Consider the following 57,671-nt stretch of genomic DNA (forward strand, 5'->3'; position numbering starts at 1 on the left):
GGGTCGGCGACGTCGAGGACGAGCCCGTCGATGCCCTGGTGCTCGGCCGTGATCTCGTCGAGGAGTTCCTTGCGCCGGCCGGCGACGATCACCTTGTTGCCGGCCTCGTGCAGGCGTACGGCGAGTCCGCGGCCGATGCCCGAGGTGCCGCCGGTGATCAGGATCGTGTTGCCGGTCATCTTCATGGGGTCTCTCTCCTTCGTCATGGCGGGCAGGTGAGTGCCCGCGGTCTCGACCGTAGAAGCGCCCGAGCAAGGGCGGGAGAGGAAGGTTTATCCATGGATCGGCGGTCCCTGTCTGGTGAGGGCTGGCCGTGCCCGGCGTGGGGCATAGCCGACGCAGGGGCGTCCGCGGCGCAGGAAGGCGGCGCCCAGCCTGTCCGCCCCGAGGCGTCGCACGGTTGCCGCAGACCGCGCACCACTTCGGGCGATTGATCGCCGATTGAAATCGCGTCCTCGACCTTGACGGCTCTCGACGTCTACGTAAGATAGTTGACGGGCGTGATGGCAATCTGGATGTGGAGCACGCCCGACGCCCGAGGAGCCGACAAATGATCATCATTCATGACCGCAACGACGTCCGTCACGAGCTCGAACCCCACGACAAGAAGGCTCTCCTTCTCCAGCTCCGGCCGATGAAGGTCGGGATCATCGGTCTGTGCAACGGCAACGCGGCCTGCGGGACGTGTCACGTCTACGTGGAGAAGGAGTGGCTGGACCGGTTGCCGGAGCCGGACGAGTACGAATCGGAGATGCTCGACGAGGTCGCGGAGCGCCGGGAGAACTCCCGGCTCTCCTGCCAGATCGAATACGGCCCCGAACTCGACGGTCTCGAAATGACGGTCGCTCCCAGCAGCTGACCACTTGGCAGATCCGCAGTACACCGCGCACAAAGGAGTGAACGCGTCATGGCCGAAATCAAGCCGAAGATCACCAAGAGTCACCGTACGGCGAAGCCGCTGATCAAGATCGAGATGATCTCGCACGGCACCCTGTCGGTGGTCGACATCCAGAAGTCCCGCCGCTTCTACGAGGAGGTCCTCGGCTTCGAGGTGATCCAGCACGCCCCCGTGGGCCTGCTGATCCGACTGGGATCAGAACACGTCTACGTCGTCATCGAGGACGGGCAGAAGAGCCCGATGCGCCTCGTGGACCACAACGGCCTGGACCTGGAGAGCAACGAGGCCGTCAACGAGGCCCACGCCACGTTGGTGAGCCTCAAGGAGGAGTACGGCCTGGGGCGCATCCACAAGCCGCAGGAGCAGCACGGCGCGTACTCGTTCTACTTCCAGGACATGGACGGCAACTGGTGGGAGATCCTCGCCGGCCGCGGCCGTGGATACACCTTCGCCTACGAGGACCCCAACCGTGACATGACCCAGCGGGACGACATCGACCCCGAGCGCATGGACCACTCCTTCGACGACGAGTTCGTGGGAGAGCTGGCGGCCAAGCGCGACCAGGCCGCGCAGGACTGAGGGCAGAGCGGACATGCTGAGCAACATCGTCGTGGTCGGCGGCAGCGTCGCGGGCGTGCAGGCACTGGAGACGCTGCGCGCCGCCGGCTACGACGGTCGGCTGACCCTCGTCGGCGCCGACCCGGAACTCCCCTACAACCCGACGCCGTTGTCGAAGGAACTCCTCATCGGCGAGATGGAGGAGGACGAGGTACGCCTCATCTCCGAGGACGACCTCGCGGACCTGAGGGTGGACCTGCACCTCGGCACCCCCGCGAACTCCCTCGACCCGGCGTCGCGCAAGCTGGGCGTGGGTGCGTCGCATCTTCCGTACGACGGACTGATCATCGCCACCGGATCCCAGGCCGTACGACCGCGAGGCTGGTTCGGCCTCGACGGCGTGCACACCCTGCGCACGCTCGACGACGCCCGGCGCATCAAGGAGGCCATGAGCACGGGCAGTCCGTCCGTGGTGGTGGTCGGCGCCGGCTTCATCGGCTGTGAGATCGCGGCGGCCGCACGTCACTTCGGTCTGGACGTCACACTCGTCGAAGCCGCGCCCTCCGCGCTCCAGCGGGCGGTGCGCCCGGACCTGGCAGAACCCGTCGTCCGTCTCCACCGTGCCAACGGTGTACGGGTGACCTGCGGGGTCGGTGTGGCCAGGCTCCTGGGCACCGACCGGGTCGACAAGGTCGAGCTGACGGACGGCACCGTACTGGACGCCGATCTCGTGGTCGTCGGGATCGGCGCGGTCCCGGCGACCGGGTGGCTGGCCGACTCGGGGCTGGCCGTCGACGACGGTGTCGTCACCGACGCGACGCTGCGGACCTCCGCCGCGGGTGTGTACGCGGTCGGCGACGCGGCCCGGTGGCCGCGCCCGGGAACCGACGAGACCATCCGGGTCGAACACTGGACCAACGCGCGGGAACAAGGGAGACGGGCGGCGCTGAACCTGCTCGACCCAGGGGCGGCGGAACCGTACTCCGGGGTGCCCTATGTGTGGTCCGACCAGTTCGGGCAGCGCCTTCAGCTCGCCGGAACGGCCCGCGCGGAGCATGTCCACTTCCTCGACGGAGGCCCGGAGGAAGAAAGCTATCTGGCTGTGCTCGGAGACGGCGAGACGGTCGTGGGCGCGGTGGGATTCGGCGGCAACTTCCGGCAGTTCAACAGGGCCCGACGCCTGGTCGCAGGCGGCGCCTCCTGGTCGGAGACGGTAGGCCGGGATGCATGATCAACAGCGCTTGCACCCTTACTTACATGAGGACCGCATGTCACTGGCGAACACTGTTCCGCACCAGGGCGGAGACATCGATCCGAGGAAATTCCGTGATGTCCTCGGTCAGTTCTGTACCGGCCTGACCGTCGTGACGTCGACGGCCGGCGGCACACCGACGGGATTCACCTGCCAATCCTTCTCGTCCCTGTCCCTGGACCCGCCGCTGGTGGTCCTCTGCCCGTCGAAGTCGTCGACCACCTGGCCGCGGATCAGGAACTCCGGACGTTTTTGCATCAACATTCTCGCGGACCACCACGAGACGCTCAGCGACAAGTTCGCCGTGTCCGGCGGCGACAAGTTCACGGACGTGGAGTTCGGCACCTCGCCGAACGGATCTCCGCTGCTCCCGGACGCCTTGGCCTGGCTCGACTGCGGTCTCCATGCCGAGTACGACGGCGGGGACCACTCGATCGTCGTCGCGAGGGTGCACGCACTCGACGCCGTTTCGGACTCGCGTCCACTGCTGTTCCACCGCGGCCGGTACGCTCGTACCGCCGAACAATGAGACCGATCTCGCGTACCACCGCCGACCGGGCGGAGCGCCCCCGCCCGTCGCTGCGGCGTGCGGCAGCAGCGCCCCGTAGCCGTGCTCTTCATCATCTGCTCGGTGACCGCCGGCAGTCTGCCGATGAGCTGCCCGGGCGCTCTGCCGATCGGCCTCGACCACACGCTCGCGCACCGAGGCGATCGTCCTGGCGGTTGGTCCGACCGTCGCGGAGAACCCGCGTCTCGCCACCTGTCGGGGTTCGGTGGAGGAGACGATGCCCCCCCCGGCTGCGCGCAGTCCGTTGGGCGCTCAGTGAGGCCGTGACCCTCCCGCCCGTCGGCAGCCGGATCGCCTCGGCCGCGGTCGCGAAGAGCCCGCCTTCGCTCGAGGGCCCCCTGTCCTGACGGCAGATTCGGACCGTCCGAGATCGGGGAGGTGCCCGGGTCACCCGGGCACCTCCCCACGGCATCAGCCCGTCCGTGTGCCGGCGACCGGATCGACGATCACCATTGTGGAGGACGTCTGTGTTCCTTCACGTCCTGCCCGGCGGGGGGCCTGCCGTCACCCCAGTTCCCGTGCCGCGACCTCCGCGAAGGTGGTGGCAGGGCGGCCGAGCAGCATTTCGAGCACCCGCGGGTTGCCGAGGTAGCCGTGCTGGTCGTAGTGGGCGAACGTCGAGATCATGTCGGCCGCGGCCATGGGGTTCGCGGCCGCGACCGGCGGCAGCGGGCCGTCGGCGACCGGTACCTGGCGGGTGATCAGAGACCTGCCCGTGGCCGCGGAGATGTCGACGGCCATCTCCTTGAGGCTTGTGAGCGGTCCGGCCAGCTCATAGGTCGCGTAGTCGTGCCCCGGCTCGGTCAGCACCCGGGCCGCGGCCTCGGCGAGGTCGCGCAGGTCGAGCATCGAGATGCGGGACTCGGGGTTGAACGGGAGGACGACCTCGCCGTCGGCGCCGCCGGCGAACATCAGCAGCGCGACCTGGGCGAACATCGACGGCTGAAGGATCGTCCAGCGCAGGCCGCTGTCACGCACAACGGCCTCGGCGTTCGCCTTGCGGATGTGGTTGCGCAGCACGGGTGTGTGCGGATGCATCACGGAGTGGTGGACGAGGCGCGGTACACCGGCGGCCACGGCAGCCTGTACGGCGTTCCCGACCAGCACGTCCTCACGGGGGTGCAGCGACGGAGGGATCACATGCACGGCCTGCGCACCGGCGAACGGCTCGCGCAGCTGCGCCGGCTGAGCGAGGTCCGCGCGTATCACGGCCGCCCCCGTGCCACTCAGCCGTTGCTCACCCGCGTCGCTGTGGCTGACCGCGACGACCTCGACGTCGCGAGACCGCAGGGCGGCGATCAGACTCCGGCCCGCCGCTCCGGCGGCGCCCACAATCACGATGCTCATCAGACGACCTTCCTCGAAGCCCCGGAGCGACGGCCTGGCGCGCGTACGGATGACCTTCCTCAACGCCGGACGACCCCTGGGGTGTTCAGTTGACTGTTTGACGATTCCGCGCCCGGCACGTTCTCGGGCCACGCCGACCGCAGCTCGGCGATCCGGTCCCAGAACGTCGCCGCACCGGTCCGGGGATCGCGGTGCCTGCCCCAGAAGTAGGCGTAGAGCGCGTCGTAGATCACCATCGAGTGGTCCAGGTTCCGCTGGTCGGAGGGGTGCCGCAGCATGATCCCCTCGGAGAGCGCGAGCAGGCCGAACCCGAGCGAGACGGACTCCTGCGACAGGTCTCCGAGATCACCGCCCAGCACCTGGTGGACGCCGGCGCGGACCCCGTCGGCGATGTCGAGCAGTACCGGGTCCGTCAGCTCGTAGCGGGCGAGGAGCTTGTCGAAGGTGGTGCCGTCCTCGTCGTGCATCCCGATCTCCGCACCCGGCATGGCGAAGGAGACGGCGTCCGTGGGCCATGGCCCGTCGGGGTCGATGAACACGAACTCGGCCTCGGGGTCGATGAAACGGCGGATGAGCCAGGGTGAGGCAACCCGGTCGAGGTGGACATCGGCTCTTGTGACCCAGCGCATGTGTCTCTTCCCAGGATTCCGATGGATTCGACGCCGGATGGACGGACGGGTGGGGCGGACGGTCCGTCAGCCCTTCAGCGCCACTCGGTTGCGCAGCGTCCCGGCACCCTCGATCAGGACCTCGACGAGGTCCCCGTCCTTCAGGTACGGGCCGTCGAGGCCCTGTTCCATCGCGGTGCCGCCCGGGGTTCCGGAAAGGATCATGTCGCCGCCGGCGAGGGGCGCGTACTCCGAGATATGGGCCGCGGTGGCCCCGAAGGAGTACTGCATGCCGGAGGTCGAACCGTCCTGGCGCACCTCGCCGTTGACCTTGCACATGATGCCGAGGCCGTCATCGGGGATCGGCTCGTCGACCACCATGAACGGACCGCAGCTGTTGCCGGTGCGGAAGTTCTTGGTCAGTGACCAGGTCAGCGGGCCGTGGTCGGTCTTCGACAGACCGAGCGCCGCGTCCCTGATGCTGAAGTCGTTCCAGGCGGTGAAGCCCCAGACGTCGATCCGGTCGCTGCCGGGCTCGTGTTCGCCGCCCGCAAGCACGACCGCCACCTCGGCCTCGTAGTCGAGCTTCTGGGTGCCGGGCGGCGGGGTGACCACCGCGTCCTGGCCGACGACGGTGCCGGGGATGACGTAGAACCCCCACGGCGGTACGCCACCCGCGGCCCCCTGCCGCACCGATTCCGGGAGCTCCATGGCTCCGCCTCCGTCCATCCCGGAGACGTGCAGGGGGAAGTTGCCGCCGAGGGCGAAGACACGGACGCCCGGGTCGGGCAGGGGCGGATCCAACCGCGCCGCCGCCAATGGCTGGACCGCCGAGGGTGTGTGCTGTCCGCTCCCCACGACATCCACCAGAACACGCAGGTGGTCGCGGACGTCCTGCCACCGCTCGATCAGCGGAAGCCAGCTTCCGCCGCCCTGGGGGAAGTACGGCTCCAGGGTCTCCACCAGTGTTCGCTCGCGCCGTCGGAGTTCATCCAGGCCGCGCGCGATGTCCACGACGACCTCGCCGCCCGCGGGGCCGACCACCAGGCCGGTGCCCGTGCCATGGATGCGCACAAGCTTCATGACGTTCTCTTCCCTGTCGAGGAACAAGCCCGATGTGCCTTACCCACTGCATCAACAAGTGTGATGGTTATTGAACATAGATGTCAATGATCAGGGATCGGCCGGCCGGTCACCCTTGACGAGTGTCGACGCTAACGTAGGATAGTTGACATACGTGATGGTCAAATCTTGCTGTGCTGCCCGCAGCGTGCGCGCCAGGAGTCGCCAAATGATCATTGTTCACGACCGCAAAGACGTCCGCCATGAGTTCGACGTCCCCGAGGGCAAGGCCCTCATGCTCCAGCTCCGGCCGAAGAAGATCGGGATCATCGGCCTGTGCAACGGCAACGCCGCCTGCGGGACGTGCCACGTCTACGTGGAGAAGGAATGGCTGGACCGGTTGCCGGAGCCGGACGAGTACGAGGCGGAGATGCTCGAAGAAGTGGTGGAGCGCCGGGAGAACTCCCGGCTCGCCTGCCAGGTCGAGTACCGGGCCGAACTCGACGGTCTCGAAATGACGGTCGCCCACCGCAGCTGATCGCCCGCCGGACACCCGGCGGAGCGTATGCGGCCGGTCCCTCCTGCGTGTCCTGCATTCATTGAAAACCGACCACGGCGCTGTTCACACCGGTCGCCGGGGAGTCAGAGAGGCAAGTCATGGTCGTTGGTGTCGCTTCGGCGGGTCCGGAGATACGGGACGATTCCCGGCGGGAGCTGCTGCGGGTTCTCGGCAGTGTCGAACAGCGTGTGCTGTGGCTCGCCACCGCGATCGTCGATCACGCCAACCGGGTGCGGCCCAACCCCTCCGGGCTGAAGGTCGGTGGCCACCAGGCGTCCAGCGCGTCGATGACCACCATCATGACGGCCCTGTGGTTCCACGAACTCACCCGGGACGACCGGGTGTCGGTCAAGCCGCACGCCTCACCCGTGCTGCACGCCATCAACTACCTGCTCGGGGAACTGGACCCGGCGTACCTCACCGAACTGCGCTCCTTCGGCGGTCTGCAGAGCTACCCCAGTCGTTCCAAGGACCCCGATCCGGTCGACTACTCGACGGGGTCGGTGGGCATCGGGGCGACCGCGCCGGTCTGGGGAGCCCTCGCGCGCCGCTACGTCGACGGGCAGTTCGGCGGTGCCGGAGCCGGCCGGCAGTACTCGCTGCTGGGGGACGCGGAACTGGACGAGGGTGCGATCTGGGAGGCCGTACAGGACCCGACCGTGGCCGGTCTCGGCGAGATCGTCTGGGTCGTCGACCTCAACCGGCAGTCCCTGGACCGCGTGGTGCCCGGAGCGGCGGCGGAACGGCTGCACGGCATGTTCGCCGCGGCCGGCTGGCAGGTCCTGACCCTCAAGTACGGGCAGCTCCTGGAGGACCTGTTCGCCCGTCCCGGCGGCGACGAACTGCGGCTGCGCCTGGACGTCATGGAGAACCCCGAGTACCAGCGGCTGCTGCGCTGCACTCCGCAGCAGCTGCGCGACCGGCTGCCCGGCACCGGCTCGGGTTCGGAGCCCATCGCCCGGCTGATCGCGGAGATCGACGACGACACGCTGCACAGCGCGGTCCGAAACCTCGGTGGCCACGATCTCGGGGCCCTGCTGGACGCGTACGACGAGATCGACGACTCCCGCCCGACCGTGATCTTCGCCTACACCGTCAAGGGGCACGGTCTGCCGACCGAGGGGCATCCGCAGAACCACTCCTCCCTCCTGACGGGGGACCAGATGGCGGAGCTGGCGACCCGTCTGGGCGAGGATCTCGACGCCCCCTGGCGGGACTTCGCCGACGGTACGGCGGAGGCGGCGCTGTGCGCCGAGGCGGCGGAGCGGCTGCGCAGGCCGCGCCTGGAGGCGCTGGAACCGCCCGCGATCCCCGCCGACCTCGGCCGAGCCGCCCCCGGTGGCGTCGGCAACACCCAACAGGCCCTCGGGCGCGTGCTGTTGGACCTGACCCGCAAGGCCCCGGGCGCGGCCGGCCGGATCGTCACGGTCAGCCCGGACGTCAGCTCGTCCACCAACCTCGGCGGCTGGCTCAACAAGGTCGGGGTCTGGTCCCCGGCCGAGCGCACCGACTGGTTCGCCGACGACGCCGAGACCATCCTGCACTGGCGGGAGAAGCCGACCGGCCAGCACGTGGAGCTGGGCATCGCGGAGACGAACCTGGTCGGGGTGCTCGGCGAACTGGGCGCCACCTGGAGCCGCTGGGGACAGCCCCTGCTGCCCATCGGCGTGGTCTACGACCCGTTCGTCAACCGGGCCCTGGAACCCTGGTCGTTCGGCATCTACGCCGGCGGCCAGTCCATCCTGGTCGGCACCCCCTCCGGTGTCACCCTCGCCTCGGAGGGCGGCGCCCACCAGTCGATCACCACGCCGTCGCTGGGCATCGAACAGCCCGGCTGTGTGTCGTACGAGCCCGCGTTCGGGATCGACATGGAGTGGTGTCTGCTGGCGTCACTGTCCAACCTCGGCAAGCCCGACGGCAGTTCGGCCTATCTGCGGCTGTCCACCCGGCCGGTGGACCAGAGTCTGGCCGCCGTGCCGGCCGATCAGGCGGCCAGGGAGCGTCGCCGGCGTCAGACGGTCGCCGGGGCCTATGTGATCAGACGTGCCGAGACGCCCACCGTCACGATCGCCGCCATGGGCGCCATGGTCCCCGAGGCGCTGGCCGCCGCCGACCGCCTCGCGGCGCTCGGCCACGCGGCCGACGTGATCTGTGTGACCAGCCCCGACCTGCTCTTCCGCGCCCTCCAGGCCCGGCGGGGGCAGGAGGACGCCCCCGGCTGGATCCTGGACCAGGTGTTCCCTGCGGACCGGGCCGCACCCCTGGTGACGCTGGTGGACGGCCACCCGCACACCCTGGCCTTCCTCGCCACGGTGAACAACGTGCCCGTGACCACGCTCGGAGTGAGCCGGTTCGGCCAGTCCGGCGCGCTGGACGACGTCTACCGCTACCACGGCATCGACACCGACAGCGTCGTACGGGCCGCCCTCGACCTCGTCGACTGAGGGGGACTGCCCTAGGAGCGCTGCTTTGGATCAACCGCCGGCCGAGCCCTGTCCTGCCCGACAATCGGCCGGCGGTTCCTTGTCCGAGGAAATTTGACGCATGTGAAAAAATATTGACTACAAGGTAGAACTCGGGGTATCTGTAGAACATGACAGTTCGACGTGTTCACGTACTCGGGGGCGGACCCGCGGGGCTCTTCGCGGCCCGGCTGCTGGCCCTTCGGCATCCCGACTGGCTCGTGTCACTGCATGAACGGAACCCTCCCGAGGAGACGTTCGGCTTCGGGGTCGGCCTCACCGGCGGGCTTCTCAAGGCGCTGCGGCAGGCCGACCCGGACCTGTACCGGGAGATCACCGAAGCGGCGTACACCTTCTCGTCGAGTGGCTTCCGGCTGCCGCAGGGCGATGCGAGCCTCGGCCGGTTCCACAGCGGCGCGATCAGCCGCGCGCGGCTGCTGCGGATCCTGCTGGAGGGGGCGACCGGTGCGGGCGTGCGGGTGGAGAGCCACTCGTGCGACGTGACCGACCTGCTCGACGACGCCGACCTGGTGATCGCCGCCGACGGGGCCTCCAGCGCCACCCGGAACCGCTACCAGGAGGAGTTCGGGGCCGAAGTCACCCCGGGCCGGGGCCGGTTCATCTGGTGCGGAGCCGATGTGCCGCTCGACGGCGGGGTGTTCATCCCGGTGAAGACCCAGGACGGGCTGTTCGTCGCCCACGCCTACCCGTACGGCGAGAAACGCTCCACCTTCGTGATCGAGGCGTCCGCCGACACCGTGAGCAGGGCCGGGTTCGGCGACCGGCGGTTCTCCAGCGAGGGCGAGTCGGACGACGCGGCGCTGGAGTACCTGTCCAAGGCGTTCGCCGAGCAGCTGGGCGGCGGATCCTTCTTGGGCAACCGGTCGAGATGGGGCTGGTTCAACACCGTGCGGTGCGCCCGGTGGCATCACGGCAAGGTCGTCCTTCTCGGGGACGCCGTGGCGACCGCGCACCCCTCGCTGGGCTCCGGGACGAAGATCGCGATGGAGAGTGCCATCGCACTGGCCGACGCGTTGGCGCCCCTGGGAGACGAACCGGTCACAGCCGCCCTGGAGCGTTTCGAGGAGGCGCGGCGCCCCCAGGTCGAGCGACTTCAGGAACGTGCCACGCGGAGCCAGCTGTGGTGGGAGTCCTTCGAGACGCGGCAGTACCTCAGCCCGGCCCGGATGGCCATGGCCTACCTCAGCAGGGCGGGAGCCGTGTCGCTGGACGACGTACTGGTGTCCGACCGGGAACTCGCGGCCCGGGCCCTGGCGGAGTTCGCCGGTGTCGAGCCGGACGAGGTGCCGGAATCGGGGGTCACGGACTGGGTGCTGGAGCGGCCCGTCAGTACGCCGCACCACCAGTACCCCCGCCGGCTCCACGACAGCCCGGGCCGGACCACCGTGACCGTCCGGGTGGACGGCGGCGACGCCTGGGGGCCGGACGGCACCGAACTGATCGAACAGGCACAGGGGTTCCTGCGCCAAGGAGCCTCGGTCATCCGGCTGACCGGCGAGGACTCCCAGGGCGCCCTGCTCGACCGCCTGGCCGTCGGGGAACGGATCAGAGCCGAGCTCCCGGTCCTCGTCGACGTCGCGGTCGGCTCCCTGCATCTGCGTCACGCCATCGACGGAGTGGTCGCCGGGCGAACGGACCTCGTCCACGTGACGGAGGGATCATGAGCACGGACTCGTGGGAGAGCGGCTCCGGACCGCTCCTGCGTCGCAGGTTCCGGGTCGCGATGGGCGACACGGACGCGGCCCAGGTGATCTACTTCGCCGCGCCCACCAGATGGGCCGAGAGCATGTCGAGCGAGTGGCTGGCGGACGTGGGGTTCGCCACGTCGCGGATGCTGGCCACCGGCTTCGGCCTGCCTGCCGTGCACGCCGAACTCTCCTATCGCAGCCCTCTCCGGCTGGACGACGAGCTGGACGCCACCCTGTGGCTGGACAAGCTCTCCAAACGCTCGCTCACGTTCCGCAGCGACTTCGCGCTGGTGGGCGCTCCGGAGCCGGCGGTGCAGATGCGTCTCACCCAGGTGTACGCGCGGACCTCGGGGGAGGGGCTGGAGTCCATTCCCCTGCCCGACGAACTGGTGGCGCATCTTCGGGGGGTCGGCGAAGGGGTATCGTTGCCCACTCCATCTATTGACACACGCGTAGAAAAATCGCCATGATGGAAAACATGGAATCGGTGAAGGGAACTGCTGTGCTTCTCCAGAAGGCCTCCACCGGCAAGGGTGAGGCCAACAAGGTCGGAACTCTCGGGGCGAACCACACCGCCTTCCCGTGCTGGGACCCGGTCGAGACGGTCCACTTCTACGGGGAGCTCCTCGGATTCCCGCTCGTCCACGCTGTGCCGGCCGTCGGCTGGGGCAAGGACGACAACCCCGACATGGTCCACTTCTTCTTCGACATCGGTAACGGAGACACCCTCGCGTTCTTCTACTACTTCGGCTGGCCGCAGCCGGAACCCGTCCACCAGGTGCTGCGACAGTCCAACCACATCGCCGTCGAAGTGCCCGACGAGGCGGCCCTGATGGCCTACCGCGACAAGCTCAAGGCCGCCGGGTACAAGGTCATGACGGTCGAGCACGAGACCATCGAGTCGATCTACGTGGACGACCCGAACGGGATCTTCTTCGAGTTCACCCGGCCGCTGCGGGAACTGACCCGGCTCGACGCCGACGACGCCCAGCGGACCATGGCCGGGCTGGCCAGGGCGCTCGAGTCGGGCGGCACGTCCGTCCAGGACGTCTGGCGCGCGAAGGCGCAGGTCAACTCGCCGGTCGGTGGTCCCGCCATCCACGTGGTCGACCAGCCCGAGTGGAGTGGCGCGGTGGACTACGCTCGCCGGTCCGGCCTCCTCGTCGAACAGCGCGACGGCTATGCCGTGATCCACAGCGACGGCCCGTTCGAGATCGACCGCAAGGAGTCAGGGCTGCACCTGGCCGTGTGGTTCACACTGCCCGCGGGTGGCCTGGAAGGCCGGATCACGCGGTTCGACCGCGACACACTGAGGGTGGAGGCATGACCGAGACCACGACAACCGGCACAGCGTCCGCCCGGGTCCCCTCGGGCCGCGGCAGGGCGACCCTGGCGACGGACTGGCATCCGGCGGCCCTGCCCGACAGGACCGCCATCAGCCTGCACACCCTGATCTCGTACGACGGCGAGGTGTCCCGGGGCACCCTCTACGAGCCCGCCGCGGCGAGCCGCACGGTGTACTGCCTCATGCACCCGCGCCAGGATCTGCAGCGGCACCCGTTGATCACCGGGCTGCTCGGGGCGGGTCACGCCGTCTGGGCGCAGGCCGGCCGCGAAGTGGGCAACGACCTGCGGCTGGTCCACGAGACCGCGCTGCTGGACGTCGCCGCCGGCATGGAGTTCCTGCGCGAGCGCGGCTTCGAGCACATCGTGCTGATCGGCCACTCCGGGGGAGCGGGCCTCTACTCCTTCTATGCCGAACAGTCACTGACGGCCCCCTCGGACCGCATCGCCCGTACGCCGGGCGGGGCGCCGGTCAAGCTGGGGGAGGCACCGATGCCGGCGCCGGACGGGCTCGTCCTCGTCGCCCCGCACCCCGGACAGGGGCGCCTACTGCTGTCGATGATCGACCCCTCGGTCACGGACGAGGGCGACCCCTTCTCGGTGGACGCGGACCTCGACCCGTACAACCCGGCGAACGGCTTCGGCGAGGCTCCCGAGGGCTCGCGCTACTCACCCGAGTTCCTCGACCGTTACCGGGCGGCGCAGCACGCCCGGGTCGCGCGGCTCGACGAGTGGGCGCGTGAACTGATCGCAGGCCAGCTCGCGGCCCGCAAGCGGTTCAAGGGTGGCTCGGGTGACGCGGCGGACCGGCGACGCAGTGTCCTCACGCCGATCATCACCACCTACCGGACGGACGCCGACCCCCGCTGCACCGACCTCCGCCTGGACCCGTCCGACCGGCCCTACGGTTCGGTGATCAGCGCACGGCCGTCGGTGTCGAACTACGGAGTCACCGGCTTCGGACGCCTGACCACCCCGGAGGCATGGCTGTCGACCTGGTCCGGCATCTCGTCGAACGCGTCACTGATCCGCTCCCTGAGCGGGGTGACGATCCCTACCCTGGTCATCGAGTACACCGGTGACTGCTCGGTGTTCCCCGGCGATGTCCAGGACGCCCTGGCCGCCCTGAAGTCGGACGACGCCACCCATCTGCGCATCCGGGCCGACCACTTCGGCAGACCACTCGCCGAGGGCGACGAGTCCGGGACCGCAGCGGCAGTACGCGAGCTGGTTCCCTGGACAGAGGAGCGACTGAGCCGATGAACACCACCTCCGAGTCAGCGTCGACTTCGGAAACGAACAGCCCCGACGTCGTCGCCTTCCCCGAAGAGGCGGTACGCCGCTACCGCGCGGCCGGCGTGTGGTCCGACCGCACACTGGCGCAGGAGTTCCGCGCGATGGCGGACACGCACCCCGACCGTCTCGCGGTGCTCACGCCCGACGCGCGCCTCACCTATGCCGAACTGGACCGGCGCACCGACCTGATCGCCCTGGGGCTGCGGGACCTCGGACTGCGGCCCGGCGACCGGGTGCTGTTGCAGGTGACCAACCATGTCTGGACCGTGCTGGCGTGGTACGGGCTGCTCAAGGCCGGGCTGGTGCCCATCGCCACCCTGGCCCAGCACCGCCGGCACGAGATCCTCGAGATCGCCCGCCAGTCCGAACCGGCGGCGCACCTCATCGAGCCCGGCTTCCGCGGCCACGACCTGGCCGCCCTCGCGGCGGAAGTGGCCAAGGAGCAGCCGACGCTGCGCCGACTGCTCACCGTCGGAACGGCATCGCCGCCCGCGGGCGCCATCGCCCTGGAGACACTGGAGTCGTCGGGTCGCGCCGAGGATCCCGCAATCGCCCGCGCCGCCGTGGAGGAGATCCAGGAGGCCATCCCCGGCGATTCGCTGGGCGTGCTCCAGCTCTCCGGGGGCACCACGAACATCCCCAAACTGATTCCCCGGCTGCACACCGAGTACTGGTACAACGCCCGCACCTACGCCGAGGCCATCGACCTCGACTCCACCGGCACGGTCGCCCATCTCCTTCCCATGGTGCACAACGCGGGCATCGTCTGCGGACTGCACGCCGCGCACTCCGTGGGCGGCTGCTTCGCACTCGCCGCCCCGGAAGCCACCCAGGTGAAGGCGATCGCCCCGCCCCTCACGCACACGATGCTGTCTCCGGCGCTGGCGGCCATGGTGAGGCAGGACCCCGAGCTGTTCGACGCGCTGGACGGACTACGCGTGCTCGTGTGGGTGAACGGCCCGCTGTCGGCCGACATCGTGGCAGCCTTCGAGACACCGTCGCGCACGATCATCCAGATGTTCGGCATGGGCGAGGGTCTGTGCATGGTCACGCCCACCGCGGCGCCCGCCGAGATCAGGCACCGCACCGTGGGCACTCCGGTCACCCCGTTCGACGAGGCCCGCGTGTACGCACCGGGGACCGAGGAGCTCGTACCGCCGGGGACCCCGGGCGAGCTGTGCGCCCGTGGCCCGTACACCATCCGGGGCTACTTCCGCGCGCCGGAGCGCAACGCCGAGGCCTTCACCGCCGACGGCTTCTACCGCACCGGCGACATCGTCGTCGAGGTCCCGCACGACGGCCGCAGTTTCTATCGGCTCGAGGACCGCATCAAGGACCTGATCAACCGGGGCGGCGAGAAGGTCAACGCCGCGGAGATCGAGCACCTGCTCGTCCGGCACCCCGCCGTGGAGCGCGCGGCCCTGGTCGCCATGCCCGACGAACGGCTCGGGGAACGCGCCTGTGCCTTCATCGTTCCCAAGCTCGGTGCCCAGGCCCCCGACCTCGGCGAGGTCCAGCGGTACCTCGACGGGATCGGTGTCGCCAAGTTCAAGTGGCCCGAGCGCATCGAACTGATCGAGGAGTTCCCCTTGACCAACATCTCCAAGGTCGACAAGCGCGTCCTCAGAGGCAGGATCACGGACATCCTCGCCGCCGAACGCCCCCAGTGATCACTCAACTCCCCAGTCGTGCTCGACGTCTTGGCTTACCTCGGGAAGGCAACAACATGTCCGAAACCGTGATCACCGAACAGCTCGGCGAGCGGGGCGCACTGAAGATGCTGAAGTTCGCCGTCGAGAAGGCCCGCGAACTCGGCACCCCGGTCGGCGTCGGCATCGTGGACGCCGGCGGTCATCTGCGGGCCTGGGCCCTGATGGACGGCGCCCCGAAACTGGCGTACGACGTCGTGCTGAAGAAGGCGCGGACGGCGGCGTACATCGGTAGGCCGACCGGTGACGTTCCGCCCGAGCCGGCCGCCGCTCTGAGCCAGGCCGCCGCCGACTTCGTCAACCTGCCCGGCGGGCTGCCGGTGATCAAGGACGGTCAGGTGCTCGGCGCCATCGCCGTCGGCGGCGGTGATCCCAAGACCGAGGTCGTCGTGGCGGAGGCGGGCATCTCCGCACTCGACCTGACCTGACGGCCCCAAGTCGCCCGCAGGGCAGCGGCCCTGACGACTCTTCAGCTGTCCTGCGGGTCACCTTCCCGCCGCCTCCCGAGCCGGGGCGGCCCACGATCGAAGGAGCGTCATGCCGGTGCGTGCGGAAGTCGAAGACGCCGCCGAGGCTGCACGGAACGAGGTGACCGGCGGTGCGCTGTCCGGCGTACGGGTGCTGGAGATCGGCTCCATCGTCGCGGGCCCCTTCGCCGGGCGGCTGCTCGCGGACCACGGCGCCGACGTCATCAAGATCGAGGCTCCCGGCCGTCCGGACCCCCTGCGGGACTGGGGGCAACACGCCTACCGCGGGCATCGGCTGTGGTGGACGATCCACGCCCGCAACAAGAGGTGCGTCACCCTCGACCTGCGTTCGGAACGCGGACAGGACCTGTTCCTCGACCTCGTACGTCAGGCCGACGTCGTGATCGAGAACTTCCGTCCGGGCACGCTGGAGCGCTGGAACCTTGGCTACGACCGGCTGGGCGCGGCCAACCGGGGCCTCGTCCTAGCCCGGGTGTCGGGCTTCGGACAGACGGGCCCCTACCGCCACCGTCCGGGCTACGCCTCGGTGGCCGAGGCCATGGGCGGGCTACGGGCGATCAACGGATTCCCCGGCCAGGCGCCACCCCGCATGGCGGTGTCCCTCGGCGACTCGCTCGCCGGGATGTTCGCTGTGCAGGGCGTCCTCGCCGCCCTGCTCCACCGGCAGCGCACGGGCCAGGGACAGGTGGTCGACGTGGCCCTGACCGAGTCCTCGCTCGCCCTGCTGGAGTCGGTGATCCCGGAGTACGACCGGCTCGGCAAGGTCCGTCAGCCCTCGGGGACCCGGCTCGACGGCATCGCCCCCTCGAATCTCTTCCGTACCAAGGACGAGAAGTGGCTGATCGTGGCGGCCAACCAGGACACGGTCTTCCGGCGGCTGTGCACGGTGATGGAACGCCCCGAACTGGCCGTGGACCCGCGCTTCGCCACCCATGTGGCCCGCGGGGAGCACCAGGACCTGATCGAGTCGATCGTCGCGGACTGGGTGTCCGAGCGGACGGCCGACGAGACGCTGTCCCGGCTGGAGGAGGCGGACGTCGTCGCCGGCCCGGTGTACACGGCCGCGGACATCGTCGCCGACCCTCAGTTCCGGGCCCGGGACATGCTCGTACCCCATCACGACGAACGCCTCGGCGAGGACGTCCTCGGCCCCGGTGTCGTACCGCGGCTGTCCGGGACACCCGGCGCGGTGCGCTGGGCGGGCCCGCCGGAACCCGGGTGGCACAACGAGGAGGTCTACGGCCAACTCCTCGCCCTGGGACCGGACGAGATCGCGGAACTGCGACGCGAGGGTGTCGTGTGACACCCCTCGGCGCCATGGACCTGCCGGACTTGATGGACTTGAGCGAAGGATCCGAACCCCCATGAGGACGACACTGCCGCCGCTGCCTCCCCGCATCAACCTGCGTGAAGTGGGCCCGCGCGACGGTCTGCAGATCGAACGCCCGATCCCCACCGCCGAGAAGATCCGGCTGCTGGAACTGCTCGTGCGCAGCGGCCTGAAGCGCATCGAGGCGACCGCCTTCGTCTCCCCGCGTGCCGTGCCCGCCATGGCGGACGCCCGTGAGGTCGCGGCGACGCTGTACCAGTGGCCGGACGTCCAGTGGTCCGCGCTCGTGGCGAGCGAGGGCGGAGCCCATAGAGCCCTGGAGGCGGGGGTCCGCAACATCGAGTACGTCGTGTCCGCCGCGGACGGCCACAGCCACGCCAACGTCAGGCGCACGACCGCCGAGTCGCTCGCCGGGGTCGGCAGGATCGCCGACCTGGTGCACGACGCGGGCGGCACCTGCGAGGTCATCGTCGCCACCGCATGGGACTGCCCCTTCGACGGCCCGACAGCGGACGACCGCGTTCTGCACATCGCGCGGGAAGCGGTGTCCCAGGGAGCCGACGTCCTGTGCCTGGGCGACACCATCGGGACCGCCACCCCCCTCCGGGTCGTCCAACTGATCGGCGCCGTACGGGAGATCGCCCCGGGCATTCCCGTGGGCCTGCACATGCACAACACGCGCGGCGCCGGACTCGCGTGCGTCCTGGCGGCCATGCAGATCGGCGTCGTCGACATCGACGCGTCCATCGGCGGACTGGGCGGCTGCCCGTTCGCACCGGGGGCCAGCGGCAACGTGCCCACCGAGGAACTCGTCTATCTCAGCGAGGAGATGGGTGTGGCCACCGGGTGCGATCTGAACGCTCTCGTCAGAGCCGCGGGTTTTGCCCAGCGGGCCGTCGGCCGGGAGCTGCCGAGCGGGGTGCTCAAGGCGGGCGGCAGGCCCGGAGCCCCGAGCCCGGTGCCCGCGCACTGAACCCGGCACCGAGGAGGGCGGCCCCCTTGCGGGAGCCGCCCTCCTTCTCACTCCGGACTCCGCTCGGTCAGCTGGAGCCGAGCGGCTCGATGTTCTTGTTGAAGCGCAGCAGGTTCTGGGGATCCCAGTCGGTCTTCGCCCGCACGAGCCGTGCGTACTTCTCGGGGCTGCCCCACACGCCGCGGCGCCACTCGGGCCCCATGTCGGTGGAGAGGTTGATGTAGCAGTTGTCCCGGACGTGCGGCCTGAGTTCCGCGTACACGCCGTCGACCCAGTTCTGGAACGGCTTGTCGCCCTCGGGCTGGTCCCACTGGGTGACGGTCTCCCAGAACCAGCCGGCGCCCTCCCGGGAGAAGGCCATGGCGTCCTCGTCGTAGTCCTCGCTGATCGCGCCGCCCATGGCCCAGATGTTCTGCACGGTGCTCGGCAGCGGAGGACTGGACTGCGGCTCGTGCTTCGCGGCGTGGCGAACCATGATGTCGATGATGTCGTCGCCGAGTTCGGACAGGTAAGCGCCCTTCATGTACATACGGCGGCCGAACGGGGCGATGGAGTCCAGCATCCGGTTCGCCACGGACCAGGGCATCGGCTGGATCACCTTGCCGATGGACGGCCCCAGCGCCGCGAGCGCGTCCGTCACCTCCTCGGCCTTGTCCGGCGGGCCGGTGTAGACCACGACCAGCATCAGCACCTCCGCCCCGTGCTTCTCGGCCGGCACCGGCGGAAGCGGCGGGCACTGGGTCAGTGCGGCGATGACGGAGAGCTCCCGCGGCGCCGTCGGCATGTGCTCACGCAGCGCGGCGAGCACCTGGGGGGCGTGCCCCAGGTCGAACGGGATGAACCCGGCGGCCACTTCGGGCTGCATGGGGCGGCCCTGGAACTCGAAGCCGGTCACCACGCCGAAGTTGCCGCCACCGCCCCGCAGCGCCCAGAACAGATCCGGGTTCTCCGTCTCGCTCGCCCGGATCAGCCGGCCGTCGAGTGTCACCACGTCACAGGCCAGCAGGCTGTCCACGGTGGCCCCGTACCGGCGCATGTTGTAGCCCACGCCGCCGCCCAGGGTTAGCCCGGCGACGCCCGTCGTGCTCACCGTGCCGGCCGGGACGACCAGCCCGTGCTGCTCCAGCGCGACGTCCATGTCGCCGAGCAGCACCCCGGCACCCAGCCGCACTACGCCGGTGGCCTTGTCGACGTCGATGGCGTCGAGTGCGGTGAGGTCGACGACGAGTGCGCCGTCCGGCATGGCGGTTCCGTCGCTGCCGTGCCCTCCGGCGCGTACGGCCAGCGGAGTGCCGGTCTCCGTGGCGAAGCGTGCGACGGCCAGCACGTCCTGCTCGTCGGCGGCTCGCGCGATCAGGGTCGGCGTCGCATCGCTGTCGCGCATGTTGTAGATCGCTCGCGCCGCCGTGTAGCCGACGTCCCGGGGGCGGAAGAGTTCGCCCCGGAAATCGGTGGGGAAATGCTTGAACACGCCCTGCTCGGTCTCGGGCATGACTTTCCTTTCGGGGGAGTGCTACGGCTCAGATGAACGCCACACCGGGTTCCAGCCCGCACAGGACACGGCCGTGCAGTTCCGCGTTGGTGCTGTGCAGGATGAAGGAGTGCACCGACAGGGCCTGTATGTCGCTGACGATGCGTGAGAGCGGATCCTTGCGGTGAATGGCGGAGGCGCCGGACGCCTGCTGGACGATCTCCACGACCTCCCGGCACAGCGAGGTGGTCCACGCCGCGTCGGCGCGGCACCGGACCCGCAGCGCGGTGTCCGACGGGTCCTCGGCCACCGACGCGACGGTGGCCGCGGCCCGTTCGGAGTGGAACCGGGCCTGGTCGAGCTTCATGACCGCCGAGTCCATCTGGAAGTGCGTGATGGAGGCATCCGCCTGGCGCGTGTACTGCGTGTAGGTGATGCCCCGCTTCTGGACACGGTCCTTCATGAGGTCCAGGGCGGCACTGGCCATGCCGAGGGGCGTCCCCGTGGCACCCGTCGCGAAGAAGGGGATGAAGGGCATCTTGAAGTAGGGGTCGTCCGCGAGGGCCTTGGAGAGCGACAGCACCGTGGTGGGGTCGGAGAAGGGCAGCACCCGGTGCTCGGGCACGAAGACGTCTGCGGACAGGGAGGCCGATCCGGTTCCGGAGAGCCCCGAGACCTGCCAGTCGTCGGCGCTTCGGCACTCACCGCGCGGGACGAGGAACTGCGCGGGCATGGGGGGTTGGCCGTCCCGCATGATCAGGGACGAGAGCAACGCCCAGTCGGCGTGGTGCTGCCCCGTACAGAAACGCCAGGTGCCGGTCAGACGGTAGCCACCGCTCACCGGCACCGCTTCGCCCGTGGGGTTGAACGCGGCCAGGACCTTCGGATTGTCCGTGGCATAGACATCGTCCTGCGCCTCGTCGGAGAAGCCGGCGACCATGTACAGGGTTCCGATGTAGATGCTGGCGACCCAGGCCGTCGAGGCGCAGCCGCGTGCCAGTTGCTCGCCCACATCGATGAACGTGCTCAGGGAGATCTGCCGGCCACCCCGGATCTTGGGCGCCATGAGCATCAGGAGCCCGGAGTCCTCCAGCGCTTCGATCGCCTCGTCGGTGGGGCGCCCGAGAGTGCGAGCCTCTTCGGCCTTCGAGTCGAGGAGCGGCACTAGACGGGCCGCCGTCTCCACCGCCTGGGCCGCGATCACGTCCTGCTTGTCGTCCACGGCTGGCGCTAAGCCCGTCCCACTGGCCGCGCGCGTCGATCCCATCGCCATTGATTGCCTCCTCGTGGAATCCACCGGGATCCGCCCGCAGTCGCTCGGCGACGGTGGTGATCTGGAACATAGATTAGTTTGACTCATGCGTCCATAGTTCGTCACTCAAGTCATTGACTGGGCGAGGGTCGTTGTGCGCTCAATTGTTCGCTGCTAGCATCAAATAATCGACGTGAAAGTAGAATCGCGTTGCCCGATCTTGCTGGAAGGGTGCCTGACAGTGCCGTCACCATCCCCGCGGGGCCATGATCTGCAAGAGTCCGCTCTGACCGATTTCAGTACCTACGGGACAACGCCGGCCGAGGCCCATGAACGGCTCTCGGCGGCTCGGGGGAAATGCCCGGTCGCCCACAGTGAGGAGCTGGGCGCTTTCGACATCCTGCTTCGGTATGCCGACGTCAGGAGTGCCGCAAAAGACTGGAAGACGTTCTCGTCGAGGCCCTCGGCAGTACGCCCGGTCGCGGCCAGGGCCCGTCTCGCGATCGACTGGGACCCGCCGGAGCACACCGCGTGGCGCAAGATAGTCGACCTCGGGGTGGACGATTCGACCCCTGATCGCATCGAAGGACTGGTGCGCGCCGACACCGTCGGTCTGATCGAGTCGTTCGCTTCCAAGGGAGAATGCGATCTGGTCGCGGAATTCTGCGAGCAGGTACCGCTCCTGGCGATCTGTCACATCCTGGGATTCGACTCCGAGCACAAGGACGAGATCCGTCGCCTGTCCAGCGACGTACTCGCGAGCCTGAAGGAGCCGGAGCGGCTCAGGAAGGCGCTGGGCGACTTCTCGAAGATCGCTACGGCGCCGGTACTGGCACGCCGGGGCAAGGAGGGCGACGACTTTCTGACCCTGCTCGCGAACGCCGAGGTGGACGGTCGGCCGCTCGAACCGCAGGAGATCACGGACACCATGATCAGTCTGCTCCTCGCGGGGCATGAGACCACGGTCTCCGGGCTGGGCAGCCTCTTCTACGAGGTGCTGCGGAACCCGGAAGTACGCGACAGGCTCGTCGCGGATCCCGACCTCATCCCGGCGGCGGTGGAGGAGGCGCTGCGTCTGCATCCGCCTGTCTTCGGGTTCTATCGGCGCATCACGTCGGATGTGAACGTCGCGGGTGTGGATCTCGCCGAGAACTCGACGGCCTACCTGTGCTGGGCCGCGGCGAACCGCGACCCGGAGAGGTTCACCGACCCCGACGAGTTCCGGCTCGACCGTGGGATGTCACGTCACCTGACGTTCGGATTCGGCATCCATACGTGCCCCGGCCAGGCGGTCGCCCGAATGGAGATGACCATCGCCGCGACCGAACTCCTGAAGCGGCTCCCGGACATCCGGCTGAGCACCGACGACATCCGGCACGAGTTCCGTGGTTCGGAAACCGAGTCCGTTTCGGCGTTGCCCTCAGTTTTCACACCGACGTCGTAAGCCGGTCCGTTCCGCGGCCCCTGCAAGAGGGAGATCCATGCAGTACCGCACGCTGGGCCGGACCGGCATCAAGGTCAGCCCCTACTGTCTGGGCGCCATGATGTTCGGCGCCATAGGCAACCCCGACCACGACGATTCCGTACGCATCATCCACAAGGCGCTGGACGCGGGCATCAACTTCGTCGACACCGCCGACTTCTACTCGCGCGGCGAGTCGGAGGAGATCGTCGGCAAGGCTCTGAAAGGCCGCCGGGACAACGTCGTCCTGGCCACCAAGGCGCACCTTCCGATGGGGGACGACCCCAACCAGCAGGGCAACTCGCGGCGCTGGCTGGTCCGTGCGCTGGAGGACTCCCTGCGCCGGCTGGGGACCGACCACGTCGACCTGTTCCAGATCCACCGGCCCGCGCCGGACACCGACATCGAGGAGACCCTCTCGGCCCTCACCGATCTGGTGCACGCCGGCAAGATCCGTGCCTTCGGTTCCTCGACCTTCCCGGTCTCGGACATCGTCGAGGCGCAGTGGGTCGCCGAACGGCGCGGCCTCCAGCGCTTCCGGACCGAGCAGCCGTCGTACTCCGTCCTCGACCGGGGCATCGAACGCGAAGTGCTGCCGGTCTGCGAACGCTACGGGATGGGCACGCTGGTCTGGAGCCCGCTGGCCGGGGGGCTGCTCACCGGTCGCTACCGCAAGGGCCGGCAGGCCGCCACGCATCGCGGCGGCTTCGGCTTCAAGCACATGAGCGACGAACGCCGGCTCGACGCCGTCGAACAGCTCGTCCCCGTCGCCACCAAGGCCGGGATGTCTCTGACACATCTGGCCATGGCCTTCACGATCGCCCACCCCGGTGTCACCTCGGCGATCATCGGACCGCGCACCATGGACCACCTCGACGACCTCCTCGCAGGCGCCGAGACCACCCTGACCGACGAGACACTCGACCAGATCGACGCCATCGTGCCTCCCGGCACCGAGGTCGGGACACTTGACCTGGCCTACAACCCGCCCGCCATCCAACAGCCTGCGCTGCGCCGCCGCCGGCCCGACGAGCGCTCCGCCGCCTGACCCGTCCCCGGGACCGGCTGTTCGGCGACGGCGAAGACCCCCGGCGGGACGAAGACCCCCGGCGGGACAAGGGGGAAGTGTCCCGCAGGGGGTGGCTCGGCAAGCTGTCGTCAGAGTGTGTGCCAGAGGGCTATGGCCAGCTGGGCGTCGATGGCCGCCAGCGTCGTGAGGTCGCCGTTGCCGATGTGGAAGCGCGGAGCCGCGTGGTTGTGGGTCGCGTTCTGGGTGGCCCGTGAGAGGGCTCCCCAGCTGTTCTCGAGCTGTAGGCCCGTCACACTGATCAGGTCCCGGCCGCTGTTCGACCCGGATCCTGTGCTGCTGATCGTCGACGACGTTCCCGTGAAGTAGCTGGTGGCGCTCCTGATCCCCTCGCTGATGCGGTAGGAGAAGTAGTCGAAGCGGGCGCCCTCGGCGAAGGCCTGGGTGAGGATCAGCAGGGCCCGCGCCTGGTTCCGGCCGGCCGCTGTGTAGTGAAGGTTGCCCAGATCGCTGATCGAGCCCTGGATGCTGTCCATCGAGATGGCCAGGCTGCCTCGGTCGATGTTGGCGGCGCCCTCCATGTCGTTGTAGTTGAGCCAGTTCAGATTCGTGGTCCTCGCTCCGGCGAAGGACTTGGGCCCCGCGCCCAGCCGGTATTACCGGTCCGTGCCGTCATTGCGCCAGCCCACGATGTACAGGTTCCGCGCGTTGAACACGAGAGTGATCTGACTGCGGCCCATGGCCAGGGTGACGGGGAAGTAGTCGTCCTGGTTGCGGGTGAGGGTGATGCCGCCGTAGAGCGGAGTTGCCCTCACCCGCCCCCGGATGTCCCGGATGATGGCGTCGTACCTGCGGCCGACCTCGCTCCGGTTCGTACTCGTCATGTCGTAGCTCATGCCGTCGGTCGGGACGTTCTCGTCGACCAGCTGAACCGCTCCCCCCAGTGACGAGGGGGGTGCCTCGGCGAGGCCGCTCACGCCGGTGACGGCGAGGACGCCGACGAGAGCGGCCGGGACGACGGCCGAGGGGCGGAGCCTGCGGAGGATCTGGAATCGGGACATCGCACTGTTCTCCCGGTGCTCGGTGTGCCGGATACCGGCCTTGCTGTCACCGACGTTCGCAACCCGGGAGTTGATCGACACGCCCCTTTTGTCACGGAAATCAATCCAGGACGACCGATTCCGTACCGTCCGGGGTCAGCAGCGTCGTACGTCCTTCGTCAGCACGCCCTGTTCCGTGGCGAGCGTGTGGTCGTAACACGCGCCGCCTCCTCGGAGCCGGTACCGCTCGCTCGTCGTCGCCACCGCGTGCCGGTCCTCACGGGCCACGCCCAGCGTGAACGTCGCGTCACCGGCGTACTTGTCGTCGCGCAGGACCCCGTCCGTGCGGGCGTGGTCGTCGATGGACATGATCACGCGGAGCCGGTTGTCCGAGTCGATCGTCGCGCGGCCGTCCAGGGTGTACGTGCGGTCGGTGCGGGAGGCGTGTCCGTTCACGGTGACCTTCTGGGCGTCGGTCCAGCGGCCGGTCTGGTTGTCGGTGTTCTCGTCCGGGGTCCAGTGGTGGGTGATCGCCGTGGTCAGTGACCGGTCGACCGTCGTGGTGACCCGGCCGTGGGAGGTGTCGAGGTAGCCCGAGACCTTCAGGCTGTGCGCGCCCGCCGTCACCAGACTGCGCAGCGAACCGTCCTCGTACGTGTTCGTCACCTTCGGCGCCGACGTCCTGTACGAGGTCACCGCCCCCGTCACCACCGACTTGTGGGCGTCCTGCCAGACCAGGATGTTCGTCGGCGCGCTCCATCCGGTCTGTCCGCTCGGCACCCCGAGCACCGACACGTCGACCGTGTGTGCCTTGCCGTCGTTCAGCTCGCCGGCGAAAGGGGTCAGGTCGAACTCCAGCGGCCGTACGTCGAAGGCGGTCGGCGACGGGAGCACCGACCACAGGTACGGGGACCAGCCGCCCGTCCACACGTTCGGGTAGGGCGAGGCGATCCCGGCCACCTTCCCGTCGATGCTGACCTCGACCTCGCGGTACGGGCCGTCGTCCGCGCCCTGGCAGGAGTAGGACGCCGACGGGGTGACCGCCGAGTACCAGAACTCCTCGCAGCCGCCGCCCGATCCGGTCGCGTACACCTCGGCGAGGATCCGCTCGGAGTTGCGGGGCGTGGTCAGCGAGGCGCCCGTGGTCACACTGTTCGCGTCGCTGAGCGGGATGACCTGGTCGGGGGCCGACACGGTGCTGCCGGGCCCGGGGGAGTAGAAGGTGAGCGTGACCTTGATGTCGAGGATGCCGGTGTAGGTGTCGTTGACAACGTTGCCGATGAGCATGTCGACGGACTGGGTGGTGCTCAGCGTCTTCTCGTACCGCGTCACGTCCTTCTCGACGGACCAGTCGATGCCGTCCTGCGAAGGTTCCGGCGTCGACGTACGGAAGACCTGGACGCCGCCGATGTCGAGGTAACCGAGCCGGTCGTACTGCCGTCCGGCCACACTGCCGTCCATCCGCAGCACGACCTTCGACCAGCGGCCCGGCGTGCCGCAGCCGGTCGGCGGGGTGTAGGTGCCTGTGTAGGGGGTGAAGTCCTTGAACTTCGCCTCGGCGACCGTGACCGAACAGGACGTGGTGTGCGGAGTGGCGACGGCCGGGGCGGCGGTGAGCGGGTCGTGATAGTCGGTGCCGAACTCGGTCGGCACCGTCACGGCCCCGGCGGGCGAGGTGGCGCTCAACGCCAGGCCGAGCGAGGCGACCGCGCAGGCGAGCCCGAGAGCCGTCCGGCGAAGTCGTCCGAGGGTCGTCAGATGTTCCATGCAGCGCAGTGAACCCACTCCTCCGGGGTCGTCACCAGCCATGCCGGGGAGGATTGAAGAGGTCTTGACCAATCGACGGGTGGGTGCCGGGCAGGGGTGGCCGATCCAAGGATGAACCTTCTTCTCCCGCCTCGGCCTCGGCATCAGGTGATCCTGCTCCTCCTGGTGGCCGCAAGCCTGCGTGGGCTCGCTCGGCAACCGCAGCAGCGGGGAAGCTCTCATCGGTGGGTCAGCCGGCGGCCGTACTCGGCTGCGCCCCTTCGGCATCGAGGTGATCACGCAGATGGGCGATGGTCCGTGTCCATGTCGCGCCGGCCGCGTCGGCGGAGTCGCCGAGGGCGGCCGACCCGAGGAAGCCGTGGCCGAGCCCGGGCAGGACCGTGTGCTCGAAGTGCGTGTTGGCGGCCCTGGCCCGCTCGGCGTAGCGTTCGACGCTCGCCAGGCCCACGGTGTCGTCCTGGTCGCCCCAGAACGCGAGCACCGGCCCGCGCAGTGAGTCGACGAGATCGATCGGCCGCGGTGGCGGTGACACGACCCATGGCGGCGGCTCGGGGAAGCCGTAGTAGGCGACCGTCACGAGGTCGTCCTGTGTCGACGCCAGGTCGAGTGCGAACGTTCCGCCCATGCAGAACCCGATCGTGCCCACCGCCGTGCCCGCGCAGCGCGCGCCGAGCCAGCCGACGGCGGCGCGCAGGTCCTCGACGCTCTGCCGCTCGTCGAGCTTGGCGCGGCGCGCGATCGCGGCCTCGGCACCCGCCTCCGCCAGTGGCCCCTGACGGAAGAAGACGTCGGGCAGCAGTGCCTGGAAGCCCGCGGCGGCGACCAGGGCGGCGAGGTGCTCGTAGAACGGACTGCGGCCGAGCATGTCGGCGATGATCAGTACGGCGGGCGCGCCCGGAACCGTGACAACGTGCCGCGCGGGCATCGCCTCGCCGGTGGGCAGACCGATCTCCACGTCGCGGCGCACGACGTCGGGCGTCGCCTCACCCGGTGGGATGTCGGCGTGGCACATGGCGGTATGTCTCCCGTCGGTCGTGAGGATGTGCACCTGCCCGGCCTACGGGGGCGGGCAGGAGGGGTGCTCTCATGCCATCAGTGATGCCACGCCCGTCGCGAGTGTCAGCAGGCCGAGTACCGCCGGGACCGACGTGTTCATCGCGGAGTCGTCTGCGCGGACGTGGTAGACGACCGCGCCCACCATGAGGAGGGTCAGTCCCACGGCTGCGGCGAACTGTAGTGGCCGCCACCACAGGCCGATCACCAACCCGGCGACCGCGGCGATCTCGAGCAGCGCGACCGTCACGTGCAGGCGGTGGGAGATGTGCAGCAGTCGCGCGCTTTCTTCGACGGCCGGCAGGCGCACCAGCTTCGCCACTCCGCTTCCGATGAAGACCAGCGCGAGTATGACCGAGAGTACTCCGGCGAATGCCGACATTGATCTACTTCCTCACGAGTGCGCCACGGGGTGGGCGGGGAGCCGGGCCGCCAGATTACGTCTGTGTTTTAAATTCGACAAGAATGTCTACACAGAACGATTGGACATTCCATGAAGGCGCTGACATGAAGGCACTGAGCGGAGTCGAACGAGAGTGGTCCGGAGCTTCGGCCGTTCGCCAACCGCCCGAGCCGTCCACCGGTCGTCCGCTTCTGGTCGCGGGTGGCAGGATCGGCGAGGTCGTCTCTCAAAGGCAGACGGACGACTCCTGGGCCGAGGACGGGCCGGGCGTCCCGTCCGGAGCACGACACGGTGCCTCCACCCCGGAGGGCGACGGGGACGGGGGGCAGTCCCGAACTGGCGGATGGCTCCTGAAGATCACCATCAGTGCCGCGCCCTCCGTCGCCGACCGGGAGAAGCAGTGGCAACTGCCGTGCTGGAGAGCTGCGTCACGGCAGCCCGGGAGTACAGCGCCGACGTCCAGATGGAAGCTGTGCCCGCTCCCGACCGGTGGCCCGGCCCCGTCTTCGCCTACCCGCCGACGGCACCGTCACTGTGAGGTCCGAACCGCTGAACCATCACCAGTAGCGCGGCCCAACTTCCGGATCGGACAGTTCAGACCTCGCCGACATCCGATCGCGAGTTGACGAAAGTCGGTCCTACAATTCCCCCTTGCACCTGCACGCTGGAATCGGGGGGTTCGGTGGGGGAACGAGGCGTGCCCGTGGGCGTGTTGCGGTTCATCGCGCTGCGGGCGTGGGTGTACCGCGCGCTTCTGGGTGCCGCCCTGCTGACCGTGCTGCTGACCACGACCGTGCTTGCCGCGCTCACCGCCTACTCGGGCGCGATAGGCGACGCGGCGCTGCGGCGGTCGCTCGCCGAGCAGCGCACCGCCGCCGAGGCCGCATTGGTGGTCAAGGGCGATGTGCCGGCCGACGAGCGAAAGGCGGCCGACGACGCCGTGCGGGCGGGGGCCCGCACCATCTTCGCCGGGCTGCCCGTGCGGGTGCGTACCCTGCTGCGTTCCGGCCCCTACGCCCTGCCGCCCGCGCCGCGGCCGGCCGCCGAGCGCGACGGGAACCCTGACCTCACCCACTTCGCGGCCCTGGACCGCACCCAGGTGCGGACCGTCGCCGGGCGGCTCCCCCGTGAGGCGGGGACCGCCGGGTCCATCGAGGCCGCACTGCCGCAGAGCGCCGCCCAGCGGCTCGGCGTGGCACCCGGCGCCCGGCTGACCGTCACCGACCGGCTGGGCGGCCCGGCGGTGCGCGTGCTGATCACCGGCGTGTACCGGCCGGCGGACGTCCGGGCACCCTACTGGCAGTTGGACGACCTGGACGGCCGCGGAGTCGAGGCGTCGAGCTTCACGACGTACGGCCCCCTGCTCACCGCTGAGGGTGTGCCGACGTCGGGGCGGGTGAGCGTCGGTACGTCGGGCTGGCTGGCGTCGGCCGACTACTCCTCGCTGACGACGGGCCGGATCCACCCGCTGCGCGAGGCTGTCCGCTCGGGGAGCGCGAAGCTGCGCGCCCAGCCCGTGCTCGGCGGTGCGACCGTGGCGGCCACCGGGTTGCCGGAGGTGCTGGACCGCGTCGAACGCTCCCTGCTCGTGACGCGGGCCGGCATGCTGATCGTCGCCGGCCAGCTCGGACTGCTCGCGGCCTGCGCCCTGTTGCTCGTCGCGCGGTTGCTCGGCTCCGAGCGCGTGGCCGAGGCCCGGTTGCTCCGTGCGCGCGGTGCGACCCGGGCACGGCTCGCGGGACTGGCCGCGCTGGAGGCCCTGCTGATCTCCGTACCGGCGGTGGTGGTGGCGCCGCTGCTGTCGGGGCCGTTGACGCGGCTGCTGGTCGGGCAGGGCGCGCTGGGCCGGACCGGGATGCGTGTCGAGGTGCCGTTCGGGGGCCGGCCCGAGGTGTGGGCGGTCGCCGCGGGCGTGGCCGCGCTGTGTGCGTTGGCGGTGGCCGTCCCCGCGTGGCGGGCGTCCTTCGCGGGTGCCGTCACGGTGCGTGCCGGGGCGCTGGCCGCACCGCTGCGCGCCGGTGCGGACGTCGGACTGCTGGCCGTGGCCGGTGTCGCTTTCTGGCTGCTCGAGAGCCAGGGCTCGGGAGCCGTCACCACCGACCGGGAGGGCGTCCTCGGCGTCGACCCGCTGCTGGTGGCGGCACCGGCCGTGGTCCTGCTCGCCGGAACGGTTCTGGTGCTGCGGCTGCTGCCCCTGCTGGCTCGGGTCGGCGAGCGGCTCCTGGCCCGCGGGCACGGGCTGACCGCGGCCATGGTCGGCTGGCAGTTCAGCCGCCGGCCGATGCGCGGGGCGGGTCCGGTGCTGCTCCTGGTCGTCTCCGTGGCGCTGGGCGTGATCGCGATCGGGCAGGGCGCTTCCTGGCACCGTTCCCAGGCCGACCAGGCCGACTTCCGCGCGGGTGCCGAGGTGCGCGTCCTGACCTCCGGGGACGGCGGTGCGGGCCGTACGGACGTCTACGCGGACCTTCCGCACGTCGACGCGGTCGCCCCCGCGGTCCGTGGCACCGTGTCGCTCTCCGGCAGTCGCACCGCGACCGTCGTGGCCCTGAACACGGCGGAGGCGGCCGGGACGGTACTGGCGCGACGCGATCTGACGGACGGTCCGCTGCTCGCCGGACTCGCGCCGCGCGGAGCGCCCGCGGGCATCGGGATACCGGAGGGCACGGCCCGGCTCACCCTGACCGCCGCCCTGCACAGCACCACGCCGGGGCCGGGCGCGGACGTCACGCTCACGGTGCGGGACCGGCACGGAACCTCCTACGACATACCGTCCGGCCGTCTCGCCGCCGACGGCCGCCCGCACCCGCTGACCCCGGATCTGAACGGCGCCCGGGGCCCGTTGTCGCTGACCGGGCTCACCCTGAGCACGTCGCAGCCGACCGGTCGTGCCCACCGGCACCGCCTGGTTCTTGCCGCGCTCACGGCGACAGCGGGCGACGGTGACATCCGGCAGTTGACCCTGCCGACGAGATGGGCGACCGCCGCCGAGTCCGACTCGGCCGCCTTCGCCCCCGACGACGACGCCCGGCCGACCCGCCCCCGGATCACGTCGACGGCACCCGTCACCATGACCTACAGCACCGGCTACCTGCCGCCGGACGTCCCGCCGGCCGCCGCGCCGCTGGAGGTCCGGCTGAAGGTCCCCCAGCCCAGGGCGCCCGAGATCGCCGCCATCGCCACCCGCCGGTTCCTCACCGCGTCCGGTGCGCGTGAAGGCCAGCGCGTGGACGTGACGTTCGACGGCCGTTCCGTGCCCGTACGCATCGTCCGCACCGCGAGCGCCCTGCCCACGACGGAGACCACCGCGCAGGACGGCGGGGCCCTGCTGGTCGATCTCCGGGCCGTCGACCGGGTGCTGCAAGCCCGCTACGGAACCGGCCTCACACCCACCGAGTGGTGGTTGCGCACGGCCGCGCCCGGTGCCGCGGCAGCCGCCGTGCGGGCCCTGCCCGATGTCGACCCGGAGCAGGTGGTGGTGCGCGACGAGATAGCGGCCGGATTGCGCGACGATCCCTTCGGAGCGGCCCCGGAAGCGGCGCTGGTCGCGGCAGCCGGGGTGACGGTGCTCTTCGCCTCGCTCGGCTTCGGGGTGAGCGCGGCAGGGGCGATGCGGGCCAGGGACGACGAGTTCGCCGTCCTGCGTGCCCTGGGGACACCGCGCCGTCGGCTGGCCCGGCTGGTCGCCGTGGAGCACGGAGTGTTGGTGGCCCTGGCGCTGCTGATCGGCACGGCCCTGGGCGCGGTGCTGACGTACGCCCTGGTTCCCCTCGTCGTCCTGACCGGGCAGGCCACCCGGCCGCTCCCACCGGTGCTGGTCGAACTCCCGCTCCCGCGCCTGGCCGCGCTCCTGGCTGCCCTCGCAGCGGGCCCCGCCCTCGTGACCGTGGCCCTCGCACTCCGGCGGGCGAAACCCGTGACGACTCTCAGGGACGAGGTGACGCAGTGACCACGCGGAGCGGCGGGACAAAGTCGGTGCCGCCGCACGTACGGGCCGGGGTGCGGGCCCGGCTGAGGGCCTTCGCCGGTACGTCCGTGGCCCTCGCGCTGCTGGTGACCGTGACCGCCGCGCTGGCGGCCGCGTACCCGCGTGCCGTCGACCGGTACGGGGACGCGGGGCTGCGCCGGGCGGTCGAGCAGGCCCTGCCCGACCGGACGACCGTGCAGGTGGACGCCCCGCCACCCTGGACGGACACGGTCGAGGAGGCGGAGGCCGCCCTGCGCACCGGTCCGCTGGCCGCAGCGCGGAAGGAGGTTCTCGCCACCACGAGGGCTCCGCTGGTTCCCGACCCCGCGCAGTCGTCGTACGGCGTACGCACGACCGTCGGCCTGGCGGCGTCCGACCCCTGGCTTCCCTCGCCCGCCGGCATGCCCGCCCAACTGGTGCTAGCCGCTCAGCAGGACCTGGCCTCCCACGCCCGGCTCGGCGCGGGCCGGCTGCCACGCACCACGGGCGAACCGGTCACCGCGGCGACCGCGCAGGTCGAGGCCGCCGTCACTGCGGACACCGCCCGCACGCTCCACATCCGGGTCGGCTCGGTGATCCACCTGCCAAGACCCGTCCGCGCCCCGCTCGCCGTCCGGGTCACCGGGATCGTCGTCCCGCGCGCTCCCGCGGGCGCCTACTGGTCGACACTGCCGGTGCTGCGCACCCCCGCGCTGAGCCGCCTGCCCGGCAGCGCGCTGCCGGAGGTCTACTGGACCGGCGGCCTGCTCCTCGCCCCCGATGCCGGCCCGGTCCTGCTGGGCACCGCCGGTGTCCCACACCGGTACTGGCAGGTGGCCCCGGACGTCGCCGGTCTGCGCGGCCACGAACTCGACCGTCTGGCGTCCGCCGTGGCCGCCCTCGAGTCGGGCCCGGGAGTGCAGCGGCTGCGGGCGGTCGTCGACCCGCGCCTGGAGGCCCGGACGAATCTCGACGAGGTCCTCGCCGACCATGCCCGACTGCGGTCGGGGATCGACCCGCTGCTTCTCCTCGCCGCCGTCGGGACCGGCAGCCTGGCCGTGATCGTCCTGGCCATGGCCGGCGGTGCGGCAGCCGACCGCCGACGCGCCGAGCTGGCCCTGCTGCGGGCCCGCGGCGCCTCACTGTCCGGCCTCGCCCTTCGGCTCCTGGCGGAGACGGCGGTGGTGGCCGTACCGGCTGGCGCCCTCGGACTGACCGCCGCCCTGCTCCTCCTGCCCGGTGCCCGCAGCGCGTCCGCCGTCACCGCCGCCCTCGCCGTCACCCTGCTCGCCTGCGTCGCGCTCCCCCTGCGCGGCGTGGTGGCGCACCGCACGGTCCGGACGCACGACGGCCGGGAGGGCCTCGCTTCCGCCCGGCCGTCGCGGCGCCGTACGGTGACCGAACTGACCGTGCTGGTCATCGCGTCGGGGGCGGTCGCCGTACTGCGCCGACAGGGATCCGGCAGCACCGGTCTGGTGGCCGCCGCCCCGCTGCTGACGGGCGTGGTCGCGGCTCTGCTGCTGGCACGCCTCCACCCGCTGCCACTGCGTGCGCTGAGCAGGGCGACCACCCGGTTGCGCGGCCCGGTGGTGCCACTGTCGCTGGCCCAGGTGGCCCGCGCCCCCGGCTTCGCCGTGCTGCCGCTGCTCGCCCTGCTGACCGCCCTGACCACGGCCGCGTTCGGCGGCTCGGTCCTCGCCGGGGTCACAGCGGCGCGCGACCGGGCCGCGATCCTCGCCGTAGGCGCCGACGGCCGTATCGAGAGCCCCACGGGCGAGCTCCCTCAAGCCCTGCCGGACCGCGTCCGCCGGCTGCCCGGCGTACGGGAATTGACGGAAGCGAGCGTCATCAACGAGGCGAAGCCGCAACAGGGCAGTCAGCCGGTTCCGCTGGCCGGAGTCGATCCCGACGCCTACGCGCGCCTGTCGCACCGCACGGGACTGGGGGCGTTCGACGCGGCGGACCTCCGGCAGGGGCCCGCCGGTACGACGGCCGACGCCGACCGGCCCCTGCCCGCCCTGGCCTCACCGCGCGTGGCGGAGGAGTACGGCACCGGCCCCTACCCCGTCCTGCTCCCGGACGGCACCTCCGTCACCGTACGGATCGTCCTGGTCCGGGAGCACACCTCTGCCGTGATCGGTGACGACTTCCTGATCGTGGACCGGGCCGGTCTGCCCCGTGACGTGGCGCGTACGACGACCCTGCTGCTGACCGGTGACGCCCTGAACGGCCGGGCGCTGCGCTCGGCGGCGGACGGCACGGCGACATCCGTCCGGCTGCGCGGCGAAGAACGCGCGCGGCACGTCGACTCACCGCTGCAATCCGGCGCGGAACGCCTCTACGGTGTCGCGGTCGCCGCGGGCGCCGGATACGCGGTCCTCGCCCTTCTGCTGACCGTGCTGCGCACCGCGCCCGAACACAGTGCCCTGCTCGCCCGGTTGCGCACCATGGGCATGAGCCGGTCCCAGGGCCGACGACTGCTGATCCTCACGGCCCTCCCGCAGGCGCTCCTGGCCGCGGCGGGCGGTCTCCTGACCGGCTGGGCCGGTATTCACCTGCTGTCGCCCGGCGTCGACCTGACGACCCTCGCCCTGGCCTCCCCGTCCGCCCTCGAAGGGGCCGCGCTGCGCACCGATCCGCTCTCGTTGGGGGTTCCGGCGCTCACCGTGCTGCTGCTGGCCGTCGGTGTGCCCGCAGGCCAGGCCTGGTGGACCAACCGACGCGGCTCGGTACGCGAACTGAGGATGGGTGACGACTAGACAGTGAACAGAGCCCTGAGACCGAGCTTCCTCCGGTACCGGCCCGTGTCCCTCCGTCCGTCCAGGAGCAGCCGATGACCAGCAGCCCGACCTTCCATGAACTCACCGACCGTGCCCGCACCGCGCGCGACGCCGCCGTCTACGGTCACGACGCCCTGATCACCTGCGACCGGCTGGTACGGATCTTCTCCGCCGACGGCGTGGAGGTCCAGGCACTGCAAGGCCTCGACCTCCTCGTGCGCAAGGGGGAACTCATGGCCCTGGTCGGTGCCTCCGGCAGCGGCAAGTCCACCCTCATGAACATCCTGGCCGGACTGGACAGACCCACCGCCGGCGCTGCCCGCGTCGCCGGCCACGACCTGGTCACGATGTCCTCCAAGGAACGTCTCGCCTACCGTCGCAGGACCGTCGGGTTCGTCTGGCAGCAGACCTCCCGCAATCTCCTGCCCTATCTCACCGCCGCGCAGAACGTCGCCCTGCCGTTGCAGTTGGCCCGCGCGCGAGGCCGGCGCTGGACCAGGGCCGATCGCGCCATGGAACTCCTCCGCCTGCTGGACGTCGCCGAATGCCGCGACCGTCGGCCGCACGAGATGTCCGGCGGCCAGCAGCAGCGCGTCGCCCTCGCGGTCGCCCTCGCCAACGATCCCGCGGTCCTGCTCGCCGACGAGCCCACCGGCGAACTCGACTCCCACACCGCCGAACAGGTCTTCGCCGCGTTCCGCACCGCCAACGAGGAGCTGGGGACCACCATCGTGATCGTCACCCACGACCAGTCCGTCGCCGGTGAGGTCCGCCGTACGGTCGCCATCCGGGACGGCCGTACATCGACGGAGGTCCTGCGCCACAGCGAGGTCGACTCCGCCACCGGCCAGGAGAACCTGGTCGCCCGTGAGTACGCCATGCTCGACCGGGCCGGCCGCCTCCAGCTCCCCGCCGAGTACACCCGGGCCCTGGGGATGCGCGACCGCGTCGCCCTGGAACTGGAACCCGACCACATAGCCGTCCGCCCGGACGACACGACAGGACCTAGGAACCGGTGATCCTTCCGTCCTTCAGCTCCAGCACACGATCCGCGAGGTCGAGAAGTGTCCGGTCATGGGTGGCCACGAGAGCCGTGATCTGTTCGCTGCGGACCACCGCGCGCAGCAGTTCCATCACGGAGTGCCCGGTCTCCGCGTCCAACTGACCGGTCGGCTCGTCGGCGATGAGGATCGAGGGGCTGTTGGCCAGGGCGCGGGCGACGGCGACACGCTGGCGCTGCCCGCCCGACAACTCGGCCGGGCGCTGCGCGGCATGGTCCGCGAGCCCCACGAGCGACAGCAGCAGTTCGACGCGCTCCCGCCGCTCGCGCGGATCCGCCCTTCGCAACCGCAGCGGCACGCCCACGTTCTCGGCGGCCGTGAGAATGGGAATGAGCCCGAACGACTGGAAGACGAAGCCGATGCGCTCCCGGCGCAGCGCGAGGAGGGCGTCCTCACTCTGATCCCGCAGCTGCATCCCGTCGACGGTGACGTGTCCGCTGTCCGGCTCGTCCAGCCCGCCGACGATGTTGAGCAGGGTGGTCTTGCCCGAGCCCGAGCGTCCCTTGAGAGCGACGAGTTCCCCCCTGGGGACCTCGAAGGAAACGCCCCGCAGCGCATGAACGGCGCTGACGCCCCGGCCGTACGACTTGTGCACATCCGCCACCCGCAGCATGGCCGCGGTCACCGCCTGGCCCATCACGCCCCCGTATGCTCCGCCGATTCCGCGGCGCGCCAGTCTCTCACCCGTCACCACAACCGGCCAAGCCTCCTGAACAGCTCACGGACGTGTTCTCAGGCGCTGTCGATCGTGGTGAGGAAGTCATGGAAGGCCCGGTGCGTGCGCTGGGCGTCGCCGGTCGCGTCCAGGTCCATGAGGAGGCCGCGGATGACGGCGAGTACGACGGTGGCCAGCTCGGGGCGTCCGAGGCTGCGCAGGCCGGCTTCGAGGGGCGCGAGCCAGTCGGTGGTCGCGGTCCGCCGGAAGCCGGGCCAGAGGGGCCCGCCCGCGGTGTCGTGCAGCCGGCTGAACATACGGAGGTAGGGCGCGCCTTCCGGCCCGGAGATCGCGGACCAGGCGCGGGCGAGGGTCGTCGGGTAGGGCTCGTCGGGTCGCAGACGGATCAGGTCGGTGAAGGCCTGGAGCTGGCGCTGCCGGGCCTGTCCGAGGATCTCGCGGAGCAGTCCGTCACGGGTTCCGAAGTGGTAGATGAGCATTCGGCTGGAGGTGCCCGCGGCTGTGGCCAACGGCTCCAGCCGGTCGGGGAGCCCGTGTTCGAGCGAGTAGTCGGTGCACGCGGCGAGCAGCCGCTCCCTGATCTGTGGCTGCCGCTGTCTGCCCATCGAGCCACTTTTTCACGTAATAGCGAGTACGTCTAATGTGATTCGAGAGGCAAGCGGAACTCGCGCGTGACGGACGAAGGGGTCGTGATGAGGGTCGTTTTCGTGCACGGGGCATGCGTCAGGGACGGATCGTGGTGGTGGCACCGAACCGGTGAGCTGCTGGCCGAGAGGGGTGTCCTCAGTGAGGCGCCCGCCCTGCCGAGCTGCGGCGAGACGGGTGAGCCGGCGGGCGCGGGCGGCCCCGGGCTGGCAGAGGACGTCGCCGCGGTCCGGGACGTACTGACCGCGAGCGACGAGCCGACCGTCGTGGTCGCCCACAGCTACGGCGGGATCGTCACCGCTGAGGCGGCTGCCGGTATCGACGCCGTGCACCACCTGCTGCTCGTGTCGAGCTATCTGCCCGAGGTCGGGCAGAGCCTCGCCTCGTTCGGGGGCGAGGAACCCGCCCCGTTTCTCGACATCGATCCCGAGGCAGGCACCTTCACCGTCCGGCCCGACGCGCTGGCCGAGACGTTCCTCCAGGACTGCGATGAGCAGATCCAGCGGCAGGCCGTGGACAGGACGGCCCGGCAGAGCCTGACGGTCCTCGAACAGCCGGTGAAGGCGGCGACATGGCGACACGTGCCCTCGACGTACCTCGTCTGTGCCCAGGACAGGGGCACCCCCGCCGAACGGCAGCGGGAGTTCGCCGGCCGGGCGGGCAGCGTCGTGGAGCTCGACACGGGCCATCATCCGTTCCTCTCCCGGCCGGCCGCTGTACGCGAACTGATCCTCGGGCTGTGAACGCTCCGAAACCCCTTGTCCGGGCCACGAGGGCGATGCGCGAGGTCCTACGGGAGGAGGACGATGCCGTCGTCGTCGGCGTGGAGCCGGTCGCCCGGGCGGAAGGTGACGCCGCCGATGACGACGGGCACGTCGACCGCGCCCTCGGCGGCCTTGCTGCTCTTGCGCGGGATGGTGCCCAGGGCCTTGATGCCGAGTTCGAGGGTTGCCAGGGCGGCGGAATCGCGGACGGCTCCGTGCAGGACCAGACCGGCCCACCCGTTGTCCTGGGCGGCCCCGGCGATGAGGTCGCCGACCAGGGCGGTGCGAAGGGAGCCCTGGCCGTCGACGACGAGGACGTCGCCGTGGCCCGGGGTTCGCAGCAGGTCGCGCAGCAGGCCGTTGTCCTCGTGGCAGGAGACCGTGCGGACCGTGCCGGTGAAGGAGCGGTGGCCGCCGAACTGGCGGAACTGGAGGTCGCAGACGCGGAGTTCGGCGCCGTACTGGTCGACGAGGTCCGCGGTGGGCAGCGGGGCGGGGGAGTCGGGCATGGGAGGGAGCTCACCTTTCGGGCGGTCGGCTGCCGCGCTCACGTCGTGTCCGGCCGTCGGGACGGGACGGGCGCGAGCGCGGAAGCCTGTTCGGGGGTAAGGGGACGGGTGGGGTGGCCGTGAGGTAGAAGGAACAGTCTGCCTGTCTCCTCCGGTTCCCCGGCCGCGTGGGCGGCCTGCTGGAGGCCGTGGTGACGGCCGTGGTCGGCGAGCAGGAGGGTGGCGTCGGTGAGGCGGACGAAGAGGCCGGCGGCCGGAAAGACCGGGGACACTGGCCGTGTGGACGGCATTTCCGCAGGCGACCCGGGGCTGTTCGGCCCGAATTCCGTGACCTGGCAGATGCACGGCGACCCCATGATGTGGGTCGCCGGAATCCGCGCGCTCTACCTCCAGGCGCTGCACCCGCGCGCGATGGGCGGAGTCATGCAGAACTCGGACTTCCGGAAGGACGCCTGGGGCCGGCTGATGCGCACCGTCCACTTCCTCGCCACGACGACGTACGGGACCACCGAGGCGGCTGAGAAAGCGGGCGCCCGCGTACGGAAGATCCACAGCATGCTGTCCGCCGTCGACCCGGACACGGGGGAGCGGTACGGCGTCGGTGAACCCGGACTGCTGCTGTGGGTGCACTGCGCCGAGATCGACTCCTGTCTGCACATACTGCGCCGCTCCGGATACCCGCTCACCGACGCCCACGCCGACCGGTACATCCGCGAACAGCTGGTGAGCGCCCGGCTGGTGGGCCTCGACCCCGCCGACGTGCCCGCGGACCGGGCCGAACTCGCCGCCTACTTCGAGAAGGTCAGGCCCGAGCTGGCCGCCGGAGCCGACGCACACGAAGTGGACGACTTCCTGCTCCGTCCACCGACGCACCCGCTCCTCGTCCCGGCGCGTGAGGTGCTGTGGCGGCGCGTGGCGCAGCTCGCGTACGCCTCTCTGCCGCCGTACGCCCACGAGTTGTACGGCCGAGCCGCACCCGAACCACCCACCGTCACCCGGCAGTTGCGTGCCACGGGCACCCTGCTGCGCTGCGTTCCCGCACGTGTGCGCTGGCAACTGCCGCCCAAACACATCCTGCGGGCCGTGTCACGGGTCGGCCCCGGCTCGCACCCCGCGCCGTACAAACTCGGACGATAGCTCGCCATACTGGACGGGCCAGGGGAGGGCGGACGGAACCGGGGGCGGCAGCAGGACATGGCGGACACCAGACTGATCCAGGGCCGGTACCGGCTGCTCGATCTGATCGGGCGCGGTGGCATGGGGGAAGTGTGGCGTGCTCGCGACGAGTCGCTCGGGCGGCAGGTCGCCGTGAAGTGCCTGAAGCCGCTCGGGCCGCACCACGACCACTCCTTCACCCGCGTCCTGCGGGAGCGCTTTCGGCGCGAGGCCCGGGTGGCCGCCGCGCTACAGCACCGCGGGGTGACCGTCGTGCACGACTTCGGCGAGTCCGACGGGGTCCTCTATCTCGTCATGGAACTGCTGGAGGGGCGCAACCTGAGCCAGCTCCTGGAGGACAACAAGCATCACCCGCTGCCCGTCCCGGACGTCGTCGACATCGCCGACCAGGTCGCCGCCGCTCTCGCCTACACCCACCAACAGGGCATCGTCCACCGGGACTTGAAGCCCGCGAACATCATGCGGCTGACCGACGGCACGGTGAAGATCTGCGACTTCGGCATAGCGCGCCTCGGTCACGACATCGGCTTCACCTCCCGGCTCACCGGTACCGGAATCGCGATGGGCACCCCGCACTACATGTCGCCGGAGCAGATCAGCGGCGGCGAGGTCGACCAGCGCAGCGACCTGTACTCCTTCGGGTGCGTGCTCTACGAACTGGCCACCGGGGTACCGCCGTTCGACCTCGACGACGCCTGGGCGGTGCTCGTCGGACACCGCGACACCCCGCCCGAGCCGCCGCGCAACCACCGCTCCGAGGTGCCCGAGTTCCTGGAGCGGGTCATCCTCGCCCTCCTCGCCAAGCTCCCCGACGAACGCCCGCGCGACGCACGGGAGTTGGCCCGCCGGATCAGTGCGGGCCGGGCCACCCCGCTGTATGTGCCGACCCTTGTCACCCCGCGGCCCCAGCTCCCGCCTCCCGAGCCCGCCGCCCGTGAACCCCGGCTGCCGTCCTGGACCCGGGGCATGACCACCGGCCACAAGGCGACCGGCGCCGGGATCGACACCACACCCCCGGACCCGGCGGCCGGTCTCACCGGCGACTGGATCGCCCGCCCGGCCACCGGCCGCCCCGAGGAACCCGTACCGCAGCTGCCGCCCGCCCCCTCGCCCCAGACGCTCAACGCGCTGGCCGGACGGCACAACGCGGGCCTGAGCCTGGGGCGCCTCGGTCGCTGGGCCGAGGCCGGCGAGGTGCACCGCGCGGTCGCCGCCGAACGCGAGCACGTCCTCGGCCCCGCCCACCCCGAGACCCTCGCCAGCCGCTACGAGGTCGGCTTCACCCTCAGCCGCACCGGCCGCGCCGCCGACGCCCTGCGCGAATACACCCACGTGGCGCGGGAGAGGGCGCGGATCCTCGGCGCCGAGCACCCCGACACCCTGGCCGCCCGACAGGAAATGGCGTACGTCCTGGGGCAGTTGGGCCGTCATTTCGAGGCGCACCAGACCTACACGACCGTCCTGGCCGCCCGGGAGCGCACGATGGGCGCCGACCATCCGGACACCCTGCGCTGCCGCCACAACCTCGCCTTCAACCTGAGCCGTCTGGGGCGCCTGGAGGACTCGTACCGCATGGCCTGCGAGGTGGCGACCGCACGCGCCCGTGTGCTCGGCGCCGCCCACCCCGACACCCTGGTCACGCAGTACGAAGTCGCCTACGCGCTCGGCCAGTTGGGGCGCTGGCCGGAGGCCCTGGCGACCTACCAGGAGGTCGCCGAGGCACGCGCCCAGGCCCTCGGCCCCGACCACCCCGACACGCTCGCCGCCCGCTACGAGGTCGGGATCAGCCTCGGACGGCTCGGCCGCAGCGCGGAGGCCCTCAAGCTGTACCGCGACCTGATCGACGACCGCACCCGCGTCAACGGCCCCGCCCACCCCGAGACCCTGCGCGCCCGGCACGGACTCGGCGTCAACCTCGGCAGGCTCGACCGCTGGGAGGAGGCGCTCGCCGAGTCGCGCGACGTGTGCGCGATCCGCGAGCGGGTCCTTGGCGCGGACCACCCGGACACCCTGGTCAGCCGCCGCGAGGTGGCCGTCGGCCTGGGGTGGCTCGGCCGCTGGCCCGACGCCCTGACCGAGTACCGGCGGGTCGCCACGTCCCGTGAGCAGGTGCTGGGTGCTGACCATCCCGACACCCTGGCCAGCCGCAATGACGAGGCGCACTGTCTGGAGCAGCTGGGGCGGGGGGTCGAGGCGGTCGAGTTGTATCGGAGGGTGGCTGTGCTGCGGCAGCAGCGGGCCTCCGGCCATTGAGAAGCGTCGGCTGGTGTTGTCGGTTCGCTGCGGCGCCGTCGTGGCTGGTCGCGCAGTTCCCCGCGCCCCTTAAGGGCGCTGCCGAACCGTAGTCGACTTCGCTGCTCCGCTGGGCCGTACTGCTCTGGCCGGGGTGGATCATCGCGTGTTACGAAGAACCATGCCCGCACACGAGCGCCCCGACGGACCCGACCGACACGACGTACGCGACCGATACGACGCGGTGATCGTCGGCGGGGGCCACAACGGCCTCGTCGCCGCCGCCTACCTGGCCCGGGCCGGGAAGTCCGTGCTGGTTCTGGAGCGGCTGGCCGGTACTGGAGGAGCCGCCGTGTCGACGCGGCCGTTCGCCGGGGTCGACGCCCGGTTGTCGCGCTACTCCTACCTGGTCAGCCTGCTGCCCCGGAAGATCGTCCGCGATCTCGACCTGGACTTTCGCGTGCGCGGGCGCACCGTCTCCTCGTACACCCCCGTGGAACGGGCCGGCCGCCCCACCGGACTCCTCGTCGGCGGCGGCGAGCGCCGTACCCGCGAGGCCTTCGCACGCCTCACCGGAGGGGAACGCGAGTACGAGTCCTGGGAGCGTTTCTACGCCATGACCGGCCGCGTCGCCGAAAAGGTGTTCCCCACCCTCACCGAGCCCCTGCCCACCCGCGACGAACTCCGCCGCCGCGTCGACGACGAGGACGCCTGGCGCACCCTCTTCGAGGAGCCCATCGGCGCCGCCGTCGAGGCCAACTTCGACGACGACCTCGTACGCGGTGTCGTCCTCACCGACGCCCTGATCGGCACCTTCGCCGACGCCCACGACCCCTCCCTCCGCCAGAACCGCTGCTTCCTCTACCACGTCATCGGCGGCGGCACCGGCGCCTGGGACGTGCCCGTGGGCGGCATGGGTGCCCTGACCGACGCGCTGGCCGGCGCCGCCCGGAACGCGGGCGCCGTGCTCGCCACCGGCCACGAGGTCGTACGGGTCGACACGGACGGCCGGTCCGCCGAGGTGACCTACCGGACGGCCGACGGGGAGGGCACGGTCGCCGCCCGGCACGTCCTGGTGAACGCCTCGCCGCAGGAGCTGGCCGCGCTGACGGGCGACACGCCGCCGAGCCCCGCCGAGGGCGCCCAGCTCAAGGTGAACATGCTGCTCACCCGGCTGCCGAGGCTCAAGGACACGTCGGTCGACCCGCGCGAGGCCTTCGCCGGGACCTTCCACATCGCCGAGGGGTACGAGCAACTGGCCGCCGCCCACGCCCAGGCGACGGCCGGTGAACTGCCCGCCGCGCCGCCGTCCGAGATCTACTGCCACTCGCTCACCGACCCGACGATCCTCGGCCCGGACCTCGTCGAGCGCGGCTACCAGACACTGACCCTGTTCGGCCTGCACACGCCCGCACGCCTGTTCGCGCGCGACAACGACGCCGTCCGCGACGAGCTGTTGAAGTCGACCCTCGCCCAGCTCGACGCCCACCTCGCCGAACCCCTCGCGGACTGCCTCGCCACCGACGCCGACGGGCGCCCCTGCATCGAGGCGAAGACCCCGCTCGACCTCGAACGCGACCTGCGGCTGCCCGGCGGCAACATCTTCCACCGCGACCTGACCTGGCCCTACGCCCAGGAGGACACCGGGCGCTGGGGCGTGGAGACCGGGCACGCCAACGTCCTGCTGTGCGGGGCGGGCGCGGTGCGCGGGGGTGGCGTGAGCGGGGTGCCGGGGCACAACGCCGCCATGGCCGTGCGGGAGGCGGACGAGGACTGAACGCCGGGCGTTCGGTGAGCGATTGCGGAGAGAGGCCGCCGAGCGCTTCGCCCGATGTCCGCTGCGATGCGACTCGGTCGTCGTGTCATCGAATGCGGCCGAAGGTCTTCCGGACCTGAGCGTGCCAGGATGCCGAGGACACGACTGCGCGCACGTCGAAAGGGCAGGAACGAGCCATGATCAACGGTGCACATGTCATCCTCTACAGCCAGGACGCCGAGGCGGACCGCGCCTTCCTGCGTGACGTCCTCGACTTCCCCGGCGTCGACGCGGGCGGCGGCTGGCTGATCTTCAAGCTGCCCCCGGCCGAGGTGGCCGTGCACCCGACCGATGGCCCGCCCCAGCACGAGTTCTTCCTGATGTGCGACGACCTTGACGCCCAGCTCGGCGAGTTCCGCGCGAAGGGCGTCGAGATCACCCGCCCGGTCAGCGAACAGCGCTGGGGCAAACTGACTGCGATCCGGCTCCCCAGCGGCGCCGAGCTGCCGCTGTACGAACCGCTGCATCCCGTCGCCCACAGCCTGTGACCGCAGCACTTGGCTCAGCGTGACGCATCCGAACTTGGTCGCCGCAGGTCAAGGCGCCGCAACCGACTGACTTCGATGACACCGGACAGACGACATCACGCATTCAAGGTCAGTCGTTCGCGGATGCCGTCCAGCCCACCGCCTCGATACGCGCCGCGTCCGCCGGGCGCGTCTCGTCGAAGACGATGCCGTCGTCGCCGCGTACGGTCAGGCCGTCGACGTACGCTCCGCGGCCGACGTACAGCCGGTCGGTCGTGTACCGCCAGCGGAGGATCAGGGTCGGTGTGGCCGCCAGGTCCGCCGAAAGGCCGTGCCAGACGCGCCCCGACCAGCCGGTGACCGAACCCGTCGGATGCTCCTGAGCGTCGTTGTCACCCCGCGCTGTCGTCGTGAAGGGGACCGGCTGCCAGGTCGTGCCGCCGTCGGTCGAGGCCTCCAGGAACAGGGCGTCCGACTGCGGCTCGGTGTCCCACCAAAGGGCGCAGCACAGACGGGAGTTGGCCGTGGTGGAGAGGGGTGGCAGGGTCAGCGTCGCCGTCGTCGTGCTCGCCATGCCGGAGAACCAGGCCGTACGTCCATGACGTGGGCGGACCGGTACCGCGCGGGCCAGGTTGTTCGCGGCGGCGACCCGGGGCGCGGAACCGGAACGCCAACTGCGCACCGGATGCACGGAGTTGCCGAGCACGACGAGGAAGGAGTCGGTCGACGGATCGAGGACCAGAGAGGTGCCGGTGAAGCCGGTGTGCCCTGCGGTGCTGGGCGTGGCCATCGCGCCCATGTACCAGTGCTGGTACAGCTCGAAACCGAGCCCGTGCTCGTCACCGGGGAAGGCGGTGTTGAAGTCGGTGAACATCAGCTCGACCGAGGCCGGCGACAGGATGCGCGCCCTGCCGTACGCACCGCCGTTGAGCAGCGTACGGCCGAGCACGGCCAGGTCCCAGGCCGACGAGAAGACACCGGCATGGCCCGCCACCCCGGCCAAACTGAACGCGTTCTCGTCGTGCACCTCGCCCCACACCAGGCCCCGGTTCAGCCCCGACCAGGGCGCGCGGGCGTCCTCGGTGGCGGCGATCGTCGGTTTCCAGGAGGCGGGCGGGTTGTAGCGCGTGCGGTGCATGCCGAGCGGGGCGGTGATCTCGTCGTGGAGCAGTGTGTCCAAGGGGGTGGAGGTGATCTTCTCCAGTACCAGCTGGAGCGAGATCAGATTCAGGTCCGAGTAGAGGTACTTGGTGCCCGGCGGGTTCAGGGGCGCCTGGTTCCAGATGAGTTCGAGCTTCTGCTCGTACGTCGGCGCGTTGTAGAGCGGGATCCAGGCGCGGAAGCCCGAGGTGTGCGTGAGGAGTTGACGGATCGTCATGTCCTGCTTGCCCGCCCGAGCGAACTCCGGCAGATACGCGGCGACCTTCCCCTCCAACTCCAGCGCGCCCCGCTCCAGTTGCTGCACGGCCAGGATCGAGGTGAACAGCTTGGAGACCGAGGCGAGGTCGAACACCGTGTCCTCGGTCATCGGGATCTGCTCGGCGGCCGGGAACTCGACCCCGGTGTCCGTTTTCTCGTCGTACGACGCATAGCGCACCGCCATACCGATCGGCTGATGCAGCGCCACGGTGCCGCCCCGCCCGGCGAGCAGGACCGCGCCCGCGTACCAGGGGTGGTTGGGGGAGGGGCCGAGGAACGCCTCGGCGTCCGTCACCAGTTGGCGCAGATGCTGGGGGAGGAGGCCTGCCTGTTCGGGTGAGCCGGGGCGCAGGGTCGGGTGCCGGCCCGTTGGTCCGGGGGTGGCTGCGGCCGGGCTCATCGGGAAGGAGGCGAAGGTCAGGGCGCCGCCCAACGCCAGTGTGCGTCTGGCGAGCTGACGACGCGTCAATCCTTGTCCGTCCGTTGCGTCTTCTGTCATTGGGGGAGCCTCCCACAGTCAAGAATCTGACGGTGTATCAGAAAAGGTCTTCCCTCGTCCGGAGGACTGCGGCATCCTGCGGCCATGCAGACGGAGCTGAGCAGGAAACTGGGAATCGAGCACGCCGTCTTCGGCTTCACGCCGTTCCCCGCCGTCGCCGCGGCCATCAGCCGGGCCGGCGGTTTCGGGGTGCTCGGCGCGGTCCGCTACACGGCACCGGACGACCTCAAACGCGACCTGGACTGGATCGAGGCGCATGTCGAGGGCCGGCCGTACGGGCTGGACGTCGTGATGCCGGCCCGGAAGGTCGAGGGGGTCACCGAGGCGGAGGTCGAGGCGATGATCCCCGAGGGGCACCGCCAGTTCGTCCGGGACACCCTCGCCAAGTACGGCGTGCCCGAGCTGGCCGAGGGCGAGGCGTCCGGGTGGCGGATCACGGGGTGGATGGAGCAGGTCGCCCGCACCCAGCTCGACGTGGCCTTCGACTACCCGATCAAGCTGCTGGCCAACGCCCTCGGCTCGCCGCCCGCCGATGTCGTGGCCCGCGCCCATGACCAAGGGGTGCTCGTCGCGGCCCTCGCGGGCAGCGCCCGGCACGCGCGCAAGCACGCCGAGGGCGGGATCGACATCGTCGTCGCGCAGGGGTACGAGGCGGGCGGCCACACCGGCGAGATCGCCTCCATGGTGCTGACGCCCGAGGTCGTCGACGCGGTCGATCCGTTGCCGGTGCTCGCGGCCGGCGGTATCGGCAGCGGACGGCAGGTGGCCGCCGCGCTGGCCCTCGGCGCCCAGGGGGTCTGGCTGGGGTCCATGTGGCTGACCGTCACCGAGGCCGACATGCACTCGACCGCGCTCACGCAGAAGCTGCTCGCGGCCGGTTCCGGCGACACCGTCCGCTCCCGCGCCCTGACCGGCAAGCCGGCGCGTCAGCTGCGCACGGACTGGACCGACGCCTGGGACTCGGTCGAAGGACCCGGCACCCTGCCCATGCCGTTGCAGGGTCTGCTCGTGGCCGAGGCCGTCTCGCGCATCCAGAAGTACGAGGTCGAGCCGCTCCTTGGCACGCCCGTCGGTCAGATCGTCGGCCGGATGAACAGTGAACGGAGCGTTCAGGCGGTCTTCGACGAGCTGACCAGCGGCTTCGAGGAGGCTGTGAACCGAGTCAACAGGATCGCGGGACGGAACGCCGACGGAAAGGGCGAACAGTCGTGAGCGAGGTTCACAACGGTTTCTGGGCGCAGGCCGCCGCCGACCCGGAGCGCATGGTCCTGATCGCGCCCGACGGCGAGGAGTGGACCGCAGGACGGCTGCACGCCGCCACCAACCAGCTCGTCCACGGGCTGCGCGCCGCAGGGCTCGAACGCGGTGACGCCTTCGCCGTCGTCCTGCCCAACGGCGTCGAGTTCTTCGTGGCGTATCTGGCAGCCGCCCAGGCCGGGTTCTATCTCGTCCCCGTCAACCATCACCTTGTCGGGCCCGAGATCGCCTGGATCGTCGCCGACTCCGGTGCCAAGGTGCTCATCGCGCACGAACGGTTCGCCGACGCGGCCCGCGCCGCCGCCGATGAAGCCCGACTCCCGGCGGAGCGGCGGTACGCGGTCGGCGAGGTCGACGGATTCCGCCCCTACGCCGAACTCCTGGACGGACAGCCCGAGTCGGCGCCCGGCGACCGCACCCTCGGCTGGGTCATGAACTACACCTCGGGCACCACCGGCCGCCCGCGCGGCATCCGGCGCCCACTGCCCGGCAAGCCGCCCGAGGAGGCGTACCTCGGCGGATTCCTCGGCATCTTCGGCGTCAAGCCGTTCGATGGGAACGTGCACCTCGTCTGCTCGCCGCTCTACCACACGGCCGTGCTCCAGTTCGCCGGCGCGTCCCTGCACATCGGGCACCGCCTGGTCCTGATGGACAAGTGGACGCCGGAGGAGATGCTCCGCGTCATCGACGCCCACGGCTGCACGCACACCCACATGGTCCCCACCCAGTTCCACCGGCTGCTGGCACTGCCGGAGGACGTGCGGCGGACGTACGACGTGTCGTCCATGCGGCACGCCATCCATGGCGCCGCGCCCTGCCCCGACCATGTGAAACGGGCGATGATCGACTGGTGGGGCGACTGTGTGGAGGAGTACTACGCGGCCAGCGAGGGCGGCGGGGCGTTCGCGACCGCCGAGGACTGGCTGAAGAAGCCCGGCACGGTCGGCAAGGCCTGGCCGATCAGCGAACTCGCCATCTTCGACGACGACGGCAACCGGCTGCCGCCCGGCGAACTCGGCACCGTCTACATGAAGATGAGCACCGGCGGCTTCGCCTACCACAAGGACGAGGGCAAGACGCAGAAGAACCGCATCGGCGACTTCTTCACCGTCGGCGACCTGGGCCTCCTGGACGAGGACGGCTATCTCTTCCTCCGGGACCGCAAGATCGACATGATCATCTCGGGCGGGGTCAACATCTACCCCGCCGAGATCGAGGCCGCCCTGCTCGCCCACCCCGCCGTCGCCGACGCCGCCGCCTTCGGCATCCCGCACGACGACTGGGGAGAGGAGGTCAAGGCGGTCGTGGAGGCCGCGCCCGGACACCTGCCGGGCCCCGAGCTGGCCCACGAGATCCTCGGCCACTGCGCCCGCCAACTCGCCGGGTACAAGCGGCCGAAGAGCGTCGACTTCATCGACCGGATGCCGCGCGATCCCAACGGCAAGCTGTACAAGAGGCGGTTGCGGGACCCGTACTGGGAGGGCCGTACGCGGCCCGTGTGAGCGGCCGTGCGATGTGGTCCCGCCCCGGAGACGGGACGGGACCACACCGGCCTGACCGTACGTGCGTCAGCCGTGCACCCGGATCACCCGCAGCGCGGGCGACGACAGGATGTCCTTCTCGCAGAACCGCGCGCTGACCCACTTCTCGGCCGAGAACAGCCGCGTCTGGTCCGCGAAGTGCGGCGAGTCGGCGTTCGACGACTGGGAGTACGTCAGCAGCGTGCGGGCCACCGGGCAGCGGCTGCCGTCCCAGCCCACGGCCTGGATGTGGCTGGACCCGAACGCGCTGTCCCGGTAACCACCGTTCGCCGTGTCCCACACGGGCTCGATCTTGTTCCACACCCCCAGGGACTCCGTACCGCCACCGACGGGCAGACGCTGACCCTTCCGTACGACGTACTGGTGGTCCCCGAGCCGGGAGTTCAGCGGGATGCCCGCCGCCCGCAGCTCCGTCACCGCGTCGGCGAGGGCCTTGGTGAAGCCCGGCGCTTCCGTGTTCAGCGTGTTGGGCGTGCCGACCGGGTCCGCCGCCGAGAACGGCACCTTCCAGCGCTGCGGGGCAGGCACGGCGGCGAGGAGCTTCCGCCAGAACCGGTCGAAGAGCAGCGCACCCCGGCTGTCGCTGTTCATGGTGCGGTCCCAGGACGCCAGCACACCGCAGGCCTCGCCGACGTCAACTGCCGTTCCGTCCGTGCCCGTTGCCGTGCCGCCGGGCAGCGCCGCGCACGCCCGGGCCGCGTCGGCCGCGGCCAGCGCACCCGTCGTCGAGCGGTTCGCGAACTGCTGCCGCTGGAGATCCGCGACCGTCAGCCCGCCCTTCGCGGCCAGCGCCGCCACGTCCGCGACGGCACCGCGGGTACGCGGCGAGGCGGTCGTACGCTCCGGGCCGAAGATCCGCTCGTAGCCGGTGATCGGCCGGTCCAGGTTGGTCAGCCACGCACTGTCGTTGGAGTTCTCGACATACGGCGTGTCCCGCAGCGTCGGCATCCGCGCGGGCCCGAATATCCCGGGCGCCACGGCGTCCGGGTCGTCGCCGATCGCGCAGTCGGTGCGTGAGCCGTCGAGGATCGCGACCCCTGCCGCCGGGTAGGTGACCTTGCCGAGCGGGGTCGAACACGCCGCCGCCAACTCGTTGGTGACCCGGGGCAGTACCTGCGACTGGGCGAACAGCGAGTGTCCCGAGGAGTCGGCGGCGACGGTGTTCACCCAGGGAATGCCCTGGTGCTCGTCGAGGGAATCGAGGACGTCGTCCGTGCCGCGCGCCTTGCTGAAGTCGAGCGAGGTGTCGTAGAAGCGCAGGTTCGCCGCGTTCGGGTCGTTCAGCGCGTACGCCGTTGTCGTGGTCCACGGCAACGGAAGCCCGGTGCTGGGGGACAGGATGACCGGGCCGTAGCGGGTCCACCACTGGGTGCGGGTCACCGGCGCGCCGTCCTTCACCGGGACGGTCACCGACCGGCGTGTCATCCGCTCCGGCTTGCCGTCGACCAGGTACGTCGTCGGGTCGGCGGGGTCCAGCTTCAGCTGGTGCAGGCTGAGCGGCACACCGGTGGACACGGTGTGGCTCCACGCCACGTTCGCGTTGTACCCGATGGAAATGGTCGGGGAGCCGAGCAACGACCCGCCCGCGACGTTCAGTTCACCCGGGATCGTCAGCTGGGACTGCCAGAACCGGCGCCCGCCCTGCCACGGGTAGTGCGGGTTGCCGAGCAGCAGACCGCGCCCGTTGGCGGTCGTACCGCCGTTGAACGCCACGGCGTTGGAGCCCATGTCGGAGATGTCGAACAGCTCGCGCGCGCCCTTGGCGGCGGCAGAGGCGTCCGGAAGGGAGGAGCCGGTGGTGGCCGCAGCTGTGGCGGGCGGCTGCGCGGTGGTGATCTCGTTCACCATGCCGCCCTGGCCGCCGAGCACCGCGAGGGCGTACGCGCGGGTGGCCACGTCGAGACCGGTCACCGGCCGGACCCAGGACGCTCCCGCGCACGCCGGGTCCTTGACCCGGTTCTGCTTCAGCCAGGCGTTGTAGCCGGCCGCCCAGCCGTTCATCAGGTCCTTGACGGCCTTGCTCGGACCCTGCGGCGCGGGCTGGGCGAGCAGGCGCTCGACCGTGCCGCTGTCCCGCACGCCACGGAAGTACAGGTCGCTGGAGAGGTTGTCGGAGGCGTCGGAGAGCGAGAAGTCGGTTGCCGCGTCCGGTCCGAAGTAGCGCGAGCGGTCGCCGCGCAGGGTCGTGAAACCGTCGGCGAGCACGCACACCTGATCGGCGGCCTGCGCCCAGCCGTTGCCGAAGCCGAGGTTCGCGTAGTTCTTCGCGACGATGTGCGGGATGCCGTACTCGGTGTAGCGGATCACGGCCGACAGGCCGCCCTGGGACGGATGTTGCTGTGACGCCTGTGCGGCTTCTGCTGCCTGTTGTTGCCGGCTCTGCGCCGTGGCGGCCGGCAGTGCTGTCGTGGCGGTGAGTAACGCGACGGCCGTGACGACGAACCGTCTTGTGCGGGTGCGCATCGTGCCTCCCAACATCATCGGGGGAAAGGGCGGTTGAGCGTACCTAGGGGTATGTGCACTATGTGTGCGCTGACCTGCTTCGGCGCTTGACCTCCTTGGGGGCCGGAACCAGGATCACGGGTTATGACGCAGCAATACGGCAGCACGGTTGACGGGGTCCTGCGACGCAGCGCCCAGCGCGTTCCGGCGCGGGTCGCGGTCGAGTACCGAGAGCGCTCCTGGACCTACGAGGAACTGGACGAGGCCGTCTCCCGCGCGGCGGGCCTGCTGCGCGGCGAGGGCCTGGCCCCCGGTGACCGGGTCGCCGCCTACGGCCACAACTCGGACGCCTATCTGATCGCTTTCCTCGCCTGCGCCCGCGCCGGACTCGTGCACGTCCCCGTCAACCAGAACCTGACCGGTGACGACCTCGTGTATCTCGTCGACCAGTCCGGCAGCACCCTGGTCCTGGCGGACCCGGACCTCGCGGCCCAACTCCCCGACGGCGTACGGACCCTGCCGCTCCGCGACGCCGACGACTCGCTCCTCGCCCGCCTGGCCGACACCGCCCCCTACGACGGTCCCGACTCGCGCACCGAGGACCTGGTGCAGCTGCTCTACACGTCCGGGACGACCGCGCTCCCCAAGGGCGCGATGATGACCCACCGCTCTCTGGTGCACGAGTACCTGAGCGCGATCGCTGCCCTGGACCTGAGCGCAGGCGACCTGCCCGTGCACTCGCTGCCGCTCTACCACTCGGCCCAGATGCATGTGTTCCTGCTGCCGTATCTCGCCGTCGGCGCGACGAACGTCGTCCTCGACGCACCGGACGGCGACACGATCCTCGACCTCGTCGAGGCCGGCCGGGCGGACAGCCTGTTCGCGCCGCCGACCGTGTGGATCGGCCTGGCCAACCGCCCCGACTTCGCGACCCGCGACCTGAGCGGACTGCGCAAGGCCTACTACGGGGCGTCGATCATGCCGGTCCCGGTCCTGGAACGGCTGCGCGAGCGGCTCCCGAAACTCGCCTTCTACAACTGCTTCGGTCAGAGTGAGATCGGCCCCCTCTCCATGGTTCTCGGGCCCTTTGAGCACAAGGGCCGACTGGACTCCTGCGGGCGTCCGGTGCTGTTCGTGGACGCCCGGGTGGTCGACGAGGACGGCGAGGACGTGCCCGACGGCACCCCCGGTGAAGTCGTCTACCGGTCCCCGCAGTTGTGCGAGGGCTACTGGGACAAGCCCGAGGAGACGAGCGCCGCCTTCCGCGACGGCTGGTTCCACTCCGGTGACCTCGTCGTCCGGGACGCCGACGGCTACTACACCGTCGTCGACCGGGTGAAGGACGTCATCAACTCCGGTGGCGTACTGATCGCCTCACGCCAGGTCGAGGACGCCCTGTACACCCATGAGTCGGTCGCCGAGGCGGCCGTCGTCGGCCTGCCCGACGAGCGCTGGATCGAGGCGGTCACGGCGGTCGTCGTCCCGCGCGGCGAGGTCACGGAGGCCGAACTCATCGCCCACGCCCGCGAGAAGCTCGCCCACTTCAAGGCACCGAAGCGGGTGGTGTTCGTGGACGAGCTGCCGCGCAACGCGAGCGGGAAGATCCTCAAGCGGGAACTCAGGGACCGATTCGCGGACTCCTGACCGTCACTCCTTGTCGTTGCCCGCGAAAGCCAGTTCCGCCGTACTGACCGTCCCGGCGGTACGTCCCGGCGCGGTCTGGTACTGCCAGTAGAGGTTGGTGTGCGAGATGACCTCGGCCGGGATCGGCGCGCCGTACTCCGTGAGGTCCTCCGTGGTGTGGGCGTCGCCGACCAGGGTCACGTCGTACCCGCGCACGAAGCCGCCGTGCAGGGTCGCGCGGACGCACGCGTCGGACTGGGCGCCCGTGACGACCAGTCGGCCGACGCCGTGCTCGGCGAGGACGGACTCCAGGTCGGTGGCCTCGAAGGAGTCGCCGTACCTCTTGTGGACCAGGGGTTCGGCGTCCCGGCGGACCAGTTCCGGCACGATCTCCCAGGGTTCGCTGCCGGCCTTGAACTCGTCGCTGGAATGCTGCACCCAGACCACGGTCACGTCCTCCGCGCGGGCCTTGTCGACCAGGGTGCCGATGTTCGCGATCACGGCCTCGCGGTTGTGGCCGCCGGCCACCACGCCGTTCTGGACGTCGATGACGAGCAACGCGCTGTTCGGCCTGTCGGGCAGAGTCGTCATGGGGAACCTCTTTGTCTCCTCGGCGCGGATCCTCTTCTCGCCACCCACACTAGAGCCGACCACTGACAACGGCACCTGACCTGCGAATCTCTTGGTCAGTCGGGATCTCAGTCAGGCCTGAGATCCACCACCCGCCTGATCTTCCCCACCGACCGCTCCAGTGTCTCCGGCGCCACGATCTCCACCGCCGCCGAGATCCCGATGCCGTCCTTCACCGCCGTCACGATGGCGTGGGCCGCTGCGTCCCGGATCTCGGGGGTGGCGCCGGGGCGGGCCTCGGCGCGGACGGTGAGGAGGTCGAGGCGGGACTCGCGTGTGAGCCGGAGCTGGAAGTGGGGTGCGACGCCCGGAGTGCGCAGCACGATCTCCTCGATCTGGGTGGGGAAGAGGTTCACCCCGCGCACGATCAGCATGTCGTCGCTGCGCCCGGTGACCTTCTCCATCCGCCGGAAGACCCGCGCCGTACCGGGCAGCAGACGCGTCAGATCCCGGGTCCGGTAGCGGATCACGGGCATCGCCTCCTTGGTGAGCGAGGTGAACACCAGTTCCCCCTTCGCCCCCTCCGGCAGCACCTCGCCCGTGATCGGGTCGACGACCTCCGGGAAGAAGTGGTCCTCCCAGACATGCAGACCGTCCTTGGTCTCCACGCACTCCTGGGCGACCCCCGGGCCGATCACCTCCGACAGCCCGTATATGTCGACGGCGTCGATCGCGAACCGCTCCTCGATCTCCTCGCGCATCCGTTCGGTCCACGGCTCGGCCCCGAAGATGCCGACCCGTAGGGAAGTACTCCGAGGATCGACGCCCTGCTTCTCGAACTCGTCGAGGATCGTCAGAAGATAGGAGGGCGTCACCATGATGATCCCGGGCTCCAGATCCCGGATCAGCTGGACCTGGCGGGCCGTCATACCGCCGGACGCGGGGATCACCGTACAGCCGAGCCGTTCGGCGCCGTAGTGCGCGCCGAGACCGCCGGTGAACAGGCCGTATCCGTACGCCACATGGACCGTGTCGCCCGGCCTGCCGCCCGCCGCGCGGATCGAACGGGCCACCAGGTCGGCCCACAGGGACAGGTCGTTGTCCGTGTAGCCGACGACCGTGGGGCGCCCGGTGGTGCCGCTCGACGCGTGGATCCGGCGGACCCGGTCCCGGGGGACGGCGAACATCCCGTACGGGTAGGTGTCGCGCAGGTCCGCCTTGGTGGTGAAGGGGAACAGGGCCAGATCGGCGAGGGAACGACAGTCGTCCGGGCGTACGCCCGCCTTGTCGAAGGACTCGCGGTAGAAGGGCACGTTGTCGTAGGCGTACCGCAGCGAGGTCCGCAGCCGCTCCAACTGGAGGGCGCGCAGCGCCTCCGCGTCGAGACGCTCGCCCGCGTCCAGCCACTCCGTCGCATCCGCCATCGGGCGTCTCCCTCACATCGCGGCCACCTGGTCCGGCACCGGCGACCGACCATTCGGTCGAGGTGCTCTGGATCAGTAATCCAGGAGGGCTCGGTGCTTGCAAGAGGTCGTACGCCAAGAGACACGGCCGACGGAGGTCCCGGCTCCGGTGGAGCCGGTCCTCCGCGCGGACCGCGCTACTTCTTCTCCGGTCCGTACGCCGTCATGAAGCGGTCGCGGAACTGGTCCATGCCCCACTTGGGGGCGTCGGCCGCGGGCTTGAGGCCGTCCGTCCAGCCCCAGTCGGCCACGCGGTCCAGCACCTTCGGGTCGCGGGCGACGATCGTCACCGGCACGTCCCTGTTGGCGCTGCCCCCGGTGACCGTCGGGACGGGCTGGTGGTCGCCCAGGAAGACCAGGACGGTGTTGTCGTCGCCGCAGCGCTGGACCCACTGGGTCAGGCTGTCCAGGGAGTACTGGATGGCCTTGCGGTACTCGGTCCGTACGCGCTTGGCGCTCTTCCAGACCTCCGTGGGGTTCGTGCCCTCCGCCTTGATCTTGTTGAAGACCGTACCGTCCCCGAGGTCGTTCCAGTCGATCGTGCGGGCGATGGGGGACCAGGGGTTGTGGCTGGAGGCCAGGATGATCTCCGCCATGATCGGGTCGCGGTCCTTCTTGCCGTGCTCCAGCTTCTGGAAGGCCTCCAGGGTGAACTGGTCCGGCACCGGGGTCCAGCTGAAGAACGGCCCCTGGTAGCCCAGGTGCGTGGAGTCGTAGATGTTGTCGAGGCCGAAGTACTTGCCCTCGGGCCAGGACTTGCGGACGCCGGGGACGATGCCGACCGTGCGCCAGGCGCCGGTCTTCTGGAAGTAGCTGGTGAGGGAGGCGCGGTCACTGGTCGTCACGGTCCGGTACCGCTGCTGGTTCTTGACCCACAGGCCGGACAGGAACGTCGTGTGGGCGAGCCAGCTGCCGGCGCCCGTCACGGGTGACGTGAGCCAGCCGCTGCGCGCCGCGAACCCGGCGGACCTGAGCCTGGCGTCGCCCTCCTTGAGCGTCTTGTCGATCTCCGGCGCCATCGTCGGATCGTCGATCGCCACCCGGCCGTAGCTCTCGACGAAGGTGAACAGCACGTCCTTGCCGCGCAGCCCCGTCAGCAGTTGGTCGGACGGGGTGCCGGCGAAGGCGTCGACGTGCAGTTGCTTCTCGAAGACCTCGGCGTCCCCGAGGCCTTCGCGGACGTACTGCACCTTGTTGGTGAGGTACTGGGAGTAGCCCTTGGTCGCGATCGTCACACCGCCCGGCTGCACGCTCATGGTGAAGCAGACGATCCACGCGGTGCCGAGGACCAGCGTGCCGCGCACGGCCACGGGGCGGTGCCGGGCCATCAGGTCGGCCAGCCGCACCATCGCGAGCGCGCTCAGCACGAGAACCGCGATCAGCAGGACGATCACGCCGATCACCACGAGCACCTCGCCCGAGCGACCGAGCGAGTCCTTCAGGAAGTCCGCCGCGTCGTTCAGCAGCACCCAGTCGAAGACCAGGTCGAACGGCCGGGCGAGGGTCTGGTAGAAGCCCATGTCGAGACACTTCAGGACGGTGGACAGCCCGAGGAACGCCCCCAGGACGACCGCCGTGATCCGCCGTGCCCTCGACGGCAGGACGAGCAGCACAGCTGCGAGGAAGATCGCCTCGACGGGCAGGCGGAGGAACGACTGGGGGGTGATCCGGTCGAGCCGGTTGGGTATGAGGAGCGCGCCGAGCACCAGCACACCGGCCAGGACACTCGTGCCCACCCGCACGCCACGTGCGGCGCGGGGGAAACGACGGCGCCAGCCGAACCAGCCGGGGCGGACGGAGGCGGCGGCGGCCCCGTCGCTCGGGTCGGGTTCGTCGGTGGACGCAGGATCGGATGCCGTCGCGTCGGCGGATTCCTCCGCCTCGGCGGTCGTCGTCGGCCCGGTCGCCTCGGCCGCTTCCTCGTGTGCCGGATCCAGGTCCGCCGGGGCGTCGGGCTCGGTGTCCTTCACCTCGGGAGCGGCCGAGGAATCCTCGGCCGTGGTCCCGTTCGGTGAGTCCGCGTCCGGCTCCGGGAGTTGACGAGGGGGCGTGAGGTGCGACACCGAAGTGTCCTTCCGTGCGATGACCGGTGGTGCGTGACGAAGCGGCCGAAACGGCCGACGCCGACACTACCGGTACGGCTCGCATTCACCTCCGGTTCAGTCCCGCGCGATCATTGACCCGACGTTGAACAAACCCTTACTGATCTGCGGCTACGGCCACTTCACGCGCCCACCGGTAGTCCGCCTTGCCACTCGGCGACCGCTGGATCGCCTCCGCGATGACCAGCTGCCGGGGGATCTTGTAACCCGCCAGCTGCGTACGGCAGTGCAGTTGTACGTCTGTCAGGCTTGGCCGCGTCGCCCCCTCGCGCAACTGCACCACCGCCGCCACATGGTTGCCCCACGTCGCGTCCGGAACGCCGGCCACCAGAGCGTCGTACACGTCCGGATGGGACTTGAGCGCCTGCTCGACCTCCTCCGGATACACCTTCTCCCCGCCGGTGTTGATGCACTGCGAGCCCCGGCCCAGGACGATGACGACACCCTCCTCGTCGACCGTCGCCATGTCGCCGAGCAGCGACCACCGCTCGCCGTCCTTCTCGAAGAAGGTCTCCGCCGTCTTCCGGGGGTCGTTGTAGTAGCCGAGGGGTACGTGGCCGCGCTGGGCGATCCGGCCCACCTCGCCCGGCGGAACCGGCTCGTGGGTGGCCGGATCCACCACCTGCGTACGGGAGTTGACGCGGATACGGAAGCCGCGCCCCGGGCCCGAGTCCTCGGTCGCCGTACCGTTGAAGCCGGACTCCGACGACCCGAAGTTGTTCAGCACCATGCAGTTCGGCACCAGGGCCTGGAACTGGGCACGCACCGTCTCCGACATGATCGCGCCGGACGACGAGACGCTGAACACGGACGAGCAGTCCGTGCCCTTCATCGGCCCGTTGAGCGCGTCGATCAGTGGACGCAGCATGGCGTCGCCCACCAGGGACACGCTGGTGACCTTCTCCTTCTCGATCGTGCGCAGCACTTCCTCCGGCACGAACTTGCGGTGGATCACCACCCGTTGGCCGAAGTTGAAGGCGATGAACGCGGTCAGGGTCGAGGTGCCGTGCATCAGCGGGGGAGTGGGGAAGAACGTGATCCCGTCACC

General features: G+C 70.4%; 47 protein-coding genes and 1 pseudogene (2 of these 48 running past the window's edge). 28 read left to right on the forward strand and 20 right to left on the reverse strand.

Going from position 1 to position 57,671, the window contains the following annotated elements; genetic code table 11:
- Nucleotides 1-206, reverse strand: the beginning of a protein-coding gene (locus OG787_RS48415) for an SDR family oxidoreductase (RefSeq protein WP_405539860.1). It extends 565 nt beyond the left edge of the window; only the first 206 of its 771 coding nucleotides appear in the window; its start codon is at nt 204-206; its stop codon lies off the left edge, out of view.
- Nucleotides 207-550: 344 nt separating this feature from the next.
- Between OG787_RS48415 and OG787_RS48420 the strand changes: the two genes are divergently transcribed.
- Genes OG787_RS48420 through OG787_RS48435 form a run of 4 tightly spaced genes read left to right on the forward strand, consistent with a single transcriptional unit; the run spans nt 551 to nt 3,237 of the window.
- Entirely contained in the window at nt 551-859 is a 309-nt protein-coding gene (locus tag OG787_RS48420) for a 2Fe-2S iron-sulfur cluster-binding protein (RefSeq protein WP_369029616.1), read from the forward strand.
- A 48-nt stretch (nt 860-907) separates the two neighbouring features.
- Nucleotides 908-1,477, forward strand: coding sequence for a VOC family protein (locus OG787_RS48425; protein ID WP_369029615.1), 570 nt, complete (start codon nt 908-910; stop codon nt 1,475-1,477).
- Between the two features lie 13 nt (nt 1,478-1,490).
- Nucleotides 1,491-2,687: an NAD(P)/FAD-dependent oxidoreductase gene (locus tag OG787_RS48430; RefSeq protein ID WP_405539862.1), complete on the forward strand. Its 1,197-nt coding sequence runs from the start codon at nt 1,491-1,493 to the stop codon at nt 2,685-2,687.
- Between the two features lie 37 nt (nt 2,688-2,724).
- Complete coding sequence (locus OG787_RS48435; protein ID WP_369029613.1) at nt 2,725-3,237, forward strand: flavin reductase family protein; 513 nt, start codon at nt 2,725-2,727, stop codon at nt 3,235-3,237.
- A 543-nt stretch (nt 3,238-3,780) separates the two neighbouring features.
- Here the strand turns inward: OG787_RS48435 and OG787_RS48440 are convergent.
- The 3 genes from OG787_RS48440 to OG787_RS48450 all read right to left on the reverse strand — a co-directional run bounded on the left by OG787_RS48440 (nt 3,781) and on the right by OG787_RS48450 (nt 6,314).
- On the reverse strand, nt 3,781-4,623 hold the full coding sequence (locus tag OG787_RS48440; protein WP_369029612.1) for an SDR family oxidoreductase: 843 nt from the start codon (nt 4,621-4,623) through the stop codon (nt 3,781-3,783).
- 59 nt (nt 4,624-4,682) lie between these two features.
- Nucleotides 4,683-5,252: a chromate resistance protein ChrB domain-containing protein gene (locus OG787_RS48445; RefSeq protein WP_369029611.1), complete on the reverse strand. Its 570-nt coding sequence runs from the start codon at nt 5,250-5,252 to the stop codon at nt 4,683-4,685.
- A gap of 66 nt (nt 5,253-5,318) precedes the next feature.
- Nucleotides 5,319-6,314 carry a fumarylacetoacetate hydrolase family protein gene (locus tag OG787_RS48450; protein WP_369029610.1) on the reverse strand — a complete coding sequence of 332 codons (996 nt, stop codon included), beginning with the start codon at nt 6,312-6,314 and terminating at the stop codon, nt 5,319-5,321.
- 208 nt (nt 6,315-6,522) lie between these two features.
- On the opposite strand from OG787_RS48450, the gene OG787_RS48455 reads away from it, so the two are divergent.
- The 10 genes from OG787_RS48455 (at nt 6,523) to OG787_RS48500 (ending at nt 18,163) form a co-directional block, all read left to right on the forward strand.
- The gene (locus OG787_RS48455; protein WP_405539864.1) at nt 6,523-6,831 is read left to right on the forward strand and encodes a 2Fe-2S iron-sulfur cluster-binding protein; all 309 of its coding nucleotides are present in this window, start codon (nt 6,523-6,525) and stop codon (nt 6,829-6,831) included.
- A gap of 119 nt (nt 6,832-6,950) precedes the next feature.
- Nucleotides 6,951-9,296 carry a transketolase-like TK C-terminal-containing protein gene (locus tag OG787_RS48460; protein ID WP_405539865.1) on the forward strand — a complete coding sequence of 782 codons (2,346 nt, stop codon included), beginning with the start codon at nt 6,951-6,953 and terminating at the stop codon, nt 9,294-9,296.
- A gap of 149 nt (nt 9,297-9,445) precedes the next feature.
- Nucleotides 9,446-10,999, forward strand: a complete 1,554-nt coding sequence (locus OG787_RS48465; protein ID WP_405539866.1) for an FAD-dependent monooxygenase — start codon at nt 9,446-9,448, stop codon at nt 10,997-10,999.
- The gene (locus tag OG787_RS48470; RefSeq protein WP_405539868.1) at nt 10,996-11,493 is read left to right on the forward strand and encodes an acyl-CoA thioesterase; all 498 of its coding nucleotides are present in this window, start codon (nt 10,996-10,998) and stop codon (nt 11,491-11,493) included. The genes OG787_RS48465 and OG787_RS48470 overlap by 4 nt, the downstream gene beginning before the upstream one ends.
- An 8-nt stretch (nt 11,494-11,501) precedes the next feature.
- Nucleotides 11,502-12,350: a VOC family protein gene (locus OG787_RS48475; protein ID WP_369029605.1), complete on the forward strand. Its 849-nt coding sequence runs from the start codon at nt 11,502-11,504 to the stop codon at nt 12,348-12,350.
- Nucleotides 12,347-13,630 carry a hypothetical protein gene (locus OG787_RS48480; protein WP_405539869.1) on the forward strand — a complete coding sequence of 428 codons (1,284 nt, stop codon included), beginning with the start codon at nt 12,347-12,349 and terminating at the stop codon, nt 13,628-13,630. The genes OG787_RS48475 and OG787_RS48480 overlap by 4 nt, the downstream gene beginning before the upstream one ends.
- Nucleotides 13,627-15,333: an AMP-binding protein gene (locus tag OG787_RS48485; RefSeq protein ID WP_405539871.1), complete on the forward strand. Its 1,707-nt coding sequence runs from the start codon at nt 13,627-13,629 to the stop codon at nt 15,331-15,333. Before OG787_RS48480 ends, OG787_RS48485 begins: the two co-directional genes overlap by 4 nt.
- A gap of 56 nt (nt 15,334-15,389) precedes the next feature.
- Nucleotides 15,390-15,800 (forward strand): heme-binding protein, encoded by a 411-nt coding sequence (locus OG787_RS48490; RefSeq protein WP_405539873.1) that lies wholly within the window; start codon nt 15,390-15,392, stop codon nt 15,798-15,800.
- Nucleotides 15,801-15,909: 109 nt separating this feature from the next.
- Complete coding sequence (locus OG787_RS48495) at nt 15,910-17,163, forward strand: CaiB/BaiF CoA transferase family protein (protein ID WP_369029601.1); 1,254 nt, start codon at nt 15,910-15,912, stop codon at nt 17,161-17,163.
- Nucleotides 17,164-17,224: 61 nt separating this feature from the next.
- On the forward strand, nt 17,225-18,163 hold the full coding sequence (locus OG787_RS48500; RefSeq protein ID WP_405539875.1) for a hydroxymethylglutaryl-CoA lyase: 939 nt from the start codon (nt 17,225-17,227) through the stop codon (nt 18,161-18,163).
- Nucleotides 18,164-18,230: 67 nt separating this feature from the next.
- Here OG787_RS48500 and OG787_RS48505 read toward each other — a convergent pair whose 3' ends face one another.
- The gene (locus OG787_RS48505) at nt 18,231-19,655 is read right to left on the reverse strand and encodes an FAD-binding oxidoreductase (protein WP_369029599.1); all 1,425 of its coding nucleotides are present in this window, start codon (nt 19,653-19,655) and stop codon (nt 18,231-18,233) included.
- 28 nt (nt 19,656-19,683) lie between these two features.
- Nucleotides 19,684-20,856: an acyl-CoA dehydrogenase family protein gene (locus OG787_RS48510; RefSeq protein WP_405539876.1), complete on the reverse strand. Its 1,173-nt coding sequence runs from the start codon at nt 20,854-20,856 to the stop codon at nt 19,684-19,686.
- A gap of 586 nt (nt 20,857-21,442) precedes the next feature.
- On the opposite strand from OG787_RS48510, the gene OG787_RS48515 reads away from it, so the two are divergent.
- Together OG787_RS48515 and OG787_RS48520 are read left to right on the forward strand one after the other, a co-directional pair.
- The gene (locus OG787_RS48515) at nt 21,443-22,330 is read left to right on the forward strand and encodes a cytochrome P450 (RefSeq protein ID WP_405539877.1); all 888 of its coding nucleotides are present in this window, start codon (nt 21,443-21,445) and stop codon (nt 22,328-22,330) included.
- A 37-nt stretch (nt 22,331-22,367) separates the two neighbouring features.
- On the forward strand, nt 22,368-23,396 hold the full coding sequence (locus OG787_RS48520) for an aldo/keto reductase (RefSeq protein ID WP_405539878.1): 1,029 nt from the start codon (nt 22,368-22,370) through the stop codon (nt 23,394-23,396).
- A 110-nt stretch (nt 23,397-23,506) separates the two neighbouring features.
- Here OG787_RS48520 and OG787_RS48525 read toward each other — a convergent pair.
- From OG787_RS48525 to OG787_RS48540, 4 genes and pseudogenes are all read right to left on the reverse strand, one after another.
- Nucleotides 23,507-24,436 (reverse strand): annotated as a pseudogene (locus OG787_RS48525) (ribosome-inactivating family protein).
- A 135-nt stretch (nt 24,437-24,571) separates the two neighbouring features.
- Nucleotides 24,572-26,182: a peptide-N4-asparagine amidase gene (locus tag OG787_RS48530; RefSeq protein WP_405539879.1), complete on the reverse strand. Its 1,611-nt coding sequence runs from the start codon at nt 26,180-26,182 to the stop codon at nt 24,572-24,574.
- A gap of 229 nt (nt 26,183-26,411) precedes the next feature.
- A complete protein-coding gene (locus OG787_RS48535) occupies nt 26,412-27,194 on the reverse strand; it encodes a dienelactone hydrolase family protein (RefSeq protein ID WP_405539880.1) in 783 nt (260 codons plus the stop codon).
- Between the two features lie 72 nt (nt 27,195-27,266).
- The gene (locus tag OG787_RS48540; RefSeq protein WP_405539881.1) at nt 27,267-27,617 is read right to left on the reverse strand and encodes a DoxX family protein; all 351 of its coding nucleotides are present in this window, start codon (nt 27,615-27,617) and stop codon (nt 27,267-27,269) included.
- Between the two features lie 421 nt (nt 27,618-28,038).
- On the opposite strand from OG787_RS48540, the gene OG787_RS48545 reads away from it, so the two are divergent.
- The 4 genes from OG787_RS48545 (at nt 28,039) to OG787_RS48560 (ending at nt 35,380) form a co-directional block, all read left to right on the forward strand.
- Complete coding sequence (locus OG787_RS48545; protein ID WP_369029591.1) at nt 28,039-28,176, forward strand: hypothetical protein; 138 nt, start codon at nt 28,039-28,041, stop codon at nt 28,174-28,176.
- Nucleotides 28,177-28,335: 159 nt separating this feature from the next.
- On the forward strand, nt 28,336-31,584 hold the full coding sequence (locus OG787_RS48550) for an FtsX-like permease family protein (protein ID WP_405539882.1): 3,249 nt from the start codon (nt 28,336-28,338) through the stop codon (nt 31,582-31,584).
- Nucleotides 31,581-34,340 carry an ABC transporter permease gene (locus OG787_RS48555; RefSeq protein ID WP_405539883.1) on the forward strand — a complete coding sequence of 920 codons (2,760 nt, stop codon included), beginning with the start codon at nt 31,581-31,583 and terminating at the stop codon, nt 34,338-34,340. The genes OG787_RS48550 and OG787_RS48555 overlap by 4 nt, the downstream gene beginning before the upstream one ends.
- Nucleotides 34,341-34,414: 74 nt before the next feature.
- Nucleotides 34,415-35,380, forward strand: a complete 966-nt coding sequence (locus OG787_RS48560; protein WP_405539885.1) for an ABC transporter ATP-binding protein — start codon at nt 34,415-34,417, stop codon at nt 35,378-35,380.
- Here OG787_RS48560 and OG787_RS48565 read toward each other — a convergent pair.
- A complete protein-coding gene (locus OG787_RS48565) occupies nt 35,367-36,059 on the reverse strand; it encodes an ABC transporter ATP-binding protein (protein ID WP_369029587.1) in 693 nt (230 codons plus the stop codon). The two genes, OG787_RS48560 and OG787_RS48565, sit on opposite strands and share 14 nt — an antisense overlap.
- Before the next feature lie 95 nt (nt 36,060-36,154).
- Nucleotides 36,155-36,703, reverse strand: a complete 549-nt coding sequence (locus OG787_RS48570) for a TetR/AcrR family transcriptional regulator (RefSeq protein WP_369029586.1) — start codon at nt 36,701-36,703, stop codon at nt 36,155-36,157.
- An 87-nt stretch (nt 36,704-36,790) separates the two neighbouring features.
- On the opposite strand from OG787_RS48570, the gene OG787_RS48575 reads away from it, so the two are divergent.
- Nucleotides 36,791-37,486 (forward strand): alpha/beta hydrolase, encoded by a 696-nt coding sequence (locus tag OG787_RS48575; protein ID WP_405539887.1) that lies wholly within the window; start codon nt 36,791-36,793, stop codon nt 37,484-37,486.
- A gap of 47 nt (nt 37,487-37,533) precedes the next feature.
- On the opposite strand, the gene rraA is transcribed toward OG787_RS48575, so the two are convergent.
- Complete coding sequence (rraA, locus tag OG787_RS48580; protein ID WP_405539889.1) at nt 37,534-38,016, reverse strand: ribonuclease E activity regulator RraA; 483 nt, start codon at nt 38,014-38,016, stop codon at nt 37,534-37,536.
- Nucleotides 38,017-38,054: 38 nt separating this feature from the next.
- A complete protein-coding gene (locus OG787_RS48585) occupies nt 38,055-38,288 on the reverse strand; it encodes a hypothetical protein (protein WP_369029583.1) in 234 nt (77 codons plus the stop codon).
- A gap of 67 nt (nt 38,289-38,355) precedes the next feature.
- Here OG787_RS48585 and OG787_RS48590 point away from each other — a divergent pair, with 67 nt between their 5' ends.
- From OG787_RS48590 to OG787_RS48605, 4 genes are all read left to right on the forward strand, one after another.
- On the forward strand, nt 38,356-39,153 hold the full coding sequence (locus OG787_RS48590; RefSeq protein ID WP_405540797.1) for an oxygenase MpaB family protein: 798 nt from the start codon (nt 38,356-38,358) through the stop codon (nt 39,151-39,153).
- A 57-nt stretch (nt 39,154-39,210) separates the two neighbouring features.
- Nucleotides 39,211-41,445, forward strand: coding sequence for a tetratricopeptide repeat protein (locus tag OG787_RS48595; protein ID WP_405539890.1), 2,235 nt, complete (start codon nt 39,211-39,213; stop codon nt 41,443-41,445).
- Nucleotides 41,446-41,605: 160 nt separating this feature from the next.
- Nucleotides 41,606-43,201 carry a phytoene desaturase family protein gene (locus tag OG787_RS48600; protein WP_405539891.1) on the forward strand — a complete coding sequence of 532 codons (1,596 nt, stop codon included), beginning with the start codon at nt 41,606-41,608 and terminating at the stop codon, nt 43,199-43,201.
- 176 nt (nt 43,202-43,377) lie between these two features.
- Complete coding sequence (locus OG787_RS48605; RefSeq protein WP_369029580.1) at nt 43,378-43,728, forward strand: VOC family protein; 351 nt, start codon at nt 43,378-43,380, stop codon at nt 43,726-43,728.
- Between the two features lie 109 nt (nt 43,729-43,837).
- Here the strand turns inward: OG787_RS48605 and OG787_RS48610 are convergent, their stop codons facing one another.
- Nucleotides 43,838-45,625, reverse strand: a complete 1,788-nt coding sequence (locus tag OG787_RS48610; RefSeq protein WP_405539892.1) for a serine hydrolase — start codon at nt 45,623-45,625, stop codon at nt 43,838-43,840.
- Nucleotides 45,626-45,709: 84 nt separating this feature from the next.
- On the opposite strand from OG787_RS48610, the gene OG787_RS48615 reads away from it, so the two are divergent.
- Together OG787_RS48615 and OG787_RS48620 are read left to right on the forward strand one after the other, a co-directional pair.
- Entirely contained in the window at nt 45,710-46,837 is a 1,128-nt protein-coding gene (locus OG787_RS48615) for an NAD(P)H-dependent flavin oxidoreductase (RefSeq protein WP_369029578.1), read from the forward strand.
- Entirely contained in the window at nt 46,834-48,384 is a 1,551-nt protein-coding gene (locus OG787_RS48620) for an acyl-CoA synthetase (protein ID WP_405539893.1), read from the forward strand. The genes OG787_RS48615 and OG787_RS48620 overlap by 4 nt, the downstream gene beginning before the upstream one ends.
- Before the next feature lie 66 nt (nt 48,385-48,450).
- Here the strand turns inward: OG787_RS48620 and OG787_RS48625 are convergent, their stop codons facing one another.
- A complete protein-coding gene (locus tag OG787_RS48625; RefSeq protein ID WP_405539894.1) occupies nt 48,451-50,886 on the reverse strand; it encodes a penicillin acylase family protein in 2,436 nt (811 codons plus the stop codon).
- A 123-nt stretch (nt 50,887-51,009) separates the two neighbouring features.
- Between OG787_RS48625 and OG787_RS48630 the strand changes: the two genes are divergently transcribed.
- Nucleotides 51,010-52,509, forward strand: coding sequence for an acyl-CoA synthetase (locus OG787_RS48630; RefSeq protein WP_405539896.1), 1,500 nt, complete (start codon nt 51,010-51,012; stop codon nt 52,507-52,509).
- Between the two features lie 3 nt (nt 52,510-52,512).
- On the opposite strand, the gene OG787_RS48635 is transcribed toward OG787_RS48630, so the two are convergent.
- From OG787_RS48635 to OG787_RS48650, 4 genes are all read right to left on the reverse strand, one after another.
- On the reverse strand, nt 52,513-53,079 hold the full coding sequence (locus tag OG787_RS48635) for a cysteine hydrolase family protein (protein ID WP_369029574.1): 567 nt from the start codon (nt 53,077-53,079) through the stop codon (nt 52,513-52,515).
- A 107-nt stretch (nt 53,080-53,186) separates the two neighbouring features.
- Complete coding sequence (gene paaK / locus OG787_RS48640) at nt 53,187-54,482, reverse strand: phenylacetate--CoA ligase PaaK (protein ID WP_405539897.1); 1,296 nt, start codon at nt 54,480-54,482, stop codon at nt 53,187-53,189.
- A 176-nt stretch (nt 54,483-54,658) separates the two neighbouring features.
- Nucleotides 54,659-56,584, reverse strand: a complete 1,926-nt coding sequence (locus OG787_RS48645; RefSeq protein WP_405539899.1) for a sulfatase — start codon at nt 56,582-56,584, stop codon at nt 54,659-54,661.
- Between the two features lie 136 nt (nt 56,585-56,720).
- Nucleotides 56,721-57,671, reverse strand: partial view of an acyl-CoA synthetase gene (locus OG787_RS48650; protein ID WP_369029571.1) — the 3' portion only. The gene runs 669 nt beyond the window's last position; only the last 951 of its 1,620 coding nucleotides appear in the window; its start codon lies off the right edge, out of view; its stop codon occupies nt 56,721-56,723.

The organism is Streptomyces sp. NBC_00075, assembly GCF_045041225.1.
Classification (GTDB): Bacteria; Actinomycetota; Actinomycetes; order Streptomycetales; family Streptomycetaceae; genus Streptomyces; species Streptomyces adonidis.

What these genes read in the sequence shown, in the direction of transcription:
- OG787_RS48420 (WP_369029616.1), top strand. Translation starts at nt 551, where the DNA reads ATGATCATCATTCATGACCGCAACGACGTCCGTCACGAGCTCGAACCC.
- OG787_RS48425 (WP_369029615.1), top strand. Translation starts at nt 908, where the DNA reads ATGGCCGAAATCAAGCCGAAGATCACCAAGAGTCACCGTACGGCGAAG.
- OG787_RS48430 (WP_405539862.1), top strand. Translation starts at nt 1,491, where the DNA reads ATGCTGAGCAACATCGTCGTGGTCGGCGGCAGCGTCGCGGGCGTGCAG.
- OG787_RS48435 (WP_369029613.1), top strand. Translation starts at nt 2,725, where the DNA reads ATGTCACTGGCGAACACTGTTCCGCACCAGGGCGGAGACATCGATCCG.
- OG787_RS48440 (WP_369029612.1), bottom strand. Translation starts at nt 4,623, where the DNA reads ATGAGCATCGTGATTGTGGGCGCCGCCGGAGCGGCGGGCCGGAGTCTG.
- OG787_RS48445 (WP_369029611.1), bottom strand. Translation starts at nt 5,252, where the DNA reads ATGCGCTGGGTCACAAGAGCCGATGTCCACCTCGACCGGGTTGCCTCA.
- OG787_RS48450 (WP_369029610.1), bottom strand. Translation starts at nt 6,314, where the DNA reads ATGAAGCTTGTGCGCATCCATGGCACGGGCACCGGCCTGGTGGTCGGC.
- OG787_RS48455 (WP_405539864.1), top strand. Translation starts at nt 6,523, where the DNA reads ATGATCATTGTTCACGACCGCAAAGACGTCCGCCATGAGTTCGACGTC.
- OG787_RS48460 (WP_405539865.1), top strand. Translation starts at nt 6,951, where the DNA reads ATGGTCGTTGGTGTCGCTTCGGCGGGTCCGGAGATACGGGACGATTCC.
- OG787_RS48465 (WP_405539866.1), top strand. Translation starts at nt 9,446, where the DNA reads ATGACAGTTCGACGTGTTCACGTACTCGGGGGCGGACCCGCGGGGCTC.
- OG787_RS48470 (WP_405539868.1), top strand. Translation starts at nt 10,996, where the DNA reads ATGAGCACGGACTCGTGGGAGAGCGGCTCCGGACCGCTCCTGCGTCGC.
- OG787_RS48475 (WP_369029605.1), top strand. Translation starts at nt 11,502, where the DNA reads ATGGAATCGGTGAAGGGAACTGCTGTGCTTCTCCAGAAGGCCTCCACC.
- OG787_RS48480 (WP_405539869.1), top strand. Translation starts at nt 12,347, where the DNA reads ATGACCGAGACCACGACAACCGGCACAGCGTCCGCCCGGGTCCCCTCG.
- OG787_RS48485 (WP_405539871.1), top strand. Translation starts at nt 13,627, where the DNA reads ATGAACACCACCTCCGAGTCAGCGTCGACTTCGGAAACGAACAGCCCC.
- OG787_RS48490 (WP_405539873.1), top strand. Translation starts at nt 15,390, where the DNA reads ATGTCCGAAACCGTGATCACCGAACAGCTCGGCGAGCGGGGCGCACTG.
- OG787_RS48495 (WP_369029601.1), top strand. Translation starts at nt 15,910, where the DNA reads ATGCCGGTGCGTGCGGAAGTCGAAGACGCCGCCGAGGCTGCACGGAAC.
- OG787_RS48500 (WP_405539875.1), top strand. Translation starts at nt 17,225, where the DNA reads ATGAGGACGACACTGCCGCCGCTGCCTCCCCGCATCAACCTGCGTGAA.
- OG787_RS48505 (WP_369029599.1), bottom strand. Translation starts at nt 19,655, where the DNA reads ATGCCCGAGACCGAGCAGGGCGTGTTCAAGCATTTCCCCACCGATTTC.
- OG787_RS48520 (WP_405539878.1), top strand. Translation starts at nt 22,368, where the DNA reads ATGCAGTACCGCACGCTGGGCCGGACCGGCATCAAGGTCAGCCCCTAC.
- OG787_RS48530 (WP_405539879.1), bottom strand. Translation starts at nt 26,182, where the DNA reads ATGGAACATCTGACGACCCTCGGACGACTTCGCCGGACGGCTCTCGGG.
- OG787_RS48535 (WP_405539880.1), bottom strand. Translation starts at nt 27,194, where the DNA reads ATGTGCCACGCCGACATCCCACCGGGTGAGGCGACGCCCGACGTCGTG.
- OG787_RS48540 (WP_405539881.1), bottom strand. Translation starts at nt 27,617, where the DNA reads ATGTCGGCATTCGCCGGAGTACTCTCGGTCATACTCGCGCTGGTCTTC.
- OG787_RS48560 (WP_405539885.1), top strand. Translation starts at nt 34,415, where the DNA reads ATGACCAGCAGCCCGACCTTCCATGAACTCACCGACCGTGCCCGCACC.
- OG787_RS48565 (WP_369029587.1), bottom strand. Translation starts at nt 36,059, where the DNA reads ATGGGCCAGGCGGTGACCGCGGCCATGCTGCGGGTGGCGGATGTGCAC.
- OG787_RS48570 (WP_369029586.1), bottom strand. Translation starts at nt 36,703, where the DNA reads ATGGGCAGACAGCGGCAGCCACAGATCAGGGAGCGGCTGCTCGCCGCG.
- OG787_RS48575 (WP_405539887.1), top strand. Translation starts at nt 36,791, where the DNA reads ATGAGGGTCGTTTTCGTGCACGGGGCATGCGTCAGGGACGGATCGTGG.
- rraA (WP_405539889.1), bottom strand. Translation starts at nt 38,016, where the DNA reads ATGCCCGACTCCCCCGCCCCGCTGCCCACCGCGGACCTCGTCGACCAG.
- OG787_RS48590 (WP_405540797.1), top strand. Translation starts at nt 38,356, where the DNA reads ATGCACGGCGACCCCATGATGTGGGTCGCCGGAATCCGCGCGCTCTAC.
- OG787_RS48595 (WP_405539890.1), top strand. Translation starts at nt 39,211, where the DNA reads ATGGCGGACACCAGACTGATCCAGGGCCGGTACCGGCTGCTCGATCTG.
- OG787_RS48600 (WP_405539891.1), top strand. Translation starts at nt 41,606, where the DNA reads ATGCCCGCACACGAGCGCCCCGACGGACCCGACCGACACGACGTACGC.
- OG787_RS48605 (WP_369029580.1), top strand. Translation starts at nt 43,378, where the DNA reads ATGATCAACGGTGCACATGTCATCCTCTACAGCCAGGACGCCGAGGCG.
- OG787_RS48610 (WP_405539892.1), bottom strand. Translation starts at nt 45,625, where the DNA reads ATGACAGAAGACGCAACGGACGGACAAGGATTGACGCGTCGTCAGCTC.
- OG787_RS48615 (WP_369029578.1), top strand. Translation starts at nt 45,710, where the DNA reads ATGCAGACGGAGCTGAGCAGGAAACTGGGAATCGAGCACGCCGTCTTC.
- OG787_RS48625 (WP_405539894.1), bottom strand. Translation starts at nt 50,886, where the DNA reads ATGCGCACCCGCACAAGACGGTTCGTCGTCACGGCCGTCGCGTTACTC.
- OG787_RS48630 (WP_405539896.1), top strand. Translation starts at nt 51,010, where the DNA reads ATGACGCAGCAATACGGCAGCACGGTTGACGGGGTCCTGCGACGCAGC.
- OG787_RS48635 (WP_369029574.1), bottom strand. Translation starts at nt 53,079, where the DNA reads ATGACGACTCTGCCCGACAGGCCGAACAGCGCGTTGCTCGTCATCGAC.
- paaK (WP_405539897.1), bottom strand. Translation starts at nt 54,482, where the DNA reads ATGGCGGATGCGACGGAGTGGCTGGACGCGGGCGAGCGTCTCGACGCG.